The sequence below is a fragment of the Streptomyces sp. MGP-BFMKR1 genome, assembly GCF_057766585.1.
Genome location: NZ_CM173408.1, coordinates 1174916 through 1231396, shown reverse-complemented (window position 1 = coordinate 1231396; position 56481 = coordinate 1174916). Strand labels below are relative to the sequence as shown.

Here is a 56481-nt window from a genome sequence, read left to right as displayed (position 1 = left end):
TGCACAAGGGCAACCCCGTGCGCGATGCCGAGGGCAACCCGATCATGAGCGCCGAAACCCCGCTGATGACGCGCGAGGAGTTCGACCGCATCGGGGCGCTGCTCGACTCACGCAGCATCAACAACGGAGACCGCAAGGACACGGACGCACTGCTACTGCGTGTCATTCACTGCGACGCGTGCGGGGCTCGCATGTACCTGAACAAGCAAGAGTCCAGACAGCGCCCGACCTACAAGTGCAACCCGTACTCACGGGGGGCCGTGTGCGGCCGGTCCGCCAACATACGCGGTGACTGGGCCGACGAGTACGTGACCGCCGAGTTCCTGCGACGGGTTGGCTCCGTCCAGACGACACACGTAGTCGAGATTCCCGGCTACGACCCCGAGCCCGAGCTACGTGCCACCCTGCGGGAGTTCGAGGAGCACCAGGAGCAGAAGGGGCGACAGAAGTCCCGGCATGCCGCGCGAGCATGGCAGGAACGCGCGGACGCGCTCGATGCTCGGATAGCCGACCTGGAGACCCGCGAGAAGCGCGAGCCGCAACGTGTTGTCACACCGACCGGACGCACCATCCGGGACGAGTGGGAAGCGACGGAAACAGCCGGACGGCGCGCGCTGCTCGTTGAAGCAGGAGTTCGTCTGAACGTGCGGCGCGGTACTCGTGGTGGGTGGCGGAAGCTCGATACGTCCCGCGTGGACTTCACCATGTCCGGAGCGCTCGACCCTGCTGCGGAAGCCCTCGCGGGAGAGGTCTCGGCACTTGAGTCGGTGGCACGCGGAGACGAGCCGACCGAGGGCGCGAGCGTGCGCCTGGTCGAGCCCGTCCGCGAACTGGTCGCCGCATAAGGGCCCCGGCGCGCCCCTATGCCCCTCCAAGAGCCCCGGATGGCCCCGTTGCCCGCCGGGGCTCCGGTGTGCCCACAGGCAGGCGTACGCGCTTTCGCTCATCGGCGGGGCTGCTGAACAGCGGGAGGCGGAAAGGTGTTGAGGGTGTCGAACTTCGACTGTTTTGGGGGAAGCCAAGAAAAACCTAGAGAGAGGAGAGATTGAGGTCTCTGTCGTCACCCTCAACACCCCTTCGCAGCTCTGCGTCTGCTGTTCGGTCCATGCCGACGATTCCGGACCGTTCAAATGTTGCCTGCATCACATTCGGTGTCCGATTCGTCTGGCCTGAATAGTTTTGCGGGCAACCCTCGGTCCCTACTACCCGCGAACCAGGAAGCGGCCCACGCTGACGGACCGCTGACGCCACTCTGCCCGCCGGAGGGAAACCATGGACACCACACGACACATAGAGGTCTGCGCACTGCTGCGACGCGCTGAGAACGCCGCACGGGGCGCCGTGAACGGCGACCAGGCCGCCGCACGTACAACGCTCGCACTCGTCACCGACGCGCGGCAGCGAGCCGAGGACACGGGGCCCGGCATCTGTGCCCACCCGAATTGCTCCAACGAACTGCACTACGTCGGGCGGGGTCGTCGCCCGCTGTACTGCTCGGCGGACTGCCGAACGGAGACGTACCAGGCAACGCAGATGGCCGCGCGTGCGCTGATCGGAATCCCGGATTGGGCCCCCGCATAGGGGCAGGAACGTCCACAACTCCAGAGCTTCACTCACGAACCCCTGACGTGCCATACGCAGGGGCTTTTTCACGCCCGCACACAATGAAGGAAAGACCGTGAACGAATATCTCAACCGTGCCGCGTTCCTGGACGGAAAGCGCGACAAGGGCCAGAGCCGCGCCGACACGTTCAAGTGGGATGAGCGCATGGAAGAACTCGCCAAGCTGCGTGACTCGCGTCCCGAAGTGTTCGAGACGCTCGGCACGTCCATCCGGATGAGCCTTGGTTACTACGAGAACGACAAGAAGATTGCAGCCGAGCACGGCCGCGACGTGACGAAGGGTGGCAACTGATATGACCACCAACGAAATCGAAAAGGCCGCAGAGCGTGTAGCCAAGCTCCAGGCTCAGGCAGAAAAACTCTCCGCTCCGCTCGCTGACGCACAGGCCGAGTTGGAAGCAGCGCGAGAAGCTGAGGCGGCCCGACGCGCAGAGCGTGGGGCAGTCTATGACCGGGAATTCATAGAGACCTGGGGTAAGCGAGCTGAGGAAGCGGCCAACTCCGGGAACGAGGCCCGGGACCGCTTCTACGAAGTGCTCTCCACCGAACCCTGGTTCGCTGCCTACGTCGAGTACCGGGCGGCTCGTCACAAGCGCAGGCACGTTCTCGATGAGGCACAGCGAGCACAGCGGGCTTTGCAGGAAGTTGTGACCGTCCCTGAACAGCGTTTTTACGCGGTGGCCATTCTCGCCGACATTGAGAGCTACGCCGAAAAGATGGCTGCGGAGAAGGCAGTCGAGTTCGCCAACGAACTGCGGGATAGCCGTGATGAGTTCCTGGCCAGCGAGGATTGATGATGGCGGTTGACGCACTCGACCCCGGACCGGACGGCGATTACCCATACTTCCCACGTGATAAGGATGGACGGCCCGTGTGGGCCGATGCGGGGACGGGCGCAGAGACCATGATGCCGAGGGGAGTTCAGCGAGCGCGGCACGCTGGCCGGATCGCAGTTATCGACCTCACACCCCGCCACGCGGACGGAACTCCGATCGATCCCCCGGTGATCCCGCCGAGTGGTCCCCGAGCCGCGTAACCCCCGTCCCCCCTGCCCGGTACCCGGATGCCTCCGAGTTGACGGCAGGGGGCAGTGCCGGATCGAACCCCGTGGGAAGCCGAAGCGGCCCGGCCGTCCGCTCTCGTCGTGCGCGGAGTCGGCGACGGGCGAACTGTCGGGACGCTGCGGCTCAGCTCCGGCGACGCGTGGACGAACGAGGCTCGGCCTGGTGCGACTGGCGCTTGGGGGACTTCCCCGCCGGCGGGGTGGACGTGGACCATGTGCGTCCGCTGTTCCTCGGCGGGGAAGACGTTGACCGCAACGTTCAGGTGCTGTGTCACGGGTGCCACGGACTCAAGACGAGCGCTGAGCTCGGCGCGCAAGGGGCGCATTTGAGCTTCAATGCGCCCCCCATGAGTAGTGCGCAATCGGCTACACGGCGCCCGCATGCGTCTACGGTGCCCCTATGGGCTTGTATACGACGGACCTAGCGGCCAACTACAGCTCGACCGACCATCTCCTGATCTTCTTCGCAGTGGTGATAGGTATCATCTGTTGCCTATACACGATCTTCGCTCCCCCTTATGGGCTATTACTCACCGTTTCAGTGGTCTGCGCGTTCGTTGCTAGCTACTTCATAGTCATCGCGTGTGGGGGCAGTTCGGGAACCGGGCGTGGAGTTGGCGCAATGGTCACGCTCTGCGCCTTCATCGCGACTATCTTCATCGCACGAAATCGGCGGTTGACCGAACGAGAGCGCGCGCATGCTCAGTTGCTGATAGATCGAGACGCGGCCCGCCGAAGCCCCTATGCCGAGGGTTATCACGACATCGACTGACCACAACTGGGCGGCAACTAAGCCTGCACCCGCCCCGCCACGTTCACTCTCGGCTGTCGAGTTCCTTACGTTGGCGTGCCTGCTCTTGCTCGTGCTGGCGGCGCCGTTCTTCCTCGCGCTGCCGCTGCCACTCTCGCAACAGCTCTTTGCGGTGTGCAGAGGTCTGCGGCCACACGGCGCGCACGAAACTGCGCACGCCGAACACCACGATGCCGAGTGCGAAGAGTGCGACAACAGCCCACCACGGGGCCGATTCCGGCAGGGAAAACATGCTCTTGAGCCTTCCGACCTTGAACGGTCGGCGGGTCACCTACGCAGCCAGTACGACGCTCCCCGGCGTGCTGCGGTCGTGCCCGCCCCGGTGTGTGCTCACGGGGAAGGCAGGGTTGGGCCCTCGGGGTGTGATCTGTGGTGACTTATCGATTGGCTGGGGCTTCCAGATCAAGGCGTCTTCGGCGCGGGCCCGGCTGAGGGCTCGGGACAACACAAGAAGCAGTGTCCGGATCAAGAAACTCAGCAAACAGGCAATCAACGCTGCTAGCGCCTCACGGAATGCGAGTACGGCAGCCCAGCGATCAATACCTATGTCGGTCGCCATACGAAGCATTTGCGCGGCACTTTGTAAACGCAGCGCCAGTTCTTCAACCGACGGACGGACGCGCCGCTTGTGGTGGCATTCCCAGTAACTACGAAAGGGCGTAGTCGGGTCAGGGTTCAATGTTGGGCGGCTGTCACCTAGCAGGCGCTGGGGCGCCTCCAACAGTGACTCGACGGGACACATCACATGCGCTTCGTCCACCATTGTGAATTCTGAGGCGAACGTAAGCAGCTCTTCCAAAAACTGCGTCCCTGACAGGGGTGTCCCCACCCCCGCACTTCCTTCGCTGACACTCACAGAGCACAGGGTAGTGCCTACCTGTGACACGACCCGCGGGTTTGGAGTTGCAGCCGTGCCCCAACGACCCCGCCCCCCGTGCTCTGTCCCCGGGTGCCCCGAGCTGACTGCCCGGGGTGGCCGTTGTGCCGAGCACGAGCGTGAGGCGAACGCCGACCGTGCGTCACGTGGTGGCGCGGTGTACTCGACGCGGTGGCAGCGCATCCGGCGCGCTTACCTGTACGCCAACCCGTGGTGCGTGCTGTGCGGCCGGGCCGCGCGAGTGGCCGACCACTTCCCCGTGAGCCGCCGCGAGTTGATCGCGAGGGGCGAGACGAGCCCAGACGCGGCGAAGCACCTTCGCCCGCTGTGCGTTGCGTGTCACAACCGTGAGACAGCTCGTCGGCAGCCGGGTGGTTGGGCTGCTGAGGCGCGCTCGCGGCGTGAGGCAGCCGAGCGTCCGCCGTTCTGACCAGGGGGTACTCCCGCCCCTTGGCCGCGTTGAGCGGCAGGGAGGCAAAAAACTCGCATGGCTCATCAGAGTAATTCGGTGGAGATGAACCCCGGGAATCCCAGTTGGTTTCCTCGCCCCCTATATAAACCGAGAGCGTGGTTCCCGTCCCCGAGCCCGGTCGTGACGACTCGGTCGCGCGAGCGTAACTCGTTTTCACGCGGAGCCCCCGCGCTCGTCACCCTAGCTAGGGCGGCGGGCAGGGGGGTTCAGCATGTTCGTGGCTAGGGGCGTCACTACGGCGGGCTTCCCGAGTGCGAGTTTGCGTGAGAAGATCCCACCGTGTCGATGAAACAGACTGGTCCAGCACTCGTCTTGTGGGACGTAGACCATACTCTCGTGAGCATCGGTGGCGTTAGTCGTTCCTTCTATGAGCGGGCTTTTAGCTCGGTCACAGGGCGCCCCCTTCGCGATCTAGCCTCCATGACCGGGCGAACGGAACGCGCCATCATCACTGAGACCTTGAAGCTCAACGATGTTGAGGCGTCACCTTCGCTCGTCTCAGATTTCTATTCCGCCCTTGGCAGGGCAGCACAAGATCTAAAAGGTGAGATGCGAAGCAATGGGCACTCGCTACCGGGGGTTCATGAAGCTATATCCGCCTTTCACGACAAAAGGGCCGTGCAATCAGTCGTAACAGGGAATATCCGGTCTATCGCCAAAGCGAAGCTAAACGCATTCGGTCTTGCCGACGGGATCGACCTGGATGTGGGTGGCTACGGTGACGACGGAAGCGACCGCGCTGACCTCGTTCGACTCGCCCGCGATCGGGCCGAGGAAAAATATCGGATCGCCTTCCCCGGAAAGCGAACGTTCATCATCGGCGACACGCCTCACGATATCAAAGGCGCTCACGATGCCGGAGCATTTGCAATCGGGGTGGCGACTGGCAGTAGCCCCGTAGAGATTCTTCGAGAATCGGGGGCGGACTTGGTGCTTGCAGACCTGACAGATAGCGCAGCTCTACTCAGGGTAGTTTTCGATTCGCGTGGAATCTAGAAGATTCGCGCTGTCGTACCTTGCACGGTCGCGCGATACGCCTCTTTGAAGTCGGCGGCGCTGGACACGCCGTTGTAAGGATTAAGCAATGCCTCAAACTCCCCAAGGCGTTCAGTGACGCGCGCTGAGCCAATTGTCCGACTGAAGTCCAATGCGTGGCTAGCCGTTCGACAGGCTTCCTCGACTTCCCCGTCAAGGAGATAACATTTAGCGAGACGGGAAAGGTAGTGGACTCGATCACGGACCCGATTGGGGCTATGAATACTCAACAGGCCGATGGCGCTAGTGAGAGACGTGGCTGCCTTGCTAGTCAGCCCGAGATCGAGATAGCAAGCACCTTCCTGGGCGGCAATCTCAACGGAGTCCACGTAAGAGACGTAGTGGGGCTCTCTCCGGCTCCCTGTCTGCTCAAATTCCTTTCGTGCCACTTCTAACGCTTCCAGGCACAAACCTTCGTTTCCCAAGCCCGCATGCACCCGCGCCAGCCGCGTTCTCAGCATCGCGCGAGTGAGGGGCGTGAGCTTGTGGGGTTCTACTTCATTGGCCTCAAGGGCAAGGGTGAGTGCATGCGATAGCCGGCCTCGATACGTTTCCTGCAAGCTCATGTAGGCGAGTGCGCTTGCCATGAGGCCAGGGTCGCTTGACTCCTTCCCAACCCGCACAGCCTCTTCGAAATACTTCCTGGCAGTAGAATGACTATTGGCATCAAGGGCCAGCCATCCCGCCATCTGATTCAGTTGACCAAAAACTGGTAGCCCGTCTCCGGGGTTCCTGCGCACGCTTTCCGCCATCCGCGTGACGTAACGCGTCAACGGAAGGAAGAGACTGTCGCCGCCCAGTTCATCATCGAGATGCAGAAACATCTTGAGGAGCTGTTCGCCGCTTTGCTGAAGCGTCATACCCTCGAATGGTGTAATGCCTAGCATCGGCATTTTTAGCGCCGCTGGAGCGGTTACGGCGTCTGGTGCAGAATCTGCACTTGACTGGCTGTCTTCCCATGGCCTTTCCGGCAGGCCAAGCATATGTCCGGGAATTCCAAACCCATCGGCCACGCGTTCTACAACCTGCCGACCTCGGATACCACGGACACCACGGATAACGTCGCTCACACGTGAGGTTGTCATCTTGCCGATTGCGGCGGCCATAACCGCATAACTGGAGCCTGTGCGTCTGTTGACCAGACGGAAGATCTCTTGGAAATCCCTTGTTGCGCAGGCTCGTTGCATCGCATCGCTCAGTAGCAACGTGTCAGGGATCGTCAGCGGGTAACCGCTGCGCTTGGTTTCGCGGTCATCCATGGGCACCACCTGCAGGGGCCGAGGGGACAGGGCTCCCAAGCGTAGTCCCCAACGGGGTTCCCCAAATGGGCTTGCAGGGTTCCCCGTTCGCTGTTCCCCGAGGGATGCCGTGGACCTGAAGCTCATGAGGTGACGCGCATCTGCGATCACAGCAAAGGACCCCCGCGACGCGGCGAACGTCCGGGGGCGTGGACCACCTGACGCGAGGTAGCCATGAGAGAGCATACGCACGCGACCACGCCCGAAGCGCGCGTCGCGAGGCAGTCGGAACAGGACCCTGTGAAGGCGTTCATCTACGACCGTGAAGCGACGGCACAGACCGGCCGGATGCTGGAGCGAGTAGCCCAATGCCACGCCTATGTAGCCCGCATGGGGTGGCGTTTCGAGGGGCTGTGGGTGGACACAGGTGATGACGCGATCCATGCCCATCGGCGCCCCTACTGGCGCGCCATGGTGGCGGAGATGGAGGGCCAGCCGACGGGCACCAGGATGGTCTGCCTCGTCGCCACCTGGGCCCGAGTAAGTCACGACCCTCAAGACAGTGTGACGCTGCGGCAGATGGTCAGCCGCGCGGGCGGCGTCGTCGCCACGATCGACGGTGAGACGGACATCGATCGAGGGCTGAGCGCCCGCACGGACGTCGTGCCGATAGAGCACCCTGCTGCACAGTGGCTGGTCCAGCGCACGACCAAGCCGGGGCGGAGTCTGACGTGAGCACCCCGGAGCGACAGGAGCCCACACGGCAGGGTCGGCAGCGGTACGGCTATTTGCCGCACACCATCCACCAGGTACCTGAAGCCGGTGTCGCGTACGAAGCGTTCTGTATGTCCGTCGACTGCAAGGCGATGAGTGACGGATGCGACACCGTCACAGAGGCGGAGAACTGGGCGATGCGGCACACCGGTCGCAACCCCACCCACGGGCTGTTTCGTCACGTGATCACCAGTTACTCACGCGTGACGCGTGACGGTGTGGAGGGCCGATGAAGGCGGATTTTTGGCCCCGGCACTGGGGACAGCAGCACGGGGGATATGTGGCGGGGTGCCTGGGCGGGGGACCTGGTTTGTCCTGTGGGGCGGAGTCGGATGAGTGCGCCGCCGCTGACGTGGACGGGTGGATGATCCGGCACGCGACTGAGACGGGCCACCAGCGCTATCAGGTCAGCAGCTTCGCAGTGCACGACGTGCGCACCATGGCGCAGCGCATCACCCGTACCGGGCTCGGTGCCACGGGACGACTGGCGCTGGTGCTCCTGCTCCAACGCGCTGACCGAGGGTGGGCACGCGTCCTCGCGCGATCCCTGGATCGGCTACAAGCAGCCGGCACTGCCTCACCCCGGAGAGGAAGAAAGGCACACCAGGACGTCTCGCGCTAGCTGCCGCCCGCCCTCGCTCCTCGCCGTATATGCGAGGCAGTCAAGTCGGAGCCGTGAGCACGTTACGGGTCGTCGGGTTACCAGTCCCGTCCGCATATTTGCCCAGGGGAGGGGCGTGCGGGCGGGACTTCGTGCTCGTGGCATTCAGCAAAATGCCCCGTTCGGCCAAGTGCCGGGCGGGGCTCTGTCGTTGGCGCTGACGTGCGCGTATGCTCAGAACTGGTAGTCAGGAGTGTTGGGGTCGAGGAGGGTCACCCAGTGCTGCTCGTCCTGCACCGTGTCGGCGTGCCGAGCACCGAGGGAGAGCAGCCGGGCGACCTCGGCCTTCTGGTCGTCGGGGCGGAAGTCGGGGTGGAGTCGGTTCTTCGACGTCTTACCCTCGGGGACAGGCACGAAGAGCAGCCCCGGCATCTGATCCGGCGCGGGCCGGATCTCGATGATCTCCTCGGTTTCGTCCACCACCACCCAGCCGAGGGCCTCGGCCCACCAGTGCCCGAGGGCGACGGGGTCGGAGGAGTCGACGATGATCTGTTCCCATTCGAGTGCCATGGGCGTGAGCATAAACAGGGTCGGCCGGCCGCCCGGGCCGGGGCGACCGCCGGTCAACGGAGCAGCCGTTCCCCCGCGGGTCGACACCGGCGCTCAGACGGGCCAGCTCAAGCGCTGAGGGGCCGCCTCAGGCACTGAAGGGCCAACTCGGACGCCCAGCCACACCGCCCCCGAGGCCAGGCCCGGCCACTCATTGCATAAAGCTACCCTCCTCCGTATAGTCATGCCATCACGGAGGAGGGGTTCGATGACGGTGCGGGTAGCGGTGGCCGGGGCGAGCGGGTACGCGGGCGGCGAGGTGTTGCGGCTGCTGCTCGGGCACCCCGAGGTGGAGATCGGCGCGCTGACCGGCAACTCCAACGCCGGGCAGTCGCTCGGCGCGCTCCAGCCGCACCTGGGGCCGCTGGCCGAGCGGGTGCTGGAGCCGACCGAGGCCCGTCGCCTGGCCGGACACGACGTGGTCTTCCTCGCGCTGCCGCACGGGCAGTCCGCCGAGGTGGCCCGCGAGCTGGGGCCCGAGGTGCTGGTGGTCGACTGCGGCGCGGACTTCCGGCTGCGGCAGGCCGCGGACTGGGAGGCGTTCTACGGTTCGCCGCACGCCGGCACCTGGCCGTACGGGCTGCCCGAACTGCCCGGCGCGCGCGAGGCGCTGCGCGGCAGCAAGCGCGTCGCGGTGCCCGGCTGCTACCCGACCGCCGTCTCGCTCGCCCTCTTCCCCGCCTACGCCGCCGGCCTGGTCGAGCCGGAGGCGGTGATCGTCGCGGCGTCCGGTACCTCGGGCGCGGGCAAGGCCGCCAAGCCGCACCTGCTCGGCAGCGAGGTCATGGGCTCCATGAGCCCGTACGGCGTCGGCGGTGGCCACCGGCACACCCCCGAGATGGCGCAGAACCTCTCGGCTGTCGCGGGGGAGCGGGTCAGCGTCTCGTTCACGCCCACGCTCGCGCCCATGCCGCGCGGCATCCTGGCCACCTGTAGCGCCCGTACCAATCCCGGCGTCGACGCGGAAGCGGCGCGCGCCGCGTACGAGAAGGCGCTGCGCGACGAGCCCTTCGTGCGGCTGCTGCCCGAGGGGCAGTGGCCGGCGACCGGTGCCGTGTACGGGGCCAACACCGCGCTCCTGCAACTCGCCCACGACCCGGCGGCCGGGCGGCTCATCGTCGTCGCCGCCATCGACAACCTGACCAAGGGCACCGCGGGCGGCGCCGTACAGAGCATGAACGTCGCCCTCGGCCTCCCCGAGGAGCTGGGCCTGCCCACCACCGGAGTGGCGCCGTGAGCCACGCGCACGGCCCCGCCCCGCGACGGCACCGGCCCCAGCGGCCCGTACGCCCGGTACCGAACCCGTCCTCGCGCGCGGCAGCCGCCGCGGGCATCCCTCTGGAACTCCTGGAAGCGAACGGAGCAGCACGGTGAGCGTTACGGCAGCACAGGGATTCACCGCGGCGGGCGTGGCCGCGGGCCTGAAGGAGAACGGCAACCCGGACCTGGCCCTGGTCGTCAACCAGGGCCCGCGGCTGGCCGCGGCCGGCGTCTTCACCTCCAACCGCGTCAAGGCCGCCCCCGTCCTGTGGTCCGAGCAGGTCCTGGCCGGCGGCACGGTCTCCGCCGTCGTCCTCAACTCCGGCGGCGCCAACGCGTGCACCGGACCGCTCGGCTTCCAGGACACCCACGCCACGGCCGAGAAGGTCGCGGACGTGCTCGGGCACAGCGCCGGCGAGGTCGCCGTCGCCTCCACCGGCCTGATCGGACTGCGGCTGCCGATGGACAAGCTGCTGCCCGGCGTCGAGCGGGCCGCCGCCGCGCTGAGCCCGGACGGCGGGGAGGGCGCCGCCATCGCGATCAAGACCACCGACACCGTGCACAAGACGGCCGCCTTCCGCAGCGAGGGCGGCTGGACCGTCGGCGGCATGGCCAAGGGCGCGGGCATGCTCGCCCCGGGCCTGGCCACCATGCTCGTCGTGCTCACCACCGACGCCGACCTGGACGCCGGCTCGCTGGACAAGGCGCTGCGCGCGGCGACCCGTACGACCTTCGACCGGGTCGACTCCGACGGCTGCATGTCCACCAACGACACGGTGCTGCTGCTGGCCTCCGGCGCCTCGGGCAGCGCGCCCGAGTACGCGGCGTTCGCCGAGGCGGTCCGCGCCGTCTGCGCCGACCTGGCGCAGCAGCTCGTCCGCGACGCCGAGGGCGCGTCCAAGGACATCCGGATCGAGGTCGTCGGCGCGGCCACCGAGGAGGACGCCGTCGAGGTCGGCCGGTCCATCGCCCGCAACAACCTGCTCAAGTGCGCCCTGCACGGCGAGGACCCCAACTGGGGCCGGGTGCTCTCCGCCATCGGCACCACGTCGGCCGCCTTCGAGCCTGACCAACTGAACGTGGCGATCAACGACGTGTGGGTGTGCAAGAACGGCAGCGTCGGCGAGGACCGGGAACTGGTGGACATGCGCTACCGCGAGGTGCGCGTCACCGCCGACCTCGCGGCCGGTAGCCAGTCCGCGGTGATCTGGACCAACGACCTGACCGCCGACTACGTCCACGAGAACAGCGCGTACTCCTCATGAGCCACACCGCCCCCGAGCCCGCCGCGCCCCGGCCCACCGGCCAGTCCACGCCCCCGCCCGCCGACGCGCCCGCGCAGCCGGACCTGCCGGCTCAGCCAGACCTGCCGGCCCAGTCGGCCCAGCCAGACGCGCCGATTCAGGCCGCGCCGGCCGCGCCCGCCCGTCCCGGCCAGCCGGCGACCCGTAAACACACCGCGTTGCCCAAGGCCCGCACGCTCATCGAGGCGCTGCCGTGGCTGACCCGGCACCACGGGAAGTGCGTCGTCATCAAGTTCGGCGGCAACGCCATGGTCGACGACGACCTCAAGGCCGCCTTCGCCCAGGACGTCGTCTTCCTGCGCCACGCCGGCCTGCGCCCGGTCGTCGTGCACGGCGGCGGCCCGCAGATCAGCGCCCAACTCGACCGGCTGGGCCTGGAGTCCACCTTCGCGGCCGGCCTGCGGGTCACCACGCCCGAGGCGATGGACGTCGTACGGATGGTGCTGGCCGGCCAGGTGCAGCGGGAACTGGTCGGACTGCTCAACCAGCACGGGCCGCTGGCCGTCGGCATGACCGGCGAGGACGCGCACACCATGACCGCCACCAAGCGCTACGCCCGGGTGGACGGGGAACCGGTCGACCTCGGCCGGGTCGGCGACATCACCCACATCGAGGTGGGCGCCATCCAGGCGCTGCTCGACGACGGCCGCATCCCGGTGATCTCCTCGATCGCGCGCAGCGGCGACGCGGCCGACGGCCCGGCCGGCGGCGTCTTCAACGTCAACGCCGACACCGCCGCCGCCGCGCTGGCCGCGGCCCTCGGCGCCGAGACGCTGATGGTGCTCACCGACGTCGAGGGGCTGTACGCGGACTGGCCGCACAGCGACGAGGTGATCAGCCAACTCACCGCGTCCCAACTGGAGAAGCTGCTGCCCGAACTGGCCAGCGGCATGGTGCCCAAGATGGAGGGCTGCCTGACCGCGGTGCGCGGGGGAGTGACCACCGCGCGCGTCATCGACGGCCGGGTGCCGCACTCCATCCTGCTGGAGATCTTCACCGACGAGGGAATCGGCACCATGGTCGTGCCGGACGAGGAGCAGACGTGAACAACTCCGTACTGGCGAAGCGCTGGCAGGCCGCGCTGATGGACAACTACGGCGCCCCGCGCGTGCCGCTCGTGCGCGGCGAGGGCGCCCTGGTGTGGGACGCCGACGGCACGCGGTACCTGGACCTCGTCGGCGGCATCGCGGTCAACGCCCTCGGCCACGCCCACCCGGCCGTCGTGCGCGCCGTCTCCGACCAGGTCGCCACCCTCGGCCACGTCTCCAACCTCTTCGTCGCCGAACCCCCCGTCGCCCTGGCCGAGCGCCTGCTGCGCCTCTTCGGCTCCGAACAGCCGGGCCGCGTCTTCTTCGCCAACTCGGGCGCGGAGGCGGTCGAGGCCGCCTTCAAGATCGGCCGGCGCACCGGGCGCACCCACATGGTCGCCACCACCGGCGGCTTCCACGGCCGCACCATGGGCGCCCTGGCCCTGACCGGACAGCCCGCCAAGCAGGAACCGTTTCTGCCACTGCCCGGCACGGTCACCCACGTGCCGTACGGGGACGTCGACGCGCTGCGCGCGGCCGTCACCACCGACACCGCGCTGGTCATCGTCGAACCGGTGCAGGGCGAGATGGGCGTGGTCGTGCCGCCGGCCGGCTACCTGGCCGCGGCCCGCGAGATCACCCGGGCCACCGGCACCCTGCTGGTCGTGGACGAGGTGCAGACCGGCATCGGCCGCACCGGGCACTGGTTCGCCAGCCGGGCCCAGGACGTCGAGCCGGACGTCGTCACGCTGGCCAAGGGGCTCGGCGGCGGTCTGCCGATCGGCGCCACCCTCGCCTTCGGTCCGGCGGCCGAACTGCTCACGCCGGGCCAGCACGGCACCACCTTCGGCGGCAACCCCATCGCCTGCGCCGCGGCCCTGGCCGTACTGGAGACCATCGAGGCCGACGGGGTGCTGGACCACGTGCGACGCGTGGGGCGGCGGCTGCGCGAGGGAATCGAGGCGCTGGACCACCCGGGCATCGCCCAGGTCCGTGGCGCTGGCCTGCTGCTGGGTATCGTGCTGCACGAGCCGCTCGCGCAGCGGGTGCAGCAGGCGGCTCAGGACGCCGGGTTCCTGGTGAACGCGGTCGCGCCGGACGTGATCCGGCTCGCGCCGCCGCTCATCGTCACGGCCGAGGAGATCGACACGTTCCTTGGGGCGCTGCCCGCCGTCCTCGACGGGGTACCCGCGCCGCATGGGGCCAGCGTGCCCGATGGGGAACAACGATCCGGAGACTGACAGACGATGACCGAGGCGCAGGAAAACGAGGTGACCGGCGGGGAGCACACGCCCACCGGGCCGGCCGTGCCGCAGACCCGCACCGCCCGCCACCGCCGGATCGTGGACATCCTGGGCCGGCACCCGGTCCGCTCGCAGAGCCAGCTCGCCAAGCTGCTCGCCGACGACGGGCTGACCGTCACGCAGGCGACGCTCTCCCGGGACCTGGACGAGCTGGGCGCGGTGAAGATCCGCAACACCGGCGGTGAGCTGATCTACGCGGTGCCCAGCGAGGGCGGCGACCGTACGCCACGGGCCCCGCTCGGCGAGTCGGCGAGCGAGGGGCGGATGGCCCGGCTCGCGGGCGAGCTGCTGATCTCGGCGGAGGCGTCGGCCAACCTCGTGGTGCTGCGCACCCCGCCGGGCGCGGCCCAGTTCCTCGCTTCGGCCATCGACACCGCCGAGGTGCACGACATCATCGGCACCATCGCGGGAGACGACACGCTGCTGCTGATCAGCCGTGACCCGCAGGGCGGCCAGGCCCTGGCCGACCACCTGATGCGGCTGGCCCAGCGCGCCCGCTGACCCGTTCGCACCCCACGCCACCTGCCCATCTCGCGCCGACGACCGGCGCGGTGCGCAGGTGGCGTGGACCCGTTGGTGGTTCTCGACACCCCGGGGGCGCGGCGGTAGCGTGATTCCGCTTCTGTACCGGGTCAGCGTGTCGGCGGCCCCACGCGACGCGCTGTCCTCGCACATGCCTGTCCACACCACCGAGCCCGCACCCGTGCCCCGCGCGCGTGCGGAGCACTGGGGGAGACATGCCGGAAGGCGCAGCGCCCGCAGCCCCGTCCCCGCTCGACACGATCCGCACGCTGCACACGCTCGGCCCGGCCGGCACCAACCTGGAGGCCGCCGCCCGGCAGTGGCTGGACCACCGCGGCCTCGCGGACAGCGGCACCGTCATCCTGCACCCCTCGCTGGAGTCCGCGCTCGACGGCCTCCCGCGCACCGGGGCGCACGCGCTGGTCGCCTGCGCCGTCTACCCGCGGCTCCACACCCTCGTCTTCGGCAACCTGCGCACCTGCCGCATGGTCGACAGCTTCCTCATGCCGACCCACGAGATGGTGCTGGCCGTCTCGGCCGCCGCGCCCGAGAAGCCGCGCACGGTGGCCACCCACCCGGCTCCGGCCGGCCTCGTGCCGCCCTACTGCGAACCGCGCCCCGCGCTGAGCAACGCGCAGGCCGCCATCGACTGCGCCGACGGCCGGGCCGACGCGTGCGTCACCACGGTGGTCGCGGCCCGCGCCCACGGCCTGCGGGTCGTGCACAGCTTCGGCGCCGTACCGATGGTCTTCACCGTCCACCAGGTGATGGAGGCCACGCCGTGAGCGCCGCGCCGCACCCGGCCGACGCCCAACTCCTCGCCACGGCACGGGGCCTGACCCGCACCCTGATCCCGCGCGTCGACGCCTTTCGCGCGCGCCAGCGGGACGACGGCACCATCGCGGCCCCCGGCGAGCGGGACGCGCGGGCGCTGCGGGGGCTGACCGCGCAGGCGGCGAGCTGGTTCGCCGGGCACGGGCGGGAACACCAGGCCGACGCGCTGCGGGCGGACGTCGCCGACTGGCTGGCCGCGGGGCTCGACACCCCGCCGCACTTCGCCCGCTCCCGGGACGCGCTGGTGGCGCCCGCCGACGGCGACTGGGCGGCGTTCCTGGCCCCGACCCGGACCACGAACAGCGTGCCGCCGGTGGGCCAGCGGATGGAGTTCTTCCTGATCCGGCGCGAGGAGCCGCGCGCCCTGGAGGCGGTGGCCGCGCGCTACCCGCACCCGAAGAACACCTCGCAGGCCACCGCGCTGCTCGCCGGCAGCGCGGGCTTCGCCCGTGGCAACTGCATCGTCTTCTTCCCGGAGAACGTGGCCACCCACGACCGGGTCACCGCGCAGGCGTACGCCATCTTCACCTTCAGCAAGTTCCGCAAGATCCACGAGACCTACGCGCTGCCCGCCGCCGAGGCCGTCCTCACCCCCGAGTCGGTGCCGCGCGCCTCCAGCGGCCTGCGCCCCGAGACCTGCTACCAGGCCCGCTCGCTGTGGGGCTACCTGCACGACTACTTCCACCACCAGGGCGCCTGGCCGCTGGACCAGCACCTGGCGGTCAAGATGAACTGGTTCGTGGGCCTCCTCGAGGAACTCAAGGTGGACTGCCAGACCGCGCTGGCCTGCGCGGCCGGCGGCGTGCCGTACGCCGACGAGCAGATCGCCATGATCGTCCTTGAGCGGATGTTCCGCTACCCGCTGGCCGACGACGCCGTACGCAACTTCGACGCCGGCACCGGGGTCCTGCTGTTCTCCTGGCTGCGCGCGACCGGCGCCCTCACCGACCGGGGCGAGCGGCTGCACCTCGACCGGCGCCGGTTGCTGCCGGCGCTGGCGGAACTGGTCGCGGATGTCACGCGGTTGGAGGCGAGCGTGGCGACGCCCGCCGCGTACCGGGCCGCGGCCCGCGCTTTCGTGCGGCGGTTCCTGCCGGCCGGCGAAGCGGGCGACCGCTACCGTTTCACCGCGGACCAGCACATCCTGCGCCGGGCCCACCACCAACTCGCCGCCCTTCCGCCGCTCCACTTCGCACCGGGAGAGAGATGACTTCGCCCCAGCCGCACCGGGCCGCACCGAGCCGGGACCACATGGAGACCGCCGTACGGCGGTACTTCGACGCCTGCAACGCCGTGGACCGCGACCTGTTCGCGCGAGTCCTGGCCGAGGACGTCGTGCACTACCTCGCGGTCGGCATGCGCGGGCCCATCGTCGGCATCGCCCCGGCGGTCGAGCGCTGGGGCGCCGACGTGGCGGCCAACTCCTCGTCCTGGGTCGTGGACGGCGTCTTCGCCGACGAGCGCACCCGCACGGCCGTCTGCGAGTGGACCAGCTTCAAGCCGGGCCTCGGCACCGTGCTGCGCGGCGTGGAGGTCTACCGCTTCAACGACGCCGGCCTCATCGACGAGGTCCGCGTCTACTACGCGTCCCGCCGCGACGACACCGTCCCCGCGAACGAACTGGAGGGCTACCCGTACGCCGAGCGGGGGTTCGCCACGTGAGCGGTGCCGCCCCGGCCGAGCCCACCGCGCCGCTCGCGGCCAGCGAGCCCTTCGACGAGCGTGACGGCGTCATCTGGCTGGACGGCGCGTTCGTGCCCTGGCGGGCCGCGCGGCTGCACGTGCTCAGTCACGGCCTGCACTACGCCACCAGCGTCTTCGAGGGCGAACGCGTCTACGACGGCGTGGTGTTCAAGCTCCACGAGCACAGCGAGCGACTGTGCGCGTCGGCCCGGGAGCTGGGCTTCGAACTGCCCTGGAGCGCCACGGAACTCGACCGCGCCACCCGCGCCCTGGTGCGCGCCCAGCACCTGCGCGACGCGTACGTGCGGCCACTGGCCTGGTGCGGCACCGAGACGATGAGCGTCTCGCCCCGTGGCGCCCGGGTGCACGTCGCCATCGCGGCCTGGCCCTGGCCGCACGTCTTCGCCCCCGAGGCCCAGCTCCGTGGCGTCCGCCTGGCCACCGCCCGCTGGCGCCGCCCGCCCCCGGACACCGCCCCCGTACGGGCCAAGGGCGCCGTCACCTACGCCACCGGCGCCCTCGCCCGGCAGGCCGCCGAACGCGCCGGCTACGACGACGCGCTGCTGCTCGACCACCGTGGCCTGCTCGCCGAGGCGACCGGCGCCAACCTCTTCCTCGTCATCGACGGCGCCCTGCACACCCCCGTGCCCGACTGCTTCCTGGACGGCATCACCCGTCGCACCGTCATCGCCGCCGCCGGGCGCCTCGGCATCCGGGTGCACGAGCGCCCCATCGCACCGGCCGAACTCGACCGCGCCAGCGAGGTGTTCCTCACCGGCACCGCGTACGAGGTGCAGCCGGTCCGCGCGATCGACGACCGCACGTTCCCGGTCGGCGGGCTCGGCGCGACGCTGCTGCGGGACTACCGGGACACGGTGGCCGCCGCCACGGCGAGCGCGGACCGGTGAGCGCGGCCGAGCCCGCGCGGGGCCCTGACCCGCCCGCGCGAGGCGAGGGCCGGCCGACGCCGCACCCGTCGCCGACGCCGCGCCCGCCGGCGCCGACGGCGGACCGCCGCGCCGCCTACCGGGCCGGCGCCCGGGCCGCGCTCCCCTTCACCGTGGCCATCTTCGCGTTCGGTATCTCCTTCGGCGTGCTCGCCAAGGGCTCGGGCTTCACCGCGCTGGCCGCGACCACCATGTCCGGGCTGGTGTTCGTGGGCTCGTCCCAGTTCGCCGCCGTGTCCGTGCTGGCGGGCGGCGGTGGCTGGGTGGCCGCCGCCGTCGCCGGCACCCTGCTCAACCTGCGCTACCTCGTCATGGGCTTCGCCATCCTGCCCGCGCTGCGCGGCGGTCGCGCCCGGCGCGCGGTGGAGGCGCAGTGGGTGATCGAGGAGTCCTGGGCCATCGCCAGCGACGCCGACGGCCGCTTCGACCGGGTGCGCCTGCTCTCCTCCGGCGCCGTGCTCTGGCTCGGCTGGGTGGCCGGCACCCTGGCCGGCGCGCTCGGCCCGATCACGGCCGTGGACATCACGCGCTACGGGCTGGACGCCGTGTCCCCGGTCCTGTTCTTCCTGCTCCTCGCCCCGCACCTGGGCACCGACGGCCGCCCGGGGCGTCGCGCCGCCGCCCTCGCGGCCACCGGCAGCGCCCTGGCCCTGACCGCCGCCGGCCTGCCCGACACCGCCATCGCCGCGGCCTGCCTCATCGCGCTGGTCGCCACCTGGAGGGCCCGATGACCGACCCGACCTGGCTCGTCCTGGGCGCCCTGGTGGCGACGACCTTCCTCCTCAAGGGCGCCGGCGCGCTGGTCATGGGGGACAGGGCGCTGCCCGCCTGGTTCCCGCGCTTCGTGGAGTACCTGACGCCGGCCCTGCTCGCCGTGCTGGTCGTCACCCAACTCCTCGGCGCCCCGGGTGGCGACGGCCTCACCCTCGACGCCCGGGTCACCGGCTTCGCCGCGGCCCTCGTCGCCTGGCGGCTCAGGGCCCCGGTGCCGCTGGTCATCCTCGTCGCGGCGGCGGCCACGGCAGCCGCCCGCGCCCTGACCTAGCGCCACCGGGCGCGGCCCCACCCCGTCCGGCGCTTCGGCCCGGCACCCGACCCGGCACCGCTCAACTCGGCCCCGCTCAGCTCGACTTCGCGCGGGCCGCGCCGGGCCCGGGCTGGCCGGGCAGCTCCATCGTCGCGTACACCTCGGCGGCCTCGCGCTGGTAGCGCTGCGCCGCGCGCGAGTTACGCCCCTGGAGCAGCTCGCCGGCCAGGTCGAGGGCGCGGGCCAGGCCGGGGCGGCAGCCCGTCTCCCGGTGGATGAGCACGGCGTGCTCCACCGCCTCCCGCGCCTTCTCGTGGTGGCGCAACGCCCCGCGCACGGCGGCCAACTCCGTCAGCGCCTCGCCCTCCGCCACGCGCAACCCCACCTGCCGGGCCACGGTCAGCGCGCTGTGCGCGTGGGACATCGCCTCACGGTAGGTGCCCCGGCTCCGGTAGGCGGCGGCGAGGCCGGTGCGGGCGGCCACCTCGGCGCGGCGGCAACCGGCCGCCGTCGCCAGGCGCAGCGCCTGCTCGTGCCGGTCGATCGCGCCGGGCACGTCGTCCATGGTCAGCAGCGCCGCGCCGAGGGTGTTGAGCGCGTCGGGCTCGACCAGCCTGCGGTGCGTGCGCTGCGTGGTGTGCAGGGCATCCGACGCGTGCTTGACCGCCATCCGCGGGTCGCCCGCGTCCCGGCAGAGCAGCGCCAGGCAGCACAGCACGCCCTCGCCGGCGTACGTGGACGGCAGCCGGTCGGCCCCCGCCAGCGCGCTCTGGAGTATCCGGCTGGCCTCCGCGAACCGTCCGAGGCCGTGCAACGTGGCGCCGAGCCCCCACAGCGGCAGCAGCGCCGCGTGCGGATCGCTGGAGCCCTGGCCCAGGCCGTGCCCCTCGGTGAAGTACGCGTGCGCCCGCGCGTAGTGGCCCCGGTCCAGGCAGGAGAAGCCGAGCAGGGCCAGCGCCCAGATCTCCCCGGCCGGCTCCGCCACCGCGCGGTAGACATCGAGCGCCCGCAGCCCGTGCTGGTGCGCGGCGTCCAACTGGCCCCGCTCCCGGCTGGAGGCGGCGAGCCCGAGCAGCGCCCCGCCCTTCTCGGCCAGCAGCCCGGCCTCCTCGTACAACCGCTCGGCCCGCGCGCTGTGCCACAGGGCCGCCTCGTGCTGGGCCAGTTCCCAGTGCACGTAGCCCAGGCTCCAGTGCATGACCGCCTGTCCGTAGCCGTCCCGGTCGGCGTCGGCGGCGCGCAACCCGGCGTCGGCGGCCCGCAGCCAGTCCGTGCGCTGTCCGTGCGCCATCAGGTAGCCGTGCAGGACCAGGGAGATCCGCCAGGCGATCACGTACGGGCCGTGCTCGGCGGTGTGCTCCACGCAGGCCAGCAGGTTGCCCCGCTCGGTCTCCAACCAGGCGAGCGCCGCGTGCTTGTCCGCGAACGACAGGGGCGCCGCCAGCGGGTCGTCGGGCGGGGGCGGCGGTTCGGCGAACCACGAGTAGAACGTCCCGTACAGCCGTTGGGCCGCGCTGTCGGCGGTGGCCAGGTACCAGGCGAACAGCCGCCCGGTGGCGGCCTCGCGCTCCTTGGGGTCGGCGGCGCTCAGCGCCTTCTCGCGGCCGTGTAGCCGCAGCAGCTCGTGCAGGTGGAAGCGGCCGGGGCGGAAGGACTCCAGCAGGCTCCTGGCGCACAACCGGTCCAGCCGCCGGCCGACCTCCCGCTCCGGCAGCCCGGCCAGCACCGCCGCCGCGCGCATGGAGAACTCGGCGCCCGGCATCAGGCCCAGGAGGCGGAACAGCCGCTGGTCCGCCTCGGGCAGCGCCTGGTACGACAGGTCGAACGGGGCCCGTACCGCCGTCTCCCACTCCTCGCCCGTCGACAGCTCCGCCAGTCGGTCGCCCTCGCGCAGGTCCGCGGCCAGGTCGGCGACGCCGCGCCCCCGGCTGCCCAGCAGGTTGGCGGCGGCGATGCGCACGGCCAGCGGCAGGTGGCCGCAGAGCCGGGTCACCTCGGCGGCGGCCTCGGGCTCCTCGCGCACCCGCTCCCAACCGATGACGCGGGCCAGCAGCGCGAGCGACTCCTCCTCCTGGAAGGCGCCGAGGTCGATGTGGTGCGCGTCGTGGAAGGCGGTCAGGCCGCGCAGGTCGTTGCGGCTGGTGACCACGACGCAGCAGGTGGGGGACGCGGGCAGCAGCGGCCGGACCTGTTCCAGGGCGGCGGCGTCGTCCAGCAGGACCAGGACCCGCTTCCCGGCCAGCAGCGACCGGTACAGCGCGCCCTTCTCGTCCGGCTGCTCCGGCAGGTGCCCCGGCGGCACCCCCAGGGCGCGCAACAACTGCCCCAGCGCCTCGTCCGGCGCCAGCGGCGCGCCCGGGGCGTAGCCGCGCAGGCTCACGTAGAGCTGCCCGTCGGGGAACTGGTCGGCCACCCGGTGCATCCAGTGCACGGCCAGCGCCGTCTTGCCCACGCCGGCCATCCCGGAGACCGAGGAGATCACCAGCGTCTGGTCGGCCGCCTGGGCCCGTACGGCGAGTTGGGCGTCCAACTCCCGCAGCCGCTCCGCGCGCCCGGTGAACCCGGCCACGTCCACCGGGAGTTGGCGCGGCACGGGCGCCGGCGCGACCGGGGCCGCGGGCTCGCCGACCGGCTCCGCCGCCGGCCCGGGGGCCGGGCCCGGCGCCGCGTCGAGGTCGAGCGCCGGGTCCGCGTTCAGGACCTGCTGGTGGAGCTCGCGGAGCGCCCGGCCGGGCTGGATGCCCAGCTCCACGTCCAGGACCCGCCGCACGTCCTGGTAGGCGGCGAGCGCGTCGGCCTGCCGGCCCGCCCGGTACAGCGCGAGGACGAGTTGGGCACGGGGCCGCTCCCGCAGCGGCTGCTCCTCGACCAACGTACCGAGCGCGTCGACGGCCTCCTCGTTGCGGCCGAGCGCGAGCAGCGCGTCCACCCGCTCCTCCCGGGCCACCACCCGCATCTCGGTGAGCCGCTCCGCCTCGGCCAGCGCGAAGCCCCGGTCGCGCACCCCGTCCAGGGGCGGGCCCGACCACAGCGCCAGGGCCGCGTCCCAGTGCGCGACGGCCCCCGCGGCGTCGCCCTCGGCGAACGCGCCCCGCGCCCGCTGCGCCAGGCGCAGGAACCACAGCGCGTCCACGTCCCGCTCGGCCAGGTGCAGCGCGTAGTTGGTGTTGCTCCGGCCACCCGAACTCACCAGGACACGAAAGCCGTCCCTGGCCCGCCGCCCGGGCTCCAGGATGCGCCGCAGGTGCAGGATGTGGGTGCGCAGCGTGGTCACGGCGCCGCCCGGAGCGGCCCCCTCCCACAGCGCGTCCACGATCCGCGAGGTGCTCACCGCCCGCCCGCCCGCGAGCGCGAGGAGGGCGAGCAGCGCGCACTGCTGCGGCCCGAGGCTGACCTCGCGCCCGTCGACGTCGACGCCCACCGGTCCGAGCAGCCGCAGGCGTACCGTCGCGCTCCCCGCCGTGTTCGCTGCTCCCCCCGGAGGGTGGCTCACCCGGCTCCTCTCCCCTGCCCATCGCCGTGTGTGTGGGTGAGACGCGGCCAGCGGGCGCCCCGGTTGCCGCGCGCTGCCGCCGCCCGCCCCGCGCGCCGGCCGACCGGCCCGCGCCCGGGGCGGCGACCTCAGGCGGGCCCGGCCGCGAAGTGGCTGATCTTCCCGTCGGTGAGGGTGAACGTCCACGCGGAGGAGAGGTCGCCCCAGATGTCGTTGTGGTAGCGGGCCCGCAGCGACAGCCCGTCCGCCGACTCCCACTCGACGTCCATGCGGGGGTGCGAGGTGAAGATCTCCCGCTCGGCCCACTCGACGAGGTTGTGCTCCTTCTCGTCGTCGGTCATGGACGCGTCGGGCGTGAGCGTGGCCCACAGGGCGTCGCGGTCGCAGGCGTTCACGGCCGCCACGAAGGCGCGCACCGCCGGCTGGGACAGCGTGTCGTTGAGGCTCATGGAATCGGGGCCTTTCCTGGTGCTCCTGCTACCGATCGGCGCGCCCCGGTGCGGGGCACGCGACAGGTCGACGTAGGGGGTCCCGCCCGTTTGGTGAGCCGGGTTGGCGGCTGCCGGGGGCGGTGGGTCGGTGGCTTCTCGGATACGTGGGGCAGGTCGGGCGGGTGGGACGGATCGGGTGCGCCGGGGCGGCGCTGGGGCGTCGGAGGCGGGCCGCGTCGGGGTGGGTCCGTACGCCGGGGGCGTGGGCCTGTCGACACGTCGACGCGGTGACACGTCGACACGGCACGCGTGGGGCGACGACGGCCGCGCCGGGCGCGGGGGACGGCCCGTCAGCCGGCGGGGGCGGTCGCCCCTTCGGTGCCGGGCGGGCCCGTGACCCCGCTGAGCGCCTTGGCCAGGGCGTATGTGTCCTCGAAGAGGCGATAGCCGACGATCTGCCCGTCGCGCACGGTGACATGGGCCGCGAACGGCGTGGCCAGCGTCGCGCCGGTGGCCTTCACCGTGTCCGTGAGATGGCCGATGATCACGCCGTGGTCGCCCTCGACCACGGTGTGCGTGACGGTGAAGTCCTGCGGCGCCAGGTACTCGTGCAGCAGTCGGAAGAACTCGGCGACCTCGGCGCGCGAGGACCGCCGGCCCGACCAGGGCGCCGCTCCCGAGGCCGGGGCGTCCCAGTCCACGTCCTCGGAGAACAGCGCCACCGCGCCGTCCAGGTCACGGGCTCGGGTCTTGGCCAGATAGGCGTCGATGGTGGCGCGGGTGCTCTCTGTGGACATGTGTCAGCTCCTTACGCACGCGCTCGTCGGCGTGCTCCAGGCTCGCACTCTTCCCCCGATACCGCGACACCTTGCCATAACTTGGCCCCACGCGGGGCCCACACGCGCGGGCCAACTGGCGTTCGGCGCACACCCTGTTGGGACGTCGCGCCACGTCAGGACGCGTCGGGCGGGGCAAGCGGGCCGCCGCGCGGCGGTGGGCCGCGTCGGCGTGGCGGAGGGGCGAAATCCGTTGTGCCCGGCGGCACTTCGCCTCCTAGGCTGCCCGGATGCGCACTTCCGACCCTGCCACGCCCACCCACGCCGACCTCGCCCCGCTCGCCGATCACCCCTGGACGCGGGGCACGCACCGGGACGCGACGGCCCATCTCGTCCGCCTCGGCTGGACGCCCTGCGGCGTCGGCGACTGGGCGGTGGGCCTGCGCTCGCCGAGCGGCCACCTGGCCGCCCGCGTGTGCCCCTTCGACCCGGCGTACGCGGCCTTCCTCGACCTGTGCCGGCGCTGTGACGGCAACCCCTACCTGCCGCGCGTCGAGCGGGCCGAAGCGCTGGACGGCGGCGGCACGATGACCGTCATGGAGTTCCTGCGACCGGTGGAGGCACCGGTGGCCGACGCGGTGCGACGCCAGTGGCACGAGCGCCCGACCCCCGTACCGGCCTCCACCCGCCACGCGCGGACCGGGCCCGCCGACGACGCGCCAAACGCGCCGGCGACCGCGGAGCCGGCACCCGCGACGGCAGGTCCCGCGACGGGCGACTCCGTGGCGGCCGGTCCCGCGACGGCCGGTCCCGCGACGACAGCTCCCGTGGTGGCGGACGACCCCGACTTCGCCGCCGTGCACCGCGCCGCGTGCGACGTCAACGCCGCCTACCGGGCGTCCATGCCCTGGTGGGACGGTATCGACCTGAACGCGGGGAACGTACGCCGTGCCCTGGACGGCCGTCTGACGCTGATCGACATCTTCTGTATGGACGGCGCGTCCCTGTACGCCCAGGTGCTCGCGGACGCCCGCGTGGTGCGCGAGCGGATGGGCGAGGAACACACCCGTCACCTGCTCGACATCCCCTACATCGCCCGCGAGAGCACGCCGGAGGAGATCGACGCGCTGCGGCGGGCGTGGGAGCGCTGACGGCCCGCCGCACACCGACGAGTACGGTCGCACGCGACACGCCCTCGCCCACCCACGGGACAACCCCGGCCGTGCGTGGGCCCGTACGGCGCGGGCGGGCGCCACGGACTCCGCCTACCAGCCCCTCACCGACGAGAGACGACGGGACGACGGGACGATGAGCACCCCGCACCGACTGACGCGGCACGCGATCCAGGTCCTGCTCGTCGCCCAGATGGTGGTGGTCTGCGTGTACTGCTTCTGGTTCGTGCCCACCTTCGCGGGGGGCATCGGGCCCGAGGACGAGACCACCGGCGGCCCCAGCGACGCCCTGGTGGTCGCCGCCCTGGTCTTTGGCGTGGTCGTCGTGGCGTTGGACGCCGTGGCCTGCCGGGGCATCGCCCGCGCGGGGCGCGGGGCCGGGCCCGCGCGCCGGCCGCTGCTGGTGGCCGGGGCGGCGCAGGCCCTCATCGTGGTCTGCGCCCTGGTCGCTGGCTCGGCCGTGGCGGCGGCCGGCGCCGGCCTCCTGCTCGTGTTGCTGGCCGCCGCGCACCTGGCGCTCCGGCCGCGCCTTCGGTGAGCCGCCCGCTCAGTCGGGCGAACGCGGCGCGGGGATGCGCGGCGTCTCCGGGCGGTCGCCGGGAGGGGACGGCGGCAGCGGCAACGGGAGCCCGGGCAGGCCGTCGATGCTCGTGGCGATGTGCTCCTTGCGCTGGAAGTACGCGTTGAGCGACGCGTCGTCCTCGCGTGCGAAGCGCCGGGCGTGCAGCGCGCGGTCCTCGCGGTAGTCCATCAGGGGGACCGCGTAGCCGCAGGTGTCCCGGACGAGTTCGGCGGTCACCAGGATGACGGCCCGCAACCCGTGCGGCTCCGGGTCCACGGCGGGGAAGTGCCGCAGCAGACCGGCCCAGCGCGGGTCGTCGCGGAAGACGGGCTCGCCCCGCCCGTGCACCCGCACGATGTTCGGCGGTCCGTCGAAGGCACACCACATCAACGTGATGCGGCCGTTTTCCCGCAGGTGGGCGATGGTCTCCGCGTTGCTGCCGGCGAAGTCGAGATACGCCAGGTCCGCTCGTCCAGCACCGCGAACGACCCCGCCACGCCCTTGGGCGAGAGGTTGACGGTGCCCTCGCCGGACAGCGGCGCGGTGGCGGTGAAGAAGATCTTCTGCTCCTCGATGAACGTACGCAGCCGTCCCTCGATGCGTTCGTATGTCTTTCCCATGCCTCGCATGATGAGGAGGGGTACTGGACGATGATTGGAGGCGATCATGGCCCGAGCGGCGAAGGTGCGGGTGCGTCGGGTGTACGAGGAGCCGACGGCCGACGACGGGGCCCGCGTCCTGGTGGACCGGATCTGGCCACGCGGCCTGGCGAAGGACGCGGCGCGCCTGGACGACTGGTGCAAGGACGCGGCGCCCTCCACGGAACTGCGCCGCTGGTACGGCCACGACCCGGCCCGCCGCGACGAGTTCGCCCGCCGCTACCAGGCGGAACTGGCGGAACCCGCGGCCCGTGAGGCCCTCGGCCAGCTCCACGACCGGGCCAGGCACGGCACCCTGACCCTGCTGACGGCGACGAAGGACCTCGACCTCAGCCACGCGACGATCCTGGCCGAGGCCGTGCGCGCGGGACGCTGAGCCGGGAGCCGGGAGCCGGGAGCCGGGAGCCGGGAGCCGGGAGCCGGGAGCCGGGAGCCGGGCCGGCCCTCGTGGCTGCGGGTTCGACCGTGGCGGGCCGGGGGCGGGGCCAGGCGTGGCCGACGCGCGTCGGCGGCGACGGGCGGGGCAAGGGTCCGTAGTCCTACGACGCCTTCTCGCCGGCCCGATCGGCACACCCCGGCCCCTGGTCGACGGGGGTCGGCGCGGACGGGGCGGGCGGGGCCGGGGTGCTCGCGGTCGGCCCTTGGGGGGTGGGCAGGTCGCGGCGGGTGCGCAGCGGGGAGAGGAAGACCGGGAGGAACGCCGTGGCGAGGATCGCGCCACCCACCCAGAGCGCGGCGCGCACGCTGGCCACCTCGCCGAGCAGGCCCGCCGCCGCCGCGCCGACGGCGAGCGCGCCCGTGAGGACGAAGCGGAAGGTGGCGTTCATCCGGCCGAGCAGCGCGTCGGCGGTCATGTGCTGGCGCAGGCTGACCCCGAGCACGTTGTCCATGCCCGTCTTGAACATCACCAGCAGCCACCCCGCGCCGGCCACCCACAGCCAGGGCCCGCGGTCGAGGAGCGGTACCAACAGGCCGGCGGGCGCCACGCACAGGCCGGCCAGGCCCAGCGTGCGGCCGTAGCCGAGGAGGGCCGCGGCGCGGCGGGCGCAGCGCGCTCCGAGCAGGAGGCCGACCCCGCCCGCGGCCCAGAACAGGCCGAGCGCGCCCGCCGGGTAGCCGAGGTCCCGGACGAAGAGGACGGGGAGCATGGTGTTGATGAGCTGGCCGCCGAGGTTGACGAGGCCGGCCGTCAGGGCGAGGGCGCGTAGCTCCGGGTTGCCGAACACGTGCCGCAGGCCCTCCGCGATCTGGGCCCGTAGTCGGACGGTGGGCCTGGTGCGCGCGGCCGGGGTGTGGCGGATCGCGATCAGCCGCAGGGCGCTGGCCAGGTAGCTCACGGCGGTGCAGGCCACGGCGATGGGGGCGGTCAGCAGTTGGACGAGCCCGCCGCCGGCGCCGCGTCCGGCCACGCTGCTGACCGCGCTGAGGCTGACGACCGCGGCGTTCGCCGGCACCAGCGCCGAGCGGCCCACGAGTTGCGGCAACACGCTCTGCGAACCGATGTCGAAGAAGACCGTGGCGCAGCCGCTCAGCAGCACGACGGCGAACAACTGCCCCATCGTGAGCGCGTCCAGCCACCAGGCCACCGGGACCGAGGCGTACAGCGCCGCCCGCGTCAGGTCGGCGGCGATCAGTACCCGGCGGTGGCGCATCCGGTCCACCCAGGCCCCGGCGGGCAGCCCGATGAGCAGGAAGGCGAGCGTGCTCAGCGTGGCGAGGGCGCCGACCTGGCCGGGGGAGGCTTCGAGCGCGGAGACGGCGATGAGGGGCACCGCGACGTAGCCGATGTGCGTGCCGAGCTGGCTGAGGGCCGAGGCCGTGAACAGCGTGCGGAAGTCGGCGACGTGCCAGGGGGATGCGGGTCTCATGGTCCGTTCGTCCGGTCGGGTGCCGGAGGTGAGCCGGCCTGGGGGAGTCGGGGCGGTGTCACCCTGCCCGAGCGGACTCTGCACGACAAGTGAAATGTTCTCCGATTGTTCGTGTAGCGGAACTGCGAGGTTCCGGGGGTGGCCGGCGCGTGCGCCGCGCCCGGGCTCGGCGCGTTGACGAAACATACGGAGGGATGCATACTTATGCCAGTCAGCGTATGCACCGTAAGGAGAAACCCGTGACCGAGCGCGTCGTACTCGCCTACTCGGGCGGCCTTGACACCTCCGTCTGCATCGGTTGGATCGCCGAGGAGACGGGCGCGGAGGTCATCGCCGTGGCCGTGGACGTCGGACAGGGCGGCGAGGACCTGGACGTCATCCGCAAGCGCGCGCTCGCCTGCGGTGCGGTGGAGGCGGAGGTCGCCGACGCCAAGGACGAGTTCGCCGACGAGTACTGCCTCCCGGCGATCAAGGCCAACGCGCTCTACATGGACCGCTACCCGCTGGTCTCCGCGCTCTCCCGGCCCACCATCGTCAAGCACCTGGTGGCCGCCGCCAAGAAGCACGGCGCGACCACCGTGGCCCACGGCTGCACCGGCAAGGGCAACGACCAGGTCCGGTTCGAGGCCGGCATCTCGTCGCTCGCGCCCGACCTGAAGTGCATCGCCCCGGTCCGCGACTACGCCATGACCCGGGACAAGGCCATCGCCTTCTGCGAGGAGAACAACCTCCCGATCGCGACCACCAAGAAGTCGCCGTACTCCATCGACCAGAACGTCTTCGGGCGGGCCGTGGAGACCGGCTTCCTGGAGGACATCTGGAACGCGCCGATCGAGGACGTCTACGACTACACCTCGAACCCGGCAACGCCGCGTGACGCCGACGAGGTGATCATCACCTTCAAGGAGGGCGCGCCGGTCGCCATCGACGGCAAGCCCGTCACCGTCCTGCAAGCCATCCAGCAGCTCAACGAGCGCGCCGGCGCGCAGGGCATCGGCCGCATCGACATGGTCGAGGACCGTCTGGTGGGCATCAAGTCCCGGGAGATCTACGAGGCGCCCGGCGCCATCGCGCTGATCACCGCCCACCAGGAGCTGGAGAACGTCACCGTCGAGCGCGAACTGGCCCGCTACAAGCGGCAGGTCGAGCAGCGCTGGAGCGAGCTGGTCTACGACGGCCTGTGGTTCTCGCCGCTCAAGCGGGCCCTGGACGGCTTCATCGCCGAGGCCAACCAGCAGGTCTCCGGCGACATCCGGATGACCCTGCACGGTGGCCGCGCGGTCGTCACCGGACGGCGCTCCGAGCAGTCGCTGTACGACTTCAACCTCGCCACCTACGACACCGGCGACACCTTCGACCAGTCGCTGTCCAAGGGCTTCATCGAGATCTTCGGCATGTCCTCGAAGATCGCCGCCAAGCGCGACCTGGCCTGAGCGCCACCCGCGCCAGCGCCCACCGCCTCCTCGCCCCCGTGGCGGGGAGGCGGTCGCACACTGACTTATCGCGCGTCCTTTCCGAGGAGACAACAGTTGAGCAGCAACAGCGGTGACGTCCGGCTGTGGGGCGGGCGGTTCGCCGACGGTCCCGCCGAGGCCCTGGCCGCCCTCTCGGCCTCCGTCCACTTCGACTGGCGGCTGGCCCCGTACGACATCGCGGGCTCGCGCGCGCACGCGCGCGTGCTGCACACCGCCGGGCTGCTCACCGCGGACGAGCTGACCCGGATGCTGGGGGGGCTCGACCAGCTCGAAGCCGACGTGGCGGCCGGCTCCTTCGTAGGCACCGTCGCCGACGAGGACGTCCACACCGCCCTGGAGCGCGGCCTGCTTGAGCGGCTCGGCCCCGACCTCGGTGGCAAGCTGCGCGCCGGCCGCTCCCGCAACGACCAGATCGCCACCCTCTTCCGGATGTACCTGCGCGACCACGCCCGGATCATCGGCGGGCTGCTCACCGACCTCCAGGACGCGCTGGTCTCGCTGGCCGAGGCGCACCCGGACGCCGCCATGCCCGGCCGCACCCACCTCCAGCACGCCCAGCCCGTGCTCTTCGCCCACCACGTGCTCGCCCACGTGCAGGCCCTTGGCCGGGACGCGGAGCGGCTGCGCCAGTGGGACGAGCGCACCGCCGTCTCGCCGTACGGCTCCGGCGCGCTCGCCGGCTCCTCGCTCGGGCTCGACCCGGAGGCGGTCGCGGCCGACCTCGGGTTCGAGCGCGGCGCGTCCGGCAACTCGATCGACGGCACCGCCGCCCGCGACTTCGCCGCCGAGTTCGCCTTCATCGCGGCGATGATCGGCGTCGACCTGTCGCGGATCGCCGAGGAGGTCATCCTGTGGAACACGAAGGAGTTCTCCTTCGTGACGCTGCACGACGCCTTCTCCACCGGCTCCTCGATCATGCCGCAGAAGAAGAACCCGGACATCGCCGAGCTGGCCCGCGGCAAGTCGGGCCGTCTCATCGGCAACCTGACCGGCCTGCTGGCCACGCTCAAGGCGCTGCCGCTGGCGTACAACCGCGACCTCCAGGAGGACAAGGAGCCGGTCTTCGACTCCTGTGACCAGTTGGAGGTCCTGCTGCCCGCGTTCACCGGCATGATGGCGACCCTGACCGTGCACGAGGAACGGATGGCCGAGCTGGCCCCCGCCGGCTTCTCGCTCGCCACCGACATCGCCGAGTGGCTGGTCCGCGAGGGCGTGCCGTTCCGGGTCGCGCACGAGGTCGCCGGGGAGTGCGTGAAGGTGTGCGAGGCGGCGGGCATCGAACTCGACCAGCTCACCGACGAGCAGTTCGCCGCGATCTCCCCGCACCTGACGCCCGAGGTGCGCACCGTGCTGAACGTCTCCGGCGCGCTGGCCGCGCGCGACGGGCGCGGCGGCACCGCGCCGTCGGCCGTCGCGCTCCAGTTGGCCGAGGTGAAGGCCGACCTCGCCGTCCAGCGGGACTGGGCCGAGGCCAAGCGGTAAGCGCGGGCGCGCGCCCGCGGCCCAGCGCCACACGAGGCCGGGCAGGCTCATCGGGAGCCTGCCCGGCCTCGTGCGTGCCCGCCGCCCGGGGCGATGCGGTGGGCCCGGTGGCGGAGTGGACGACCCGAGTGAGACATCAACGTCTCATGTGGCGTATGGTCGTCTCATGACGGTCGACAAAAGCCAGGTGCTGCGCACGGCGGCGACCCTGCTCACCCGCAAGGCGACGACATCCCTGGACGAGATCGCCAAGGCGGCCGGCATCAGCCGCGCCACGCTGCACCGCCACTTCGCGGGCCGCGACGCGCTCATCAAGGCCCTGGAGGAACTGGGCATCGCGCGCTTCGAGGCGGCGTTGGACGCCGCGGCCATCGAGGAGGGCGACGCCACCGGCGCGCTGCGCCGGCTGATCACCCACATCGAGCCCGAGGCCGCGCTGCTGGCCTTTCTCACCACCGAGAACCAGCTCTTCGAGGGCGAGCCCAACGCGGGCTGGGACCGTCTGGACGAGCGGATGAACAGCCTGTTCCGGCGCGGGCAGGAAAGCGGCGAGTTCCGCGTCGACCTGACCGCCGCCTGGTGCACGGAGGCGCTGTACGGCCTGGTCGGGGCCGCGGCCTGGGCCGTGCACGCCGGGCGGATCGCCCCCAGGGACACCGAGAAGATGATCGCCGAGCTGCTGTTGGGCGGCGTGCGACGGAGCATGGAGCAATGAGCAGTCGGATAGCGACAACGGGCCCCGGCGCCCACCCCAGCCCCGAGACCTCGCGCCCCGGGCGCTGGCTGGCGCTGGCCGTGCTGGTGCTGGCGGTGCTGCTGGTCGCGGTGGACGCCACCGTGCTCGGCCTGGCCACCCCCTTCCTCAGCGAGGACCTGCGCCCCTCGGGCACCCAGTTGCTGTGGATCGGCGACGTCTACTCCTTCGTGATCGCCGGTCTGCTCGTCTCCATGGGCAGCCTCGGTGACCGGATTGGCCGTAAGAAGCTGCTGCTGATCGGTTCGGTGGCGTTCGGCGCGATCTCCGTACTCAACGCGTACGCGACCAGTCCGGAGATGATGATCGTGGCGCGGGCGCTGCTCGGCGTCGCCGGCGCCACGCTGATGCCCGCCACCCTCGCGCTGATCCGCAACCTCTTCCACGACCCCAGGGAGCGCAGCCTCGCCGTCGGGATCTGGGGCGCCACGGCCTCGGCCGGCGCGGCGGTCGGCCCGGTGGTGGGCGGCTTCCTGCTCGAACACTTCTGGTGGGGCTCGGTCTTCCTGATCAACCTGCCGGTGATGCTCGTGCTCGTCCTGGTCGGCATGCGACTGCTGCCCGAGTCGCGCGACCCCTCGCCCGGCCCCTGGGACCTGCCCAGCGTGGGGCTGTCCCTGGTCGGCATCATCGGCGTCGTCTACACCGTCAAGGAGGCGGCGGCGCACGGCCTGGGCTGGGACGTCGCCGCCGCGGGCGTGCTCGGCGCGCTGGCCCTGACCTGGTTCGTACGCCGCCAGCTCACGCTGCCGTCGCCGCTGCTGAACATGCGGCTCTTCCACCACCGCGGCTTCTCCGGGGCCGTCCTCGCCGACCTGCTGACCATCCTCGGCCTGTCCGGCCTGGTCTTCTTCCTGTCCCAGTTCCTCCAGCTCGTCCAGGACCGGGAGCCGCTGGAGGCCGGCCTCGCCGAGCTGCCGGCCGCGGTCGGCGCGGTCTCCGCCGGCCTGGTCGCCGGCCTGGTCGCGCGCCGGTTCTCGGTGCGCGTCGTGGTCTCCGGCGGGCTCGCGGCCGTCGGCCTGGCGCTGGCCGCGCTGGCCTGGCTGGAGAGCGACACCGGGTACCCGCTGCTCGGCGCGGTGCTGCTGGTCGTCGGCGTCGGGGCCGGGTTCTCCTTCACGGTCACCGCCGACGTGATCCTCTCCAGCGTGCCGGGCGACCAGGCCGGCGCCGCGTCGGCGGTCTCCGAGACCGCGTACGAACTGGGCGCGGCGCTCGGCATCGCGCTGCTCGGCTCCATCGTCACCGGCGTCTACCGCGACTTCGCGACCCCCAGCGGCGTCCCGGACAAGGCGGCGTCCGAGGCCCACGAGTCGCTCGGCGGCGCGGTCGAAGCCTCGCACGGACTGGCCCCCGGGCAGGGGGAGGCCCTGCTGACGTCGGCGCAGGAGGCGTTCGTGGACGGGCTGCGGATCGCGGCGTCGGTGGGCGCCGCGGTGCTGCTCGCCACGGCCGTCGCCGCCTGGTTCCTGCTGCGCGGCCAGCGACTGGCCGACACCGCGGCCGAGGCGGTGGCGCTGGCGGAGGCAGGCCGGGGCACGCCCCGCGACGGGAAGGCGGGCCCGCCGCGCCCGTAGCGTCGCGGCCGGCCCGCGCCGCCCGCCGCCCCCTGACGGGTTCCGGCTCGCCTCAGGGGTGTCGGCGGCTGCGTACGCTCTCGTCCCTGGCGGAATCGTCGGCCGCCCGCCGCGGCCAGTTGGGCGAGGGTGGGCCGCGCGGCCGGGCCCTGGGCCAGGCAGCGCGCCGCCAACTCCCGCAGACCGTCGGGCACTTCGGCCAGGCGCGGCTCCTCGTGCACCGTGCGGTAGAGCAGGATCTGCGGGTCGGCCAGACCGAAGGGGCCCGAGCCGGTGCACGCGTACGTCAACACGCCGCCCAGGGCGAACACGTCGGCCGCGCCGGTGACCCCCGGGCCCGCGCCGCTGACCTGTTCGGGGGCCATGTAGCCGGGCGTGCCGAGCGACATGCCCGGGTGGGTCAGCGCGCTGTGCGTCGCCGAGTGGGCGATGCCGAAGTCGATGATGCGCGGCCACGGTGTGGGGCCGTTCGGGTCGGCGTCCACCACGGCCGCCGCGAACGTGCCGCTGACCTGTCGGGCCGCGGCCACCTCGCGGGCGAAGCGGCGCCGGAACCCGGCGTCGTCGGCGAGTTCGGCCCGCGCGGTCTTCACCGCGACCGTCCGGCCCTGCGCGGAGCGCCCGAGGTAGACCCGGCCCATGCCCCCGCCGCCGAGCACCCCGATCAGCCGGAACGGGCCGACCTGTCGCGGGTCGTCCCTCGCCAGTGCTCTCCCGTGCGCCGCCCCCTCACCAGACGCGCCAGACGCGCGCCGCCCGCCAGTATCACTCAACTGGCGGGCGGCGACGGGGTTTCGGGCGCGGACGGGTGCGCAGGTGGGGACCGGGTTACGCGGCCCGGGCCTTCGTCGCGTACATGTCCACGTACTCCTGGCCGGACAGGCGCATGACCTCGCTCATGACCTCGTCGGTCAGGGCGCGCAACACGTACCGGTCGCGCTCCATGCCGTCGTAGCGGGAGAAGTCCAGCGGCTCGCCGAAGCGGACGGTCACCGGCGCGATGTGCAGCCGGCCCTTACCGCCGGGCTGCACCTTGTCGGTGCCGATCATCGCGAACGGGACCACGGCCGCGCCGGTCATCAGGGCGAGCCGGGCCACGCCGGTGCGCCCGCGGTACAGGCGGCCGTCGGGGGAGCGGGTGCCCTCCGGGTAGATGGCGAACACCTTGCCCTCCTCCAGCACGCGACGGCCGGTCATCAGCGCCGCGACGCCGCCGTGCCCGCCGTCCCGGTCCACCGGGATCATGCCGCTGGTGCGGAAGAACCACGCCATCAGCCGGCCCTTGAGCCCCTTGCCCGTCACGTACTCGTCCTTGCCGATGAAGTACACCGGCCGCTTGACGATGAGGGCGACGAACAACGAGTCGACGAAGGTGACGTGGTTGCCGGCCAGGATCACCGGACCGTCGCCGGGAACGCGCTCCGCCCCCTCCACCTTCGGGCGGAACAGGACGCGCATGAGCACTCCGAGAATCGCCTTCAGCACGATGCGGGACAACGGACCCTCCGGTCGGTGGTGGTCGGAACGCGGCGCGAGGTGCGCGCCCGGCGGGGGGTCGGCTCGCCCACCGGGCCACCGGCCTCCCCGCGCAGGTGAGGACGATACTCGCGAGTACCCCCTGTGCGCACACCGGGCCCACGACGTGGAAGGGCGGGGTCCACGGCTGTTCGTGCGCCGTTGGCACGGATGTCCACGGCCCGCAAACTGGGGGCGCCTACGATCGCCCCCTCGAACAGGCAAGACGAGGAGTACGCATGGAGCAGGAGCAGCGGCCCGGACGGCGCACCCTACTGGGCGCCGCCGCCATCGGCGCCGGAGCGATGGTGTGGTCCGGCACCGGCACGGCCACCGCCGCCGGCCGCGGCCACGGACACGGCCAGCACGGGCGTGACCTGCCGGTGCCCACGGTCGTCGCCCACCGCGGGGCCAGCGGCTACCGCCCCGAGCACACCCTCGGCGCGTACCAGCTCGCCCTCGACATGGGCGCCCACGTCATCGAACAGGACCTGGTGCCCACCAAGGACGGCCACCTGGTGTGCCGTCACGAGAACGACATCACCGGCACCACGGACGTCGCCTCGCACCCGGAGTTCGCGGACCGCAAGACGACCAAGACGGTGGACGGCGCCAAGCTCACCGGCTGGTTCACCGAGGACTTCACGCTCGCCGAGCTGAAGACCCTGCGCGCCACCGAGCGCATTCCCGGCACCCGCCGGCAGAACACGCTCTACGACGGCCGCTGGGAGGTGCCCACCTTCGCCGAGGTCCTGGAGTGGGCCGAGCGCGAGGGCAAGCGGCGCGGGCGTCGCGTCTGGCTGCACATCGAGACCAAGCACCCCACCTACTTCCGCGACATCGGCCTCGCGCTGGAGCCGCGACTGGCCAAGCTGCTGCGCGCCTACGGTCGGCACCGGCACAACTCGCCCAACTTCGTGCAGTCCTTCGAGCCCAGCAGCATCGAGCGACTGAGCAAGCTGGTCTCGTGCCCCGGCGTGGTGCTGCTGTCCTCCGCCTCCTCGCGCCCCTGGGACTTCGTCCAGTCCGGCGACCCGCGCACCGTGGCCGACCTGGTCACGCCGAAGGGCCTGGCGTGGATCGCCCGCTTCGCGCGCGGCATCGGCCCGGACCTGTCGCTGGTCATCCCGCGCGACAAGAGCGGCAAGCTCGGCACGCCCACCACGCTGGTGCGCGACGCCCACGCGAGGAAGCTGCTCGTGCACCCGTACACGATGCGCAACGAGAACAGTTTCCTGCCGCTGGACTTCCGCAAGGGCACCGACCCGGCCGCGTACGGGGACGCCTTCGGTGCCCTCAAGCTCTACTTCGAGCAGGGCATCGACGGCATCTTCTCGGACCACCCCGACACGGCGCTGCTCGCCCGCGCCGACTTCGTCGGGAAGTAGCCGCCTTCGCGCGAGGACAGCCCCCTTCGGGGGGAGGCTGACCCCGCGTCGGAGCGTGGGCCGCCGCGACGGGGGAAGCGGCGGCGGCCGGGCGCGCCCCGGGTCGGTCTCGTCACCGACCCGGGGCGCGCCGTACGTGAGACCCCGTCAAGGGCGCGGCCGGGCGTTGCCCGGACGGGTGACGCCGCCCGTTGACGGCAACCGGCGGCGGGCGGGGCACTGTCTAGCGCGGCATGAACCCCTCCCTCCCCGCGCCCCGCACCCCCGGCGCGCGCCCCGTCGGGGCGCCCGCCACCGCTGCCCCCACCTCCGCCGCCCCGGGCGGCGAACAGTTACTGGCGACGCTCGGCCCGCTGCTCGTCGCGGAGGCGGCGGCCGAGGCGGCCGGCGCCGGGCTCGACCCCGCCGACCTCGAACAGGAGGTGTGGGTACGGCTCCTGGAACGGGCCGGGACGGGCACCCCGCCGGCCCGGCCCGCCGGCTGGGCACCCTGGCTGCGCGCCGCCGTCCGGGCCGAGGCCAGGGGCGCGCGGCGACGGGCCCGGTGGGAGGTGCCGTACGACGGGATCGACGGCGTGCCCGTACCGCTCGGCGCGCCGGACACCGAGGGGATGACGCTGGCCGCCGACGAGGTGCGCCGGGTGCGCGCCGCGGTGCGCAGACTGCCCGGCCGGTGTCCGAGGGTGCTGCTGGCGATGATGTCGACCAGGGACGCGACCTACCGTGAAATCGCCGGTGAGTTGGGAATCTCACAGGGGAGTCTGGGGCCGGTACGTTCCCGTTGCCTTGGATGCCTGCGCAGAATGCTGCTGGCGGAGGTTGCCGCTCCTGAACCCTGGGGAATGGAGCGATAGACAATCGGCGCCACGGAGGCGACGCCTACCCCGCGGCGACTCCTGTCAGGGCACCCCACGTCCCGCCGCACCATCTCCCTCATCGCGGCCGGGGCACACACAGAGGAGGCATGCGCACATGGGCATGAGCGTGACCATCTCTCCGGCGAGCGAGCAGGACGCCGAGCAGATCCTCAAGCTCCAGTACCTCTGCTACCAGAGCGAGGCCGAGCTGTACGGCGACTACTCCATCGAGCCGCTGACCCAAACCCTCGACGACCTCCGTGCCGAGCTGGGCAACGGCTGGGTGCTGGCGGCCCGGCTCGGCGAGGAGGTCGTCGGGTCGGTGCGGGGCGCCGTGCACGAGGACGGAACCGCCGCGATCGCCGGGCTGATCGTCCACCCCCGCATGCAGCGGCACGGCCTCGGCGGCCGGTTGTTGGCCGCCATCGAGATGCGGTTGGCGGCCGAGCAGGTCAAGCGGTACCGGCTCAGCACCGGGCACCGCAGCGAGGGCAACCTGCGGCTGTACCGCAAGTACGGTTACGCGCAGGTCGGCACCGAGCGGGTCAGCCGCTCGCTGAGCGTCGTCACGCTGGAGAAGCGGGCCGCGGCCGAGGCGTTCGCCGCGAGCGCGTAGCACCACCGCTCAGCCCGGCGGTGCCCCCACCCGTCGTCGCGTCACCCGTTGGGCCGGCACCCGCCGGCCCGACGGGTGCTGGTGCGGCACGCTGGGCAGCGACAGCGCACCTGACGACGACGGACGCCGGGCCGCCGCGGCATCGCGCGTGACGCGGGCCGCCCGGCTGCGTCGTGGCGTTCGCCGGGCGACGTCCGGATGAGGGCCGCAACGGGGTGCCCCATCCAGTACGACCTCTCACCTGCCGGGCCGCTACAGCGCGGGCCGGACGATACGCGATATCGTTGATATAGAGAGGGAGGGGTCGCCATGGCATCTCAGAGCACCGCACCACAGCTCGCCGACATGCGCCGGGCCGCCGGACTGACCCAGCGGGAACTGGCTCAACTGTCCGGTGTCGCCCAGCCCAACATCGCCGCCTACGAGAACGGCACCCGCCGGCCCTCGCCGAAGATGCTGGCACGCCTGGCCGCCGCCACCAAGCCGCGGGCGTCCGTCGCACTGGCCCGGAACAAAGCCGAGGTGAAGGCGCTCGCCGCCCGCCACAAGGCGCTGAGCGTCAAGGTCTTCGGCTCGGTCGCCCGAGGTGAGGACCGCCCGGGAAGCGACCTGGACCTGCTGGTGAAGTTCGCCCCCGACGCTTCCCTGTTCGACCAGATCGAGCTCGCCCAGGATCTGGAGGACACCCTCGGAGTCAAGGTCGACGTCATCAGCGAGGGCGGCCTGCGCGGGAGCCACGACACCATCGTGGCCGAGGCCAAGCCCCTGTGAGCACCGTGCAGCCCGAACCGCCCCGCCGGGAGTCCCTGGACGCACGCACCCGTCAAACCCTCCTCGACTTCCTCGACTTCGCCGCCACCGGTGCCCGACTCGTCGCGCGCGGACGTGAGACCTACGACGGCGATGAGATGCTCCGGCTCTCGGCCGAGGCGATCCTGCACCGCATCGGGGAGGCGGTGAACCGCCTCGACGGCGAGTTCACGGCAGCGCACCCCGAGGTCCGATGGCGTGCGATGAAGGGCATGCGCGACCTCGCCGCCTACGACTACGGAGCTGTCGACTACGGCATCCTCTGGAACGCCCTGGCGCACAGCCTCCCCCAGGAAGCCGCCCACGTGCGGAGAATCCTCGGCGAGGGGCCGTGAACCTCCCGGAGCACTCGCGCACCGCGCTAGGGCGTCTCCACTGGGCCGGCGGCGCCTGGCGGGCCCACGGCTGAGCCGCGCACTGCGCTCGCCGAGCCCCGGCCGGGGTGGGGGCCGCCGGTCAGGCGCGCTGGGCCCGCCGCAGCCAGAGCAGGCCGGTCACCGGGAGGAAGATCGGGATGAAGAGGTAGCCCATGCCGTAGTCCGACCAGACCGTGGCGTCCGGGAAGGCGGACGGTTCCACCAGCGTCCAGGTGCCGACGGTGAGCACGCCGACCAGTTCGGCCGCGCAGCACAGCAGGGCCGCCCGCCGGGCGCCCTCGCCGCCGCGCACCAGCGAGACCGTGATGAACGCGTACACCAGCGCCGAGACGGCCGAGAGCACGTAGGCCAGCGGCGCCTCCTCGTACTGGGCGATGAGCTGGTAGAGCGAGCGGGAGGCGGCGGCGACGGTGAAGACGCCGTAGACCAGGACGAGCAGGCGGCCCGGGCCCTCGCCGATGGCCAGGCGTCGGCCGCGTCGCTCCGGTTCGCCGGCGCCCGCCGGACCGGCGGCCCCGGGCTCGGGGGTCTCGGACGCGGGCGTCTCGGACTCAGGCATGGCCGCCCTCCCACACGTCCCACAGCCGCACCTCAAGCACCGCGAGCACCACCGCGCCCGCGGCGACCGTCACCGAGCCCCAGCGGGTCCGCTCCGAGAGCGACATGAACCCGACGGCGGGGATCGCGCAGGCGGAGCCGATCAGATAGGCCACGAAGACGGTCGTGCTGTCGTCGGGCTTGTCCCCCTGTGCCAGCCGTACGATCCCGATCACGAGCTGTGCCAGTGCCAGCACCGTCACCACGGCCATGCCGATGAAGTGCCAGTCCTTGGTCGGCTGGTCGAGATAGGCGGCGTGGCCGCACCACGCGGCGAGGGCCAGTGCGGTCAGACTGACCGCCCACGTCAGCGCGTCGAACACCGGCACCTCCGCTCGGGGGTGCGCGCGAGACGGGGGCGCACACAGGGATTGACAGCCATGCGACGACTCTAATAGCCCGCGCCCCGGCCCCGGCCCGCGCCCCCTGGGCGCCATCCGGCCATCCCACGGCAGCGCATACGCTGGCCCGCCATGAGAATCTCCGCGGCGGCCCTGCTCTTCGACAACGACGGCACCCTGGTCTCCTCGCTGGCCTCGGTGCGGCGCTGCTGGACCCGCTGGGCGGGGGAGTACGGGGTGAGCGCCGAGGCGTTCGCGCGGATCGAGCTGCATGGCCGGCCCGCCGTCGACATCATCGGCGACCTGCTGCCGGCCGAGCGGATACCGGGCGCGCTGGCGCGCATCGACGCGCTGGAGGCGGCGGACGTGGCCGGCGGCGTGACGCTGCTGCCCGGCACCGCCACCCTGCTCGCCGCCCTGCCCGCCGACCGCTGGGCGGTGGTGACCTCGGCCAACCGCCGGGTGGCCACGGCACGGCTCGCCGAGGTGGGCATCCGGCCGGGTCAGCTCGTCTGCGCCGACGACGTGCGGCGCGGCAAGCCCGACCCGCGGCCCTTCCTGCTGGCCGCGCGGCGCCTTGGCGTGGACCCGGCCCGCTGCGTGGTCTTCGAGGACGCCCCGGCCGGCCTCGCGGCGGGCCGGGCCGCGGGCATGAGGACCGTGGCCTTGACCACAACCACACCCGTGGACGATCTTCACGCGGACGCCGTCATAAAGGATCTTTCGTACGTATCCGTGCAGGTCGGGGCCGATGGGTTGGAACTGATCGTCGACGAACGGTCATGATCACGTGCTGTCCACGCCTTGACCGGACGAGTCCGCCATTCGGACAGGCTTGATCGAGCCACGCGCGTGTCTGGTTTACTTGCCCGCATGACCACCACGAGCAGCCGCGCCACAGCGACCGAGGCGAACATGACGCCCGGTGCTCGTTGTATGTGTCGAATGTGTGACCGCTGAGGGCCCCTGCCGGAGCCTCGCGCCCCGAAGCGAGACCGCGCGCCGCAGCGTGTCCGTGCGCACCGCGTACGACGCGAGACGCGCCCCGCGCCGCCGGAAGCCGGAGCCGGACAGTGATGACCGCGCTCGCCGGAGAACTCCGTATGCCGTGTTCCGCAATGAATGCCCCGTGCCGGCACTCCATCCGCCGCGCACTCGACAGTGACGGAAACCCCCTGTGATCACCACGACGGGCCTGACAAAGGTCTACCGCTCACGAGGCCGCGAGGTCACCGCGCTCGACGGCGTCGATCTGCACGTCCGCGAGGGCGAGGTGTTCGGCGTCGTCGGCCAGAGCGGCGCCGGGAAGTCCACCCTCATCCGCTGCGTGAACCTCCTGGAGCGCCCCAGCTCCGGCACGGTCACCGTGGCCGGCTCCGACCTGACCGCGCTCGCCGGCAACAGCCACCGCGCCAGCGCCGCGCTGCGCCAGGCCCGCAGCCGCATCGGCATGGTCTTCCAGCACTTCAACCTGCTCTCCTCGCGCACCGTGCAGGGCAATGTCGAACTCCCGCTGGAGATCCTCGGCATATCCGGCAAGGAGCGCTCCCGCAAGGCGATCGAGCTGCTCGGTCTCGTCGGCCTCGCCGACAAGGCCAGGGCCTACCCGGCGCAGCTGTCCGGCGGGCAGAAGCAGCGCGTGGGCATCGCCCGCGCGCTGGCCGGCGACCCCAAGGTGCTGCTCTCCGACGAGGCGACCTCCGCCCTCGACCCCGAGACCACCCGCTCGATCCTCCAGCTCCTGCGCGACCTGAACCAGCAGCTCGGCCTGACCGTGCTGCTCATCACGCACGAGATGGACGTCGTCAAGACCGTCTGCGACTCGGCCGCGCTGATGAAGGGCGGGCGGGTCGTGGAGACCGGCACCGTCTCCGAACTGCTCGCCACCCCCGGCTCCGAGCTCGCGCGCGAGCTGTTCCCGGTCGGCGGCGGCGCCACCGGCGCTGGCCGCACCGTCGTGGACGTGACGTTCCTCGGCGAGGCCACCAGCCAGCCGGTCATCTCGCAGCTCGCGCGCACGTACAACATCGACATCTCGATCCTCGGGGCGGCGATGGACACCATCGGCGGGCGCCAGGTCGGCCGGATGCGTATCGAACTGCCCGGCTCGTTCGAGGAGAACGTGGTGCCGATCGGCTTCCTGCGCGAGCAGGGCCTGCACGTCGAGGTCGCGCCCGACGGCGCGGCGTCCCCCGCCGCGTCGGCCGCCTCCGCGCGGGCCGTCGCCGCCCCGGCCGAGGAGGTTGCCAAGTGACCTGGTCCGAGATGTGGCCCGCGCTGAACGACGCCAGCCTCGACACCCTGTTCATGGTCTGGTGGTCCACCGTCTACGCCGTCCTCGGCGGTCTGCCGCTCGGCGTGCTCCTGGTCCTCACCGACCGGGGCGGCCAGCTCCAGAACGTCGTGGTCAACAAGACCGTCGGCGCCATCGTGAACGTCGGCCGCTCGCTGCCGTTCATCATCCTCATCGTCGCGCTGATCCCCTTCAGCCGCTTCGTCGTCGGCACCTCCATCGGGCCCACCGCCGCGGTGGTCGCGCTGGCCATCGGCGCCATCCCGTTCTTCGCCAGGCTGGTGGAGACCGCGATCCGCGAGGTGGACGGCGGGCTCGTGGAGGCCGTGCAGTCGATGGGCGGCGGCACCTGGACCATCGTCTTCAAGGTGCTGCTGCCGCAGGCGCTGCCGTCCCTGATCGCGGGCCTGACCACCACCGTCATCACGCTCATCAGCTACTCGGCGATGGCCGGCGCGGTGGGCGGCGGCGGCCTGGGCAACCTGGCGATCGTCAACGGCTACCAGCGCTCGGACGACCGGCTGATGCTGGTCACCGTCATCCTGCTGGTCGTCGTGGTCACCATCGTGCAGTTCATCGGCGACGTGGTGGTCCGCGTCATCGGCCGCCGCAACGGCACCATCCCCGCCGGCGCGAGCTGGCTGCGGCTGCCCCGGCCGCGCGGGGCCGCCGACGCCACGGCACCGAAGGCCGCCACGCCCGACGTCGCCGACCGCGCCGCGCTCGCCACCGCCGGCACCGCCCCCGCGACGGCGGCCGAGGCCACCACCGCGGCCGACGCGGCCAGCGCGGTCAGCACGGCCGAGGAACCGCCCGCCCCGCGAGCGGCCCTGACCAAGGCCGAGGCCGCGCCGGCGCCCGACGCCGGCCGGCCCGACGACGAGCCCACGGCATCCGCCCAGCCACGGACCGGCTGACCCGCCGCCCCGCGCCACACCGCTCTCCCCGTCCCCACGCCAGCCCGGACCCTTTGCCGGGCGTACCACTCGCGACAGCCAGTGGTTGGAATCCGTCCAGAAAGAGGCACTCTTCGTGCGCAACACCATCAAGCTCTCCGCCGCCGCCGCGGTCGCCGCCGCGACCGCCCTCGCCCTCAGCGCGTGCAGCGCGCCCTCCGACTCCAAGGACAGCGGCGACGAGGACTCGGCGCTCATCGTCGCCGCGAGCCCCACGCCGCACGGCGACATCTTGAAGTTCGTCAAGGACAACCTGGCGAAGAAGGAGGACCTGAAGCTGGAGGTGAAGGAGTTCAACGACTACAACCTCCCGAACACCGCCACCGAGAACGGTGAGGTCGGCGCCAACTTCTTCCAGCACCAGCCCTTCCTGGACGAGTTCAACAAGAAGAACGGCACCCACATCGTGCCGATCGTCAACGTCCAGATCGAGCCGCTCGGCCTCTACTCCAACAAGGTCAAGAAGCTCTCCGACCTGGGCTCGGGCGACTCGATCGCACTGCCCAACGACGTCAGCAACGAGGGCCGCGCGCTCAAGCTGCTCGCCGACAACGGGCTGATCGAGCTCAAGCCGGGCGTCGGCAGCGGCGCCACCCTGAAGGACGTCAAGGACAAGAAGGGCCTGAAGCTCACCGAGCTGGAGGCCCCGCAGATCCCGGCCCGCCTCGGCGACGTGGACGCCGCCATCATCAACGGCAACTTCGCCATCGGCGCCAAGCTCAAGCCGGCCACGGACGCGCTCGCCCTGGAGAAGGCCGAGAACAACCCGTACGCCAACTTCCTCGCCGTCAAGAAGGGCAAGGAGGACGACCCGCGGGTCAAGAAGCTGGCCAAGCTCCTGAACTCGCCCGAGGTCAAGAAGTTCATCGAGGACAAGTACGAGGGCGCCGTCATCCCGGCGTTCGGCGCCCCGAAGGGCTGATTCACACCCTCGACGACCCCGGCCCCGCGCACCCCTCGGGCGTGCGCGGGGCCGTCGCGCTTGGCACATGAGCGGCCGGATGCTGCATGCTGGTGCACTCAGACGGCCCCGGGCACATACATCTCTCCGCGTTGGAGCAGCGCATGACACGCACCTTTCCGGACGTATCCATCAGTACGGACCGGCTGGAGCTGCGCCCCTTGGAGCTGGCCGACGTCCTCCCGCTGACCGAGATGATGAACGACGAGCAGATCGTGGCCTGGACCTCGGTCTCCCACCCCTACACCGCCGACCGGGCCCGCGACTGGATCACCCGGCGCGCCCCGGTCGAGCGCACGCAGGGGCGCGGCATCGTCTTCGCCGTCTCCGAGTTCCTCACCCAGCGCCTGGTGGGCGTCGTCACCCTCTTCCACACCGACTGGCGCACCCTCTCCACCGAGATCGCCTACATCACCGCCCCCTGGGCCAGGGGCGAGGGATACGCCAGCGAATCCGTCCTCGCCGTCGCCGACTGGCTCTTTCGCTCCCAACGCTTCGAGCGCCTCGAGATGCGCACCGCCGCCGACAACACCGCCGCCCAGCAGGTCGCCCAGAAGATCGGCTGCATCAGCGAGGGCGTGCTGCGCAACGCGTGGATAGCCCGCTCGCGCACCGAGGACGGCGGCTGGGCGGACATCCGCACCGACCTGATCGTCTGGAGCCTGCTCCCCGAGGACCTCGACGGCGGCCCCGGGCAACACATCGACGACTCCGGCTACGCCACGCTGCCCAGTTGGCGCTGAGCAACCCGCACCACCGGTCTGGACCAGTCGGAGGTACGCTCACCGTGACCCCGCCTGCCACGCCGCCCACGGCTCGGTAGCGCCGGCCCGTACGCGCTCCGCTGCCCGGCCCACACGACCCCGTTCACGCCCTCCCCGCGCGACCGCTCTCCCAAGTACGCCGCGGGGTCCGCGATCACAGCCCAGGAGACTGACACAGATGGCCGACCGCGTCACGGTGATCGGATGGGACGGCTCCCCCCTGACAGACGCGGCCCGCTCCGCCGTCGCCGCCGCCACGCTGGTCGCGGGCGCCGCCCACCACCTGGCCCTGCCCGAGGTCCCGCCGGGCGCCGAACGCATCCGGCTCGGCAGCGTCGACCTGGCCGCCCGCCGCATCGCCGGACACCGGGGCTCGGCCGTGGTCTTCGCCGACGGCGACCCCGGCTTCTTCGGCGTCGTCCGGGCGCTGCGCGCCCCCGAGCACGGTCTTGAGGTCGAGGTGGTCCCGGCCGTCTCCGCCGTCGCCGCGGCCTTCGCCCGCGCCGGCATGCCCTGGGACGACGCCCAGGTCGTCAGCGCCCACAGCCGCGACCTGCGCCGGGCGGTCAACGTCTGCCGGGCCCACCCCAAGGTCGCCGTCCTCACCTCGCCCGGCGCGGGCCCCGCCGAACTGGCCCTGCTGCTCGGCCCCGTGCACCGTACGTTCGTCATCTGCGAGGCGCTGGGCACCGAGCACGAGCGGATGACCGTGCTCACCTCGGACAAGGTCGCCGACCACACGTGGCGCGATCCGAACGTCGTCATCGTCATCGGCGGCTCGGGGCAGAGCACCGCCCCGAGCGGCCCGCAGGGCGGCGGCTGGATCGCCGGCCGCGACCCCGGCTACCCGCCGGCCATCCGCGGCTGGGCGCTGCCCAGCTCCGCCTACGGCGCCGCCGCCGACCGTGGCGAGGGCGAGTCCCGCTGGCTGCGCGCCGGCCAACTCGCCCGCCTCGGTCCCCGGGTGGGCGACCTGGTCTGGGACATCGGCGCCGGCAGCGGGGCCGCCGCGGTCGAGGCGGCCCGGTTCGGCGCGGCGGTCATCGCCGTCGACCAGGACGCGGACACCTGTGGCCGGATCGCGGCCGTCGGCCGGCGTTTCCAGGTGCAACTCCACGTGGTGCACGGCACGGCGCCGCAGGTGCTCGAGGACCTGCCGGAGCCGGACGTGGTCCGCATCGGCGGCGGGGGCGCGGCCGTCGCCACCGCGTGCGCCGCCCGCCGCCCCGAACGCATCGTCACCCACGCCGCCACCCGTGACCAGGCGGAAGCCATCAGCAGGGCGCTCTCGGACGGGGGTTACGGCGTCGAGTGCGTCATGGTCCAGTCGATGGAGATGGACGCCCGGGCCTGGTCGGAGCGCGACCGCGCGGTCGCCTTCCTGATCTGCGGGCACCGGCCCCACCCGTGACCCCCGCCCAGCGGGCCCGGGGTAGGCTGGCGGACCGTTGTACTGGCGTTCGGCCGAGGCCGCGTTCGCGCCCATGACCTGGGCGCACCGCATCCGGCGGGGCTCGCGGTGCGACGGGCGGGGGGACGCGCCACGTGCCGCGCAGCGCGGACGCTCGTTCTTGCTTGAAAGCAGTTGGAAGGAGCACTGAGCGATGGGCGAGGGGTACGCATGACCGACACCGGCGAGATCCCAGGCGAGGGACTGCCGGCGAACGCAGGCGGACAGCCCGGAGCGCCGCGCCCGGCGGATGCTCGTGCTACCGCCGACGTCGCACCAGGCAACCCACCCGGCCAGGCGGGCCGCCAGACGGCCGTGGCCTACTCCTTTGGCACCGACGAACACGAGGACCACCCCGACCACATGGACCAGGGCGAGCACGGTGAGGACGATGATCTGCTCCTGATGCCCGGCGCGCAAGGGGCCTGGGCGGAACAGCAGCCGCGCTACCACCAGGCGCAGCCCCCGACCGCCCCCGCGCCGCGGGCCGCCACCGCGGCCCAGCCGGCGCCGGCCGGCGCGCACGAGGCGGGCGGCCGGGACACCGGTTCGCTCGCGTACGACGAGGTCCGCGGCGCCCAACCCGGCGCGCCCGGCCAGCCCCTGCCGCAGGCCCAGCCCGCGCCGCACGAGCAGCCCGCGCGCCGCCCACCGCACTCGGGCCCGCCGCTCGCGGAGCAGACCGGCGGCGTCGTACGGTCCCTCGCCGACCGTGGCCCGGCCGGTCCACGGACCCCGGCGCGCCCCCAGGGCGCCCCCACGGGCGGGCCCGAGTACCTCGACGGAGCCGGCGGCACGGACAGCCCCGAACTCCCCGGCGCGGCCCCCGCCCAGGCCGGACCGCAGCGAGCCGAGCCCTGGCAGCCCCAGCCTCAGTCCCAGCCCCAGTCCCCGTCGGCCGCCCCCGCGGCCCAGCACGTCGCGGACGCCCCGGCAGAAACGGTCGGCCGCCCGACGGCCGCTCCCGCCACGGGTTCCGGTCCGCAGCCGGAGCCGGTGCGCCAGCCGAACACCACCGGCGCCGAGCAGCAGGGCGCGCCCGCCGCGGCGAACTCCGTGCCCGCGCCGCGCCAGGCGGCCGGTCAGCCTCAGCCGCGCCCCAGGCAGCCGCGCTACGAGGCGCCGCGCGTCGTCGGCCGCCCTCCGGTCGCCTCCCCGCTGGTGGGCCCCGCCCCGAACCCCGCGCGCTCGGCCCCCGCGACACCGGCGCCCGGCGCCGCCCAGACCCTGCCCGTCGAGGGCCCCGCGCGGCAGGCGCCGGCAGCCACCGGCACGCCCGCCGACGGCGAGCAGCGTGCCGCCGCGCCGGCACCGGCCAACGCCGAACAGCAGCCCGGGCCCACGGACCCGACGGCGACTCAGTCGGCACCCGCCTCACAGCCCGTAGGCCCCGACCAGGGCGAAGCCTGGCAGCAGCCGGCTGGTCAGCCGCAGCCGCAGCCCGGCGCGCCCGCACCGGCGACGCCGCAGCCCGAGACGCCCGAGCCGGCGCCCGGCGCGGCGATAATCACCGACGCCACCACGCCACCAGCAGCAACACCAGCACCGCAGCCCATCGCCCCGGACGCGCCGGCGCCCGCCGCCGCGCCCGTACCGCAGGCCGAGCAGGCCGGCGCAGCGTTCGCACAGCAGTCCGCCGCCGCGCCGCTGCCCGCCGAGGTGTCGGCCGACGCCGCGCCGACGGCCGGTCAGCAGGGCGGTACGGCGCAGCCGACAGGCCCGCTGGCCGCGCAGCCGCCCGCCGACGTCGAGTCCGCGCCGCAGCGGGACGAGGCCGCCGGTTCGTCCGAGGCCGGCCCCGCGCCGGCGCGGGCCAGCGCCTCCCACGCGCCCGCGCAGCCCGCGGGCGTGCCCGCGCAGGCCGCGACCGACGGTGCGACCGCGCAGGCCACCGACCAGCCGCAGGCGGCGCAACAGCCCACCGATGAGCCGGCGGAGGGTACGCAGCAGGCTCCGCCTCCGTCGGGCGGGTCGCGGGGCGCGCGGCGGCGACCGCGGCGCGCGGCAGCGGTCGAGAACGTGCCCACCCCGGCCGACCCGAGCGCCGTTCCCTCGGGTACGGGACGCCGGCGCAAGGTCACCACCACCGCAACAGAACAGGCCCCCGCAACCCAGCAGCCCGCCGCGAAGGCCGGCGCGCAACCCGTGGCCCCCCAGGGCGCGGAGCCCGTGGCCAACGCCGCGCCCCGCCAGCCCGGCGCCACGGCCCAACCCGCCGCAGCCCCCACCGGCTCCGGCGCGAGCGCGGCAGGCGTACCGCTGCCCGTCGACGCCGACGGCCACGCCGACGCGGGTACGGGCGGGATGACGCGCGCCGGCGCGCAACCTTCGCCCGACGCTCCGAGCGAGGCCGCCCCCGCGCAGGCCGCGCTGGCCGACGGTGCGCAGCCGGCCCAGGCCGTGCCGCAGCAGCCGACCACCCCGACGGACGCGGCGACGCCCGCCCTGGACGCGGCAACTCCCGCCCCGGAGGCGGCAACCTCCGCCCCGGGCGAGGCCCCTGCCGCCCCCGGCGAGGAGTCCGTGCCGCCGTCCGCCGGCACCGCTACCGCCACCACCGGCCCGGCGAAGGCCGCGACCGGCGCTCCGAGCGCACTAACCGCCGATGCTCCGACCACTGAGCCCGCCGCGGCCGAGCCCGCTACGGCGAAGCCGCAGCCGGGCCCGCAGCCGACGCCGGAGGCGGCTCCCGCTGCCGGTGCTGGGCGCGGCCGACGCGCCACCGCCCCCGCGGCCCAGCCGGGCGAAGCCCGGCCCGTCCCCGTGCCGCCGCAGGCGGCGGGGCAACCAGAACACCCCGTACAGCCCGTACGGTCCGCACAGCCCGAACAGGACGCACCACTGCCTGCCGAGACCGCACCCCAGTCCACGCCCGGCGCTCCCGCCGGCGCGCAGCCCCCCGTCGCCGGCGCGCCGGCCACCGCAGTGGTCCCGCAGCCGACCGGAGCCGCGCAGCCCGCCGGTACGCCCCCCGGCGCCCCGGCGACCGCGCCGGCGCCGGAGGCCGCGTCACCAACCGCCGCGTCAACGACCGCCGGGTCAGCCGCCGCCGAGGCGCCCGCCGCTGACGCGCCGACCGATCCCGCCGCGCCGGCGCAGGGGGATGCCGCACCGGCCAAGCCCACGCCGCAGGCCAAGTCGGCGGCCAAGGGGCGGGCCACGACGAAGCCCCGGCGTACGACGGTGAACGGCGCGCCCGTTGCGGGCGTCGCCAGCGCGCCGAAGCCCGACGCAGGTACGGAAGCCGAGCCCGCGACGGACGAGGCGACCACGGCCGATGCCGCCGCGCCCACCGCCGACCAGCCGCCCGCCACGGCCACGGCGCCGGACCAGCCGTCCACCGCCACCGACGCGGTTGCCGCGAACGAGCAGGACGCCCCGGTTGAGGCAGCCTCCGCACAGAGCGCGGACCAGAGCAGCCCGGCCGCGCCGCAGGACCCGGCGTCGGACCAGGACCCAGCATCGGACCAGGCCAGCACCGCCCCCGATGCTCAGCCGACCGATGCCCCGTCGGCCGAGTCCCCGGCTGCCGAGGCGTCGGGCAACGAGGCCGCGCCCGAGGAGGCCGAGGGCCCGCAGGGCGCGCCGACCGCCAAGGACGCGCGGCCGGTTGAGCCCGCGTCCACACCCGCGCAGGACGGCACGCCCGCGGCCGACGCGGACCAGCCAGCCGAACCCGCCACCGAACCGGCTGTGAACCCGGACGCGGACGCGGAGCAGTCCACTCCCGCGAACGCCGAGCAGCCCGCTGCGACGACCACGCAGGGCACGCCCGACGGCCAGGCCCCGCAGTCCGCTGAGCCGCAGTCCGGCACGCCGAACGCCGACGCCGGCCCAGGCGACGCCACACCGGCTGACGCCAGACCGGTTGACGCCGCGTCGCCTGACGCCCCGCCGGCCGATGCCGCGTCAGGCGACGCCGGCCAGGGCGACGCCCCCGTCGCCGGGACCGACGCCGCACCGGCCGCAGCGGACCAGCCCAAGCCCACCCAGGAAGCGGCTGCTCAGGAGGCACCCGCCCCCGGCGCGGCAGCGCAACAGGCTCCCGCCGAGGACAAGGCCGAGGCCGAGAACAAGGCCGAGGGCAAGGCTCCGGCCGATGCCGCGTCGCCCGGCGAGCAGCAGCCCGCCGCACCCGCGCCGACGGCCGAGGCGTCCCAGGACGCCGAACCCACCGCCGACGCGGCCGGCCAGCCGGCCCCCGAGCAGCCCGCGGCGGCGCAGCCGCAGGCCGCTGGGCAGGACCAGCTGGCGGGCGCGCCGGCCGCGACCCGGCCGACCGTGCCGACGCAGGAATCCGCGCCGGCACAGCCGACCCCCGTCGCGGCAGCCGACGCCGCCAAGCCGGACGATGCCAAGCAGGACGCCGCGAAGCCGGACGGTGCCAAGCCGGGCACCTCCGGGCCGAGCACCCCCGCGTCGGCCACCGGCGAGCCGGGCGCCGCCCCGTCCGAGCCGGCCGAAACCGCCGAACCGGGCGAACCGGTGACAGGGGCGCCCGCAGAGGGCGCAACGCAGAGCGGTGCCGCGCCCGCGGGCTCCGACACACCGGTTGCCACGGACGGAGCCCAGACCATGCAGGAAGCCCAGCCCGCGGCCCCCGAGCCCGTCGCGAACGGGTCCGAGGACAAGGCCCAGGCCCAGGCCCCGGCCAACAGCCGCCCGGCCGACGCCGGCGCGTCCGCTGCGGCCGGTACGCCGGCCCTCGCGCCCGTGACCGCCCCGGCGGCCCCGGCGGCCGAGGAACCGCGTACGGCCCTCGAACCCGCCGAACCCGCGCCCGCGGCGGCACCGCTAGCCGCGAGCCCGGCGACCGGTGGCATCCCCGCCGCGCGGTCCGCCGAGCCGACCGCCGCCGCCGACGCGCCCGCGCCCGTGGCACCCGCCGTCCCCGGGCAGGCGCGACCGGCCGTCGACGGCGCGCAGCCCGCCCAGGGCGGGCCGGCCGAGCCGGCGGCCGGGGCCGAGCAGGCGCAGCCGCAGGCGACGGTCGCGCCGCCGCGCCCCGCGGCCGAGGGGTACGACGAGGCAGAGCGCGCCGCCGTACACCGCGTGATGCGCGAGCGCCGGGACATCCGTAACGGCTTCCGCCCGGACCCGATCCCGCACGAGGTGCTGTTGCGCGTCCTGGAGGCCGCGCACACCGCGCCCAGCGTCGGCCACTCCCAGCCGTGGGACTTCGTCGTGATCCGGTCGGCCGAGACCCGGCGCACGATGCACGAGTTGGCCCAGCGGCAGCGCGAGGCGTACGCGAAGTCGTTGCCGAAGGCGCGGGCCAAGCAGTTCAAGGAACTCAAGATCGAGGCGATCCTCGACACGCCGGTCAACATCGTCGTCACCGCCGACCCCACCCGTGGCGGGCGGCACACCCTCGGGCGGCACACCCAGCCGCAGATGGCGCCGTACTCCTCCGCGCTGGCGGTGGAGAACCTGTGGCTCGCCGCCCGGGCCGAGGGCCTGGGCGTGGGCTGGGTGAGCTTCTTCGACGAGCGCGAGATGGTGCGCGCCCTCGGCCTGCCCGAGCACCTGGAGGTCGTGGCCTACCTGTGCGTCGGCTACGTGGACGAGTTCCCGGCCGAGCCCGAGCTGTCGCAGGCGGGCTGGTCGAAGCGGCGCCCGCTGTCGTGGGTGGTCCACGAGGAGACGTACGGCCGGCGCGCGCTCCCCGGTGAGCAGCCGCACGACCTGCTCCAGGAGACGCTGCGCGGCATCCGGCCGCTGGACGCCAAGGCGCTCGGCGAGGCGTGGGAGCGGCAGAAGCGGATGACCAAGCCGTCGGGCGCGCTCGGCATGCTGGAGATCATCTCGGCGCAGTTGTGCGGGCTCTCGCGCAAGTGCCCGCCGCCGATCCCGGAGCCCGCCGCCGTGGCGATCTTCGCGGGGGACCACGGCGTGCACGCCCAGGGCGTCACGGCGTGGCCGCAGGAGGTCACGGGCCAGATGGTGGCCAACTTCCTGGCCGGCGGCGCGGTGTGCAACGCGTTCGCCAACCAGGTCGGCGCCGAGGTCTGCGTCGTGGACGTGGGCGTCGCCTCCGAACTGCCCAGCACGCCCGGCCTGTTGCCGCGCAACGTGCTGCCGGGCACGGCCGACTTCACGGTCGGGCCCGCCATGTCCCGCGAGGACGCGCTGCGCGCCATCGAGGTGGGCATCGAGACGGCCCGCGACCTGGTCGCCGCGGGCAACAAGGCGCTGCTCACGGGCGAGATGGGGATCGCCAACACCACCGCGTCCGCCGCGCTGATCGCCGTCTACACCGGGGCCGACCCGGTCGAGATCACCGGTCGCGGTACCGGCATCACCGACGAGACGCTGGCCCGCAAGGTGGACGTGGTGCGCCGCGCCCTCGAGCTCCACCAGCCGGACCCCGCCGACCCGATCGGCGTGCTCGCGGCGGTCGGCGGCCTGGAACACGCCGCCCTGGTGGGTTTCCTGCTCGGCGGCGCCTCGCTGCGCACGCCGGTCATCCTCGACGGGGTGAGCGCGGGCGCCGCGGCGCTGGTCGCCCGGGCCATCGCCCCCGAGGCGCTGGCCGCGTGCATCGCCGGGCACCGCAGCGCCGAGCCCGGACACGTGGCGGCCCTCACCAAGCTGGGCCTGCGCCCGCTGGTCGATCTCGACCTGCGGCTCGGCGAGGGCACCGGCGCACTGCTGGCCCTGCCGGTGGTGCAGAGCGCCGCGCGGGCCATGCACGAGGTGGCCACGTTCGACGCGGCGGGCGTGACCGAGAAGAACTGACCGGGTGGCCGGGCCGGTGCGGGACCCCCCCACTCCGGCCCGACCGCCCGGCAGTCGAGTGCCGCCGGGGCCCGGGCCCGCACCGGCCCCGCCTCCGGCAACCGAACGCCGCCGGAGGCCGGGCCGCCCGCCGGCCCGCGACCCACTCGCCGGACCCGGCTCCCGCCAACCCACCAGGCCCCGCACCACCGCCTCCACCCACGCGGCCCCCTGCCCGCCCCCGTAAGGTGTGCGCAGGGCCCGCGCCCATCCTGACCAGCCGCTCCGGTGCAGTAGCGGCGCCTTACGCCGTACGAGGAGCCGTACCGTCATGTCCGAGAACCCCGCCTACCCCGTAGGGCTGCGCCTGAGCGGACGGCGCGTCGTCGTCATCGGCGGCGGCCAGGTAGCACAGCGCCGGCTGCCGGCGCTCATCGCGGCGGGCGCGGACGTCGTGCTCATCTCGTCGTCGGCCACCCCGTCCGTCGAGGCCATGGCCGACGGCGGCGAGATCCGCTGGGAGCGCCGCCGCTACCGGGACGGCGACCTCGCCGACGCCTGGTACGTGCTGATCGCCACCGACGACCCCGAGGCCAACGCCGCCGCCTCCGCCGAGGCGGAGTCCCGCCGGGTGTGGTGCGTGCGCAGCGACGACGCCGAGGCGGCCACGGCCTGGACCCCGGCCACCGGACGCAGCGACGGCGTCACCGTGGCCGTCCTCACCGGCCGCGACCCGCGCCGCTCCGCCGCCCTGCGGGACGCGATCGTCGAGGGCCTGCGGGACGGCACCCTGGCCGCCCCGCACCACCGGCTCGCGGCCGACGGCCAGGCCGGCGCGGCGGATGCGACGGACGCCGGGGCGGGTGGGGCGCCGCTGCCCGGGGTCGCGCTGGTGGGTGGCGGACCCGGCGACCCCGACCTGATCACCGTGCGCGGCCGGCGCCTGCTGGCCGCCGCGGACGTGGTCATCGCCGACCGGCTCGGCCCGCGCGACCTGCTGGACGAGCTGCCCCCGCACGTCGAGGTGATCGACGCCGCGAAGATCCCGTACGGCAGGTTCATGGCCCAGGAGGCCATCAACGCGGCGCTCATCCAGCACGCCAGGGCGGGCAAGGCGGTGGTACGCCTCAAGGGCGGCGACCCGTTCGTCTTCGGCCGTGGCATGGAGGAGGCCGAGGCGCTCGCCGAGGCCGGGATTCCGTGCACGGTGGTGCCCGGCATCTCCAGCTCCATCAGCGTTCCCGGCGCCGCCGGCATACCCGTCACGCACCGTGGCGTCGCCCACGAGTTCACCGTCGTCAGCGGCCACGTTGCCCCCGATGACCCGCGTTCGCTGGTGGACTGGGCGGCGCTCGCCAGACTGCGTGGCACCCTGGTGCTGCTCATGGCCGTCGAGAAGATCGGCGCCATCGCCGCCGCGCTGGTCAGCCACGGCCGCCCCGCCGACACCCCGGTCGCCATCGTCCAGGAGGGCACCACGGCCGCCCAGCGCCGCGTGGACGCCACGCTGGAGACCGTCGGTGAGCGGGCGAAGGCCGAGGGCGTGCGCCCGCCCGCCGTCATCGTCATCGGCGACGTGGTGACCGTCGGGCCGAAGCGACCGGCGTAGCCGGCGCGGGGCGCCCACCGCCGCGCCGCCCCGCCGCACGCCCTCGCTCCGCCGCCCGCCCCGCGAGCCCACGCCAGGACCAGACAAGGCAGTATCAGCACGTGGCCGAACTCATCACCATCGACGACCCCGCCGACCCGCGCCTCGCCGACTACACCGACCTGACCGACGTCGAGCTGCGCCGCCGGCGCGAGCCCGCCGAAGGGCTGTTCATCGCCGAGGGCGAGAAGGTGATCAGGCGGGCCCTGGAGGCGGGGTACGGCATGCGCTCGATGCTGCTCTCGGCCAAGTGGATCGACGCCATGCGCGACGTCATCGACGAGGCCCCGGCCCCGGTGTACACCGTCGACCCGGCCCTGGCCGAGCGCGTGACGGGCTATCACGTGCACCGTGGCGCCCTCGCCTCGATGGCCCGCAAGCCGCTGCCCGAGGCCACCGAGGTGCTGGCCACCGCGCGCCGGGTGGCCATCCTCGAAGCCGTGAACGACCACACCAACATCGGGGCGGCGTTCCGCAGCGCCGCCGCGCTCGGCATGGACGCGGTGCTGCTGTCCCCGGACTGCGCCGACCCGCTGTACCGGCGCTCCGTCAAGGTGTCCATGGGCGCCGTCTTCTCCGTGCCGTACGCCCGCCTGACGACCTGGCCGCGCGACCTGACCCAGGTGCGCGAGGCGGGCTTCACCCTGCTCGCGCTGACCCCGGACGCGAGGGCCACCTCGATCGACGAGGTCGCCCCGCACCGCCTGGAGCGCGCGGCGCTGCTGCTCGGCGCCGAGGGCAACGGCCTGTCCCGACACGCCCTGGCCGCCGCCGACGCCTGGGTGCGCATCCCGATGGCACACGGCGTGGACTCCCTGAACGTCGCGGCGGCGGCGGCCGTCGCGTTCTACGCCGTCACCACGGGCCGTCCCACCGCCTAGGCCCACTCCGCGACCGACCCGGCGTCAGCCGCCCGCGACCCGCGCGGAGTCGGGCGGCCGGCCGGGAATCGTGGATCGGCGGCCGGTCGCGCGCCTGGAGCGCGCAGCGGCGTACCAGCGGACGCCGGCGTGACGGGGGAGGGGCAGCCGACCTCAACCGCGCCCGAACGGCGCGTGCGGCGCTCCGGCGAAACCCCGCACCCCGCCGGCCTGGCCGGCGTCGTACGGCCGGTGATCCACCGCGTTCCGCCCCGCGGCGTTCTGCCCCGCGGCCTGACCGGTCGTGGCGGTCGGGGCCGGGCCGCTGGGACCCAGGCCGCGGGTGGGGCCCTGGCAGCCCTGCGCCGCGGCGATGCCCAGTGCCACCAGCAGCGTCACCACGACAAAAACGATAAGTCGCTGCCGCAGCAGCCGACGACTGGTCTGCGCCGGCCGGCGCCCCGTGGCCGTACCGCGCCCCTGAGTCCGCCCGTCCCCGCGACGCCCGGGCCCTCGCGCGCCCGTGGCCCGGCCGCCCGAACGCGACCCGCCGCCCCCGGTCCGCGCGCCCGGCCCGTTCTTCGGCCGCGCCGCGGGGTGTCGGGACGCGTCGGCCGGGCGGGGTACCGAACCACCCCCGGTGCGCGGCGCGCCGCCGCCCCCCGTACGCGCCCCCGGCCGCGCGGCCGAGCCGGAGCGCGGAGCGCCGCCGCCCGTACGGCCGGACACGGAGCCGGGACCCGTACGCGCGCCGGTGCCGCGCGCGACGGGCCCGCGCGGCGCCTCACCGCGCGTCGCCGCCCGACGGGGCGGGGGAGAGCCGCCGGTGCGCCGCTCCGTGCGCTGCCGCGCGTACTCCTCGGCCAGCCGCCCGCTCGGCCGCTCGCCGCGCTGCCGCGCCGCCTCCTGCGGGTCCACGCGGCGCGCCGACGGCAGGCCGTGCGCCTCGCGGGCGGCGATCTCCTTGAGCCGCAGCGACAGTTGCAGCGTGCTCGGCCGGTCCTCGGGGTCCTTGGCCAGGCAGGCGTGCAGCAGCGGCGCGAGCGCGTCGGGCACGCCCGCGAGCTGCG

General features: G+C 73.1%; 49 protein-coding genes and 4 pseudogenes (2 of these 53 only partly in view). 40 read left to right on the top strand and 13 right to left on the bottom strand.

What is annotated here, in order from left to right:
- The 4 genes from AC3CHW_RS04670 to AC3CHW_RS04655 all read left to right on the top strand — a co-directional run.
- Positions 1-845 carry the 3' end of a recombinase family protein gene (locus AC3CHW_RS04670; protein WP_488469645.1) on the top strand. Its footprint begins 880 nt before the window's first position, so the window shows 845 of its 1725 coding nt (coding positions 881-1725); the start codon falls outside the window, past its left edge; its stop codon occupies positions 843-845.
- An 833-nt stretch (positions 846-1678) separates the two neighbouring features.
- Entirely contained in the window at positions 1679-1915 is a 237-nt protein-coding gene (locus AC3CHW_RS04665) for a hypothetical protein (protein WP_488469644.1), read from the top strand.
- 1 nt (position 1916) lies between these two features.
- Positions 1917-2417 carry a hypothetical protein gene (locus tag AC3CHW_RS04660; protein ID WP_488469643.1) on the top strand — a complete coding sequence of 167 codons (501 nt, stop codon included), beginning with the start codon at positions 1917-1919 and terminating at the stop codon, positions 2415-2417.
- A 79-nt stretch (positions 2418-2496) separates the two neighbouring features.
- Positions 2497-3111: an HNH endonuclease gene (locus tag AC3CHW_RS04655; protein ID WP_488469642.1), complete on the top strand. Its 615-nt coding sequence runs from the start codon at positions 2497-2499 to the stop codon at positions 3109-3111.
- 390 nt (positions 3112-3501) lie between these two features.
- Here the strand turns inward: AC3CHW_RS04655 and AC3CHW_RS04650 are convergent, their stop codons facing one another.
- Entirely contained in the window at positions 3502-3729 is a 228-nt protein-coding gene (locus AC3CHW_RS04650) for a hypothetical protein (protein WP_488469641.1), read from the bottom strand.
- A gap of 1402 nt (positions 3730-5131) precedes the next feature.
- Here AC3CHW_RS04650 and AC3CHW_RS04645 point away from each other — a divergent pair.
- Complete coding sequence (locus AC3CHW_RS04645) at positions 5132-5842, top strand: HAD family hydrolase (protein WP_488470962.1); 711 nt, start codon at positions 5132-5134, stop codon at positions 5840-5842.
- Here AC3CHW_RS04645 and AC3CHW_RS04640 read toward each other — a convergent pair.
- Positions 5839-7140 (bottom strand): NsdA family TPR-like regulatory protein, encoded by a 1302-nt coding sequence (locus AC3CHW_RS04640; protein WP_488469640.1) that lies wholly within the window; start codon positions 7138-7140, stop codon positions 5839-5841. The two genes, AC3CHW_RS04645 and AC3CHW_RS04640, sit on opposite strands and share 4 nt — an antisense overlap.
- Positions 7141-7353: 213 nt before the next feature.
- Between AC3CHW_RS04640 and AC3CHW_RS04635 the strand changes: the two genes are divergently transcribed.
- Together AC3CHW_RS04635 and AC3CHW_RS04630 are read left to right on the top strand one after the other, a co-directional pair.
- The gene (locus tag AC3CHW_RS04635) at positions 7354-7854 is read left to right on the top strand and encodes a recombinase family protein (RefSeq protein ID WP_488469639.1); all 501 of its coding nucleotides are present in this window, start codon (positions 7354-7356) and stop codon (positions 7852-7854) included.
- Positions 7851-8126, top strand: a complete 276-nt coding sequence (locus AC3CHW_RS04630; RefSeq protein WP_488469638.1) for a DUF7848 domain-containing protein — start codon at positions 7851-7853, stop codon at positions 8124-8126. The genes AC3CHW_RS04635 and AC3CHW_RS04630 overlap by 4 nt, the downstream gene beginning before the upstream one ends.
- A 602-nt stretch (positions 8127-8728) precedes the next feature.
- On the opposite strand, the gene AC3CHW_RS04625 is transcribed toward AC3CHW_RS04630, so the two are convergent.
- Complete coding sequence (locus AC3CHW_RS04625) at positions 8729-9064, bottom strand: VOC family protein (protein WP_488469637.1); 336 nt, start codon at positions 9062-9064, stop codon at positions 8729-8731.
- Between the two features lie 247 nt (positions 9065-9311).
- Here AC3CHW_RS04625 and argC point away from each other — a divergent pair, with 247 nt between their 5' ends.
- The 11 genes from argC to AC3CHW_RS04570 all read left to right on the top strand — a co-directional run bounded on the left by argC (position 9312) and on the right by AC3CHW_RS04570 (position 19030).
- Positions 9312-10340, top strand: coding sequence for an N-acetyl-gamma-glutamyl-phosphate reductase (gene argC, locus AC3CHW_RS04620; protein ID WP_488469636.1), 1029 nt, complete (start codon positions 9312-9314; stop codon positions 10338-10340).
- A 133-nt stretch (positions 10341-10473) separates the two neighbouring features.
- Positions 10474-11628, top strand: coding sequence for a bifunctional glutamate N-acetyltransferase/amino-acid acetyltransferase ArgJ (gene argJ / locus AC3CHW_RS04615; protein WP_488469635.1), 1155 nt, complete (start codon positions 10474-10476; stop codon positions 11626-11628).
- Entirely contained in the window at positions 11625-12713 is a 1089-nt protein-coding gene (gene argB, locus AC3CHW_RS04610) for an acetylglutamate kinase (RefSeq protein WP_488469634.1), read from the top strand. The genes argJ and argB overlap by 4 nt, the downstream gene beginning before the upstream one ends.
- Positions 12710-13936: an acetylornithine transaminase gene (locus AC3CHW_RS04605; protein ID WP_488469633.1), complete on the top strand. Its 1227-nt coding sequence runs from the start codon at positions 12710-12712 to the stop codon at positions 13934-13936. Before argB ends, AC3CHW_RS04605 begins: the two co-directional genes overlap by 4 nt.
- Before the next feature lie 6 nt (positions 13937-13942).
- Positions 13943-14500 (top strand): arginine repressor, encoded by a 558-nt coding sequence (locus tag AC3CHW_RS04600; protein ID WP_488469632.1) that lies wholly within the window; start codon positions 13943-13945, stop codon positions 14498-14500.
- 236 nt (positions 14501-14736) lie between these two features.
- Positions 14737-15306, top strand: a complete 570-nt coding sequence (locus tag AC3CHW_RS04595; protein ID WP_488469631.1) for a type 2 periplasmic-binding domain-containing protein — start codon at positions 14737-14739, stop codon at positions 15304-15306.
- Entirely contained in the window at positions 15303-16565 is a 1263-nt protein-coding gene (locus AC3CHW_RS04590) for a DUF6421 family protein (RefSeq protein ID WP_488469630.1), read from the top strand. Before AC3CHW_RS04595 ends, AC3CHW_RS04590 begins: the two co-directional genes overlap by 4 nt.
- Positions 16562-17017, top strand: coding sequence for a nuclear transport factor 2 family protein (locus AC3CHW_RS04585; RefSeq protein ID WP_488469629.1), 456 nt, complete (start codon positions 16562-16564; stop codon positions 17015-17017). The genes AC3CHW_RS04590 and AC3CHW_RS04585 overlap by 4 nt, the downstream gene beginning before the upstream one ends.
- The gene (locus tag AC3CHW_RS04580; protein ID WP_488469628.1) at positions 17014-17946 is read left to right on the top strand and encodes a branched-chain amino acid aminotransferase; all 933 of its coding nucleotides are present in this window, start codon (positions 17014-17016) and stop codon (positions 17944-17946) included. The genes AC3CHW_RS04585 and AC3CHW_RS04580 overlap by 4 nt, the downstream gene beginning before the upstream one ends.
- The gene (locus AC3CHW_RS04575) at positions 17943-18716 is read left to right on the top strand and encodes an AzlC family ABC transporter permease (protein ID WP_488469627.1); all 774 of its coding nucleotides are present in this window, start codon (positions 17943-17945) and stop codon (positions 18714-18716) included. The genes AC3CHW_RS04580 and AC3CHW_RS04575 overlap by 4 nt, the downstream gene beginning before the upstream one ends.
- Positions 18713-19030 carry an AzlD domain-containing protein gene (locus AC3CHW_RS04570; protein WP_488469626.1) on the top strand — a complete coding sequence of 106 codons (318 nt, stop codon included), beginning with the start codon at positions 18713-18715 and terminating at the stop codon, positions 19028-19030. The genes AC3CHW_RS04575 and AC3CHW_RS04570 overlap by 4 nt, the downstream gene beginning before the upstream one ends.
- 76 nt (positions 19031-19106) lie before the next feature.
- Here the strand turns inward: AC3CHW_RS04570 and AC3CHW_RS04565 are convergent, their stop codons facing one another.
- From AC3CHW_RS04565 to AC3CHW_RS04555, 3 genes are all read right to left on the bottom strand, one after another.
- Entirely contained in the window at positions 19107-22505 is a 3399-nt protein-coding gene (locus tag AC3CHW_RS04565; RefSeq protein ID WP_488469625.1) for an AfsR/SARP family transcriptional regulator, read from the bottom strand.
- Positions 22506-22633: 128 nt separating this feature from the next.
- Positions 22634-22954, bottom strand: coding sequence for a nuclear transport factor 2-like protein (locus AC3CHW_RS04560; protein WP_176164928.1), 321 nt, complete (start codon positions 22952-22954; stop codon positions 22634-22636).
- Positions 22955-23286: 332 nt separating this feature from the next.
- Entirely contained in the window at positions 23287-23733 is a 447-nt protein-coding gene (locus tag AC3CHW_RS04555) for a nuclear transport factor 2 family protein (RefSeq protein ID WP_398606736.1), read from the bottom strand.
- A 269-nt stretch (positions 23734-24002) separates the two neighbouring features.
- Between AC3CHW_RS04555 and AC3CHW_RS04550 the strand changes: the two genes are divergently transcribed.
- Both AC3CHW_RS04550 and AC3CHW_RS04545 read left to right on the top strand, forming a co-directional pair.
- The gene (locus AC3CHW_RS04550) at positions 24003-24863 is read left to right on the top strand and encodes a hypothetical protein (protein ID WP_488469624.1); all 861 of its coding nucleotides are present in this window, start codon (positions 24003-24005) and stop codon (positions 24861-24863) included.
- A gap of 157 nt (positions 24864-25020) precedes the next feature.
- Entirely contained in the window at positions 25021-25422 is a 402-nt protein-coding gene (locus AC3CHW_RS04545; RefSeq protein WP_488469623.1) for a hypothetical protein, read from the top strand.
- 9 nt (positions 25423-25431) lie between these two features.
- Here the strand turns inward: AC3CHW_RS04545 and AC3CHW_RS04540 are convergent.
- Positions 25432-26066 (bottom strand): annotated as a pseudogene (locus AC3CHW_RS04540) (pyridoxamine 5'-phosphate oxidase family protein).
- A 46-nt stretch (positions 26067-26112) separates the two neighbouring features.
- On the opposite strand from AC3CHW_RS04540, the gene AC3CHW_RS04535 reads away from it, so the two are divergent.
- On the top strand, positions 26113-26481 hold the full coding sequence (locus AC3CHW_RS04535; protein ID WP_398606740.1) for a DUF488 domain-containing protein: 369 nt from the start codon (positions 26113-26115) through the stop codon (positions 26479-26481).
- Positions 26482-26644: 163 nt separating this feature from the next.
- Here the strand turns inward: AC3CHW_RS04535 and AC3CHW_RS04530 are convergent, their stop codons facing one another.
- Positions 26645-27973, bottom strand: coding sequence for an MFS transporter (locus AC3CHW_RS04530; protein WP_488469622.1), 1329 nt, complete (start codon positions 27971-27973; stop codon positions 26645-26647).
- 239 nt (positions 27974-28212) lie between these two features.
- On the opposite strand from AC3CHW_RS04530, the gene AC3CHW_RS04525 reads away from it, so the two are divergent.
- The 4 genes from AC3CHW_RS04525 (at position 28213) to AC3CHW_RS04510 (ending at position 33261) form a co-directional block, all read left to right on the top strand.
- A complete protein-coding gene (locus tag AC3CHW_RS04525; RefSeq protein ID WP_217200543.1) occupies positions 28213-29406 on the top strand; it encodes an argininosuccinate synthase in 1194 nt (397 codons plus the stop codon).
- A gap of 96 nt (positions 29407-29502) precedes the next feature.
- Positions 29503-30930: an argininosuccinate lyase gene (gene argH / locus AC3CHW_RS04520; protein WP_488469621.1), complete on the top strand. Its 1428-nt coding sequence runs from the start codon at positions 29503-29505 to the stop codon at positions 30928-30930.
- A 166-nt stretch (positions 30931-31096) separates the two neighbouring features.
- Complete coding sequence (locus AC3CHW_RS04515; protein WP_459247259.1) at positions 31097-31645, top strand: TetR/AcrR family transcriptional regulator; 549 nt, start codon at positions 31097-31099, stop codon at positions 31643-31645.
- The gene (locus AC3CHW_RS04510) at positions 31642-33261 is read left to right on the top strand and encodes an MFS transporter (protein ID WP_488469620.1); all 1620 of its coding nucleotides are present in this window, start codon (positions 31642-31644) and stop codon (positions 33259-33261) included. The genes AC3CHW_RS04515 and AC3CHW_RS04510 overlap by 4 nt, the downstream gene beginning before the upstream one ends.
- 173 nt (positions 33262-33434) lie before the next feature.
- Here AC3CHW_RS04510 and AC3CHW_RS04505 read toward each other — a convergent pair.
- Positions 33435-33746: pseudogene (locus AC3CHW_RS04505) on the bottom strand (protein kinase domain-containing protein); the annotation flags it as partial.
- On the opposite strand from AC3CHW_RS04505, the gene AC3CHW_RS04500 reads away from it, so the two are divergent.
- A complete protein-coding gene (locus AC3CHW_RS04500; RefSeq protein WP_488471272.1) occupies positions 33637-33891 on the top strand; it encodes a hypothetical protein in 255 nt (84 codons plus the stop codon). The pseudogene AC3CHW_RS04505 and the gene AC3CHW_RS04500 overlap by 110 nt on opposite strands.
- 198 nt (positions 33892-34089) lie before the next feature.
- Here the strand turns inward: AC3CHW_RS04500 and AC3CHW_RS04495 are convergent, their stop codons facing one another.
- Positions 34090-34758, bottom strand: a complete 669-nt coding sequence (locus AC3CHW_RS04495) for a lysophospholipid acyltransferase family protein (RefSeq protein ID WP_359326569.1) — start codon at positions 34756-34758, stop codon at positions 34090-34092.
- A gap of 257 nt (positions 34759-35015) precedes the next feature.
- Between AC3CHW_RS04495 and AC3CHW_RS04490 the strand changes: the two genes are divergently transcribed.
- The 5 genes and pseudogenes from AC3CHW_RS04490 to AC3CHW_RS04470 all read left to right on the top strand — a co-directional run bounded on the left by AC3CHW_RS04490 (position 35016) and on the right by AC3CHW_RS04470 (position 38782).
- Entirely contained in the window at positions 35016-36164 is a 1149-nt protein-coding gene (locus AC3CHW_RS04490; RefSeq protein WP_488469619.1) for a glycerophosphodiester phosphodiesterase, read from the top strand.
- A 233-nt stretch (positions 36165-36397) separates the two neighbouring features.
- Positions 36398-37018 (top strand): RNA polymerase sigma factor, encoded by a 621-nt coding sequence (locus AC3CHW_RS04485; RefSeq protein ID WP_459247257.1) that lies wholly within the window; start codon positions 36398-36400, stop codon positions 37016-37018.
- A 106-nt stretch (positions 37019-37124) separates the two neighbouring features.
- Positions 37125-37637: pseudogene (locus AC3CHW_RS04480) on the top strand (GNAT family N-acetyltransferase); the annotation flags it as partial.
- A gap of 309 nt (positions 37638-37946) precedes the next feature.
- Positions 37947-38408, top strand: coding sequence for a helix-turn-helix domain-containing protein (locus tag AC3CHW_RS04475; RefSeq protein WP_488469618.1), 462 nt, complete (start codon positions 37947-37949; stop codon positions 38406-38408).
- On the top strand, positions 38405-38782 hold the full coding sequence (locus tag AC3CHW_RS04470; protein WP_488469617.1) for a HepT-like ribonuclease domain-containing protein: 378 nt from the start codon (positions 38405-38407) through the stop codon (positions 38780-38782). Before AC3CHW_RS04475 ends, AC3CHW_RS04470 begins: the two co-directional genes overlap by 4 nt.
- 121 nt (positions 38783-38903) lie before the next feature.
- On the opposite strand, the gene AC3CHW_RS04465 is transcribed toward AC3CHW_RS04470, so the two are convergent.
- Positions 38904-39383, bottom strand: a complete 480-nt coding sequence (locus AC3CHW_RS04465) for a hypothetical protein (RefSeq protein WP_398606751.1) — start codon at positions 39381-39383, stop codon at positions 38904-38906.
- Positions 39376-39744: a hypothetical protein gene (locus tag AC3CHW_RS04460; RefSeq protein ID WP_176164947.1), complete on the bottom strand. Its 369-nt coding sequence runs from the start codon at positions 39742-39744 to the stop codon at positions 39376-39378. Before AC3CHW_RS04460 ends, AC3CHW_RS04465 begins: the two co-directional genes overlap by 8 nt.
- 150 nt (positions 39745-39894) lie before the next feature.
- On the opposite strand from AC3CHW_RS04460, the gene AC3CHW_RS04455 reads away from it, so the two are divergent.
- The 9 genes and pseudogenes from AC3CHW_RS04455 (at position 39895) to AC3CHW_RS04415 (ending at position 55432) form a co-directional block, all read left to right on the top strand.
- A complete protein-coding gene (locus tag AC3CHW_RS04455) occupies positions 39895-40548 on the top strand; it encodes an HAD-IA family hydrolase (protein WP_398606752.1) in 654 nt (217 codons plus the stop codon).
- Between the two features lie 391 nt (positions 40549-40939).
- Complete coding sequence (locus tag AC3CHW_RS04450; protein ID WP_398606753.1) at positions 40940-42016, top strand: methionine ABC transporter ATP-binding protein; 1077 nt, start codon at positions 40940-40942, stop codon at positions 42014-42016.
- Positions 42013-42675, top strand: a pseudogene (locus AC3CHW_RS04445) (methionine ABC transporter permease); the annotation flags it as partial. The gene AC3CHW_RS04450 and the pseudogene AC3CHW_RS04445, both read left to right, overlap by 4 nt.
- Before the next feature lie 412 nt (positions 42676-43087).
- Positions 43088-43933 (top strand): MetQ/NlpA family ABC transporter substrate-binding protein, encoded by an 846-nt coding sequence (locus AC3CHW_RS04440; RefSeq protein ID WP_398606754.1) that lies wholly within the window; start codon positions 43088-43090, stop codon positions 43931-43933.
- Positions 43934-44076: 143 nt separating this feature from the next.
- Complete coding sequence (locus AC3CHW_RS04435) at positions 44077-44715, top strand: GNAT family N-acetyltransferase (RefSeq protein ID WP_176164952.1); 639 nt, start codon at positions 44077-44079, stop codon at positions 44713-44715.
- Positions 44716-44914: 199 nt separating this feature from the next.
- Positions 44915-46147, top strand: coding sequence for a precorrin-6y C5,15-methyltransferase (decarboxylating) subunit CbiE (cbiE, locus tag AC3CHW_RS04430; protein ID WP_488469616.1), 1233 nt, complete (start codon positions 44915-44917; stop codon positions 46145-46147).
- Positions 46148-46357: 210 nt separating this feature from the next.
- On the top strand, positions 46358-52924 hold the full coding sequence (cobT, locus tag AC3CHW_RS04425) for a nicotinate-nucleotide--dimethylbenzimidazole phosphoribosyltransferase (RefSeq protein WP_488471271.1): 6567 nt from the start codon (positions 46358-46360) through the stop codon (positions 52922-52924).
- Between the two features lie 310 nt (positions 52925-53234).
- Positions 53235-54512, top strand: coding sequence for a uroporphyrinogen-III C-methyltransferase (gene cobA / locus AC3CHW_RS04420; RefSeq protein WP_488469615.1), 1278 nt, complete (start codon positions 53235-53237; stop codon positions 54510-54512).
- Between the two features lie 101 nt (positions 54513-54613).
- Positions 54614-55432 (top strand): TrmH family RNA methyltransferase, encoded by an 819-nt coding sequence (locus tag AC3CHW_RS04415; RefSeq protein ID WP_488469614.1) that lies wholly within the window; start codon positions 54614-54616, stop codon positions 55430-55432.
- A 153-nt stretch (positions 55433-55585) separates the two neighbouring features.
- On the opposite strand, the gene AC3CHW_RS04410 is transcribed toward AC3CHW_RS04415, so the two are convergent.
- Positions 55586-56481, bottom strand: partial view of a serine/threonine-protein kinase gene (locus tag AC3CHW_RS04410; RefSeq protein ID WP_488469613.1) — the 3' portion only. It continues 691 nt past the right edge of the window; only the last 896 of its 1587 coding nucleotides appear in the window; its start codon lies off the right edge, out of view; it ends in the stop codon at positions 55586-55588.

What these genes read in the sequence shown, in the direction of transcription:
- AC3CHW_RS04660 (WP_488469643.1), top strand. Translation starts at nt 1,917, where the DNA reads ATGACCACCAACGAAATCGAAAAGGCCGCAGAGCGTGTAGCCAAGCTC.
- AC3CHW_RS04650 (WP_488469641.1), bottom strand. Translation starts at nt 3,729, where the DNA reads ATGTTTTCCCTGCCGGAATCGGCCCCGTGGTGGGCTGTTGTCGCACTC.
- AC3CHW_RS04645 (WP_488470962.1), top strand. Translation starts at nt 5,132, where the DNA reads ATGAAACAGACTGGTCCAGCACTCGTCTTGTGGGACGTAGACCATACT.
- AC3CHW_RS04640 (WP_488469640.1), bottom strand. Translation starts at nt 7,140, where the DNA reads ATGGATGACCGCGAAACCAAGCGCAGCGGTTACCCGCTGACGATCCCT.
- AC3CHW_RS04635 (WP_488469639.1), top strand. Translation starts at nt 7,354, where the DNA reads ATGAGAGAGCATACGCACGCGACCACGCCCGAAGCGCGCGTCGCGAGG.
- AC3CHW_RS04625 (WP_488469637.1), bottom strand. Translation starts at nt 9,064, where the DNA reads ATGGCACTCGAATGGGAACAGATCATCGTCGACTCCTCCGACCCCGTC.
- argC (WP_488469636.1), top strand. Translation starts at nt 9,312, where the DNA reads ATGACGGTGCGGGTAGCGGTGGCCGGGGCGAGCGGGTACGCGGGCGGC.
- argB (WP_488469634.1), top strand. Translation starts at nt 11,625, where the DNA reads ATGAGCCACACCGCCCCCGAGCCCGCCGCGCCCCGGCCCACCGGCCAG.
- AC3CHW_RS04600 (WP_488469632.1), top strand. Translation starts at nt 13,943, where the DNA reads ATGACCGAGGCGCAGGAAAACGAGGTGACCGGCGGGGAGCACACGCCC.
- AC3CHW_RS04595 (WP_488469631.1), top strand. Translation starts at nt 14,737, where the DNA reads ATGCCGGAAGGCGCAGCGCCCGCAGCCCCGTCCCCGCTCGACACGATC.
- AC3CHW_RS04585 (WP_488469629.1), top strand. Translation starts at nt 16,562, where the DNA reads ATGACTTCGCCCCAGCCGCACCGGGCCGCACCGAGCCGGGACCACATG.
- AC3CHW_RS04570 (WP_488469626.1), top strand. Translation starts at nt 18,713, where the DNA reads ATGACCGACCCGACCTGGCTCGTCCTGGGCGCCCTGGTGGCGACGACC.
- AC3CHW_RS04560 (WP_176164928.1), bottom strand. Translation starts at nt 22,954, where the DNA reads ATGAGCCTCAACGACACGCTGTCCCAGCCGGCGGTGCGCGCCTTCGTG.
- AC3CHW_RS04555 (WP_398606736.1), bottom strand. Translation starts at nt 23,733, where the DNA reads ATGTCCACAGAGAGCACCCGCGCCACCATCGACGCCTATCTGGCCAAG.
- AC3CHW_RS04550 (WP_488469624.1), top strand. Translation starts at nt 24,003, where the DNA reads ATGCGCACTTCCGACCCTGCCACGCCCACCCACGCCGACCTCGCCCCG.
- AC3CHW_RS04545 (WP_488469623.1), top strand. Translation starts at nt 25,021, where the DNA reads ATGAGCACCCCGCACCGACTGACGCGGCACGCGATCCAGGTCCTGCTC.
- AC3CHW_RS04535 (WP_398606740.1), top strand. Translation starts at nt 26,113, where the DNA reads ATGGCCCGAGCGGCGAAGGTGCGGGTGCGTCGGGTGTACGAGGAGCCG.
- AC3CHW_RS04530 (WP_488469622.1), bottom strand. Translation starts at nt 27,973, where the DNA reads ATGAGACCCGCATCCCCCTGGCACGTCGCCGACTTCCGCACGCTGTTC.
- AC3CHW_RS04515 (WP_459247259.1), top strand. Translation starts at nt 31,097, where the DNA reads ATGACGGTCGACAAAAGCCAGGTGCTGCGCACGGCGGCGACCCTGCTC.
- AC3CHW_RS04510 (WP_488469620.1), top strand. Translation starts at nt 31,642, where the DNA reads ATGAGCAGTCGGATAGCGACAACGGGCCCCGGCGCCCACCCCAGCCCC.
- AC3CHW_RS04490 (WP_488469619.1), top strand. Translation starts at nt 35,016, where the DNA reads ATGGAGCAGGAGCAGCGGCCCGGACGGCGCACCCTACTGGGCGCCGCC.
- AC3CHW_RS04485 (WP_459247257.1), top strand. Translation starts at nt 36,398, where the DNA reads ATGAACCCCTCCCTCCCCGCGCCCCGCACCCCCGGCGCGCGCCCCGTC.
- AC3CHW_RS04475 (WP_488469618.1), top strand. Translation starts at nt 37,947, where the DNA reads ATGGCATCTCAGAGCACCGCACCACAGCTCGCCGACATGCGCCGGGCC.
- AC3CHW_RS04465 (WP_398606751.1), bottom strand. Translation starts at nt 39,383, where the DNA reads ATGCCTGAGTCCGAGACGCCCGCGTCCGAGACCCCCGAGCCCGGGGCC.
- AC3CHW_RS04455 (WP_398606752.1), top strand. Translation starts at nt 39,895, where the DNA reads ATGAGAATCTCCGCGGCGGCCCTGCTCTTCGACAACGACGGCACCCTG.
- AC3CHW_RS04435 (WP_176164952.1), top strand. Translation starts at nt 44,077, where the DNA reads ATGACACGCACCTTTCCGGACGTATCCATCAGTACGGACCGGCTGGAG.
- cbiE (WP_488469616.1), top strand. Translation starts at nt 44,915, where the DNA reads ATGGCCGACCGCGTCACGGTGATCGGATGGGACGGCTCCCCCCTGACA.
- cobT (WP_488471271.1), top strand. Translation starts at nt 46,358, where the DNA reads ATGACCGACACCGGCGAGATCCCAGGCGAGGGACTGCCGGCGAACGCA.
- cobA (WP_488469615.1), top strand. Translation starts at nt 53,235, where the DNA reads ATGTCCGAGAACCCCGCCTACCCCGTAGGGCTGCGCCTGAGCGGACGG.